At 73.5% G+C, this 57,088-nt stretch carries 55 protein-coding genes, 1 tRNA gene and 1 pseudogene (1 of these 57 cut by a window edge); 17 read left to right on the top strand and 40 right to left on the bottom strand.

Annotated features, from left to right (window positions below; translation table 11 throughout):
* The 8 genes from ACEQ2X_RS07735 to ACEQ2X_RS07700 all read right to left on the bottom strand — a co-directional run.
* Positions 1–98: the start of an ABC transporter ATP-binding protein gene (locus ACEQ2X_RS07735; protein ID WP_370325224.1), read on the bottom strand. Its footprint begins 841 nt before the window's first position; only the first 98 of its 939 coding nucleotides appear in the window; the start codon lies at positions 96–98; its stop codon lies off the left edge, out of view.
* Positions 88–1,125, bottom strand: coding sequence for a branched-chain amino acid ABC transporter permease (locus tag ACEQ2X_RS07730; RefSeq protein WP_370325223.1), 1,038 nt, complete (start codon positions 1,123–1,125; stop codon positions 88–90). The genes ACEQ2X_RS07735 and ACEQ2X_RS07730 overlap by 11 nt, the downstream gene beginning before the upstream one ends.
* A gap of 13 nt (positions 1,126–1,138) precedes the next feature.
* Positions 1,139–2,485 (bottom strand): branched-chain amino acid ABC transporter permease, encoded by a 1,347-nt coding sequence (locus ACEQ2X_RS07725; protein WP_370325222.1) that lies wholly within the window; start codon positions 2,483–2,485, stop codon positions 1,139–1,141.
* 37 nt (positions 2,486–2,522) lie between these two features.
* Positions 2,523–3,260 carry an amino acid ABC transporter ATP-binding protein gene (locus tag ACEQ2X_RS07720; protein WP_370325221.1) on the bottom strand — a complete coding sequence of 246 codons (738 nt, stop codon included), beginning with the start codon at positions 3,258–3,260 and terminating at the stop codon, positions 2,523–2,525.
* Positions 3,257–4,420, bottom strand: coding sequence for an amino acid ABC transporter permease (locus ACEQ2X_RS07715; protein ID WP_370325220.1), 1,164 nt, complete (start codon positions 4,418–4,420; stop codon positions 3,257–3,259). The genes ACEQ2X_RS07720 and ACEQ2X_RS07715 overlap by 4 nt, the downstream gene beginning before the upstream one ends.
* 166 nt (positions 4,421–4,586) lie before the next feature.
* Positions 4,587–5,513 carry a basic amino acid ABC transporter substrate-binding protein gene (locus ACEQ2X_RS07710; RefSeq protein WP_370325219.1) on the bottom strand — a complete coding sequence of 309 codons (927 nt, stop codon included), beginning with the start codon at positions 5,511–5,513 and terminating at the stop codon, positions 4,587–4,589.
* Between the two features lie 77 nt (positions 5,514–5,590).
* Positions 5,591–6,184 carry an ANTAR domain-containing response regulator gene (locus ACEQ2X_RS07705; protein WP_370325218.1) on the bottom strand — a complete coding sequence of 198 codons (594 nt, stop codon included), beginning with the start codon at positions 6,182–6,184 and terminating at the stop codon, positions 5,591–5,593.
* A gap of 87 nt (positions 6,185–6,271) precedes the next feature.
* On the bottom strand, positions 6,272–6,565 hold the full coding sequence (locus ACEQ2X_RS07700; protein ID WP_370325217.1) for a hypothetical protein: 294 nt from the start codon (positions 6,563–6,565) through the stop codon (positions 6,272–6,274).
* A 144-nt stretch (positions 6,566–6,709) separates the two neighbouring features.
* On the opposite strand from ACEQ2X_RS07700, the gene ACEQ2X_RS07695 reads away from it, so the two are divergent.
* On the top strand, positions 6,710–7,822 hold the full coding sequence (locus tag ACEQ2X_RS07695) for a GGDEF domain-containing protein (RefSeq protein ID WP_370325216.1): 1,113 nt from the start codon (positions 6,710–6,712) through the stop codon (positions 7,820–7,822).
* A 26-nt stretch (positions 7,823–7,848) separates the two neighbouring features.
* Here ACEQ2X_RS07695 and ACEQ2X_RS07690 read toward each other — a convergent pair.
* Positions 7,849–7,922: transfer RNA gene (locus ACEQ2X_RS07690), tRNA-Leu, on the bottom strand.
* 87 nt (positions 7,923–8,009) lie between these two features.
* Here ACEQ2X_RS07690 and ACEQ2X_RS07685 point away from each other — a divergent pair.
* Entirely contained in the window at positions 8,010–8,927 is a 918-nt protein-coding gene (locus tag ACEQ2X_RS07685) for a TIGR01777 family oxidoreductase (protein WP_370325215.1), read from the top strand.
* 82 nt (positions 8,928–9,009) lie between these two features.
* Positions 9,010–10,986 carry a potassium transporter TrkA gene (locus ACEQ2X_RS07680; RefSeq protein ID WP_370325214.1) on the top strand — a complete coding sequence of 659 codons (1,977 nt, stop codon included), beginning with the start codon at positions 9,010–9,012 and terminating at the stop codon, positions 10,984–10,986.
* A 171-nt stretch (positions 10,987–11,157) separates the two neighbouring features.
* On the opposite strand, the gene trpA is transcribed toward ACEQ2X_RS07680, so the two are convergent.
* From trpA to hisD, 15 genes are all read right to left on the bottom strand, one after another.
* Positions 11,158–11,961, bottom strand: coding sequence for a tryptophan synthase subunit alpha (gene trpA / locus ACEQ2X_RS07675; RefSeq protein ID WP_370325213.1), 804 nt, complete (start codon positions 11,959–11,961; stop codon positions 11,158–11,160).
* Positions 11,958–13,175 (bottom strand): tryptophan synthase subunit beta, encoded by a 1,218-nt coding sequence (gene trpB, locus ACEQ2X_RS07670; protein ID WP_370325212.1) that lies wholly within the window; start codon positions 13,173–13,175, stop codon positions 11,958–11,960. The genes trpA and trpB overlap by 4 nt, the downstream gene beginning before the upstream one ends.
* A gap of 75 nt (positions 13,176–13,250) precedes the next feature.
* Positions 13,251–14,060, bottom strand: a complete 810-nt coding sequence (locus ACEQ2X_RS07665) for an indole-3-glycerol phosphate synthase TrpC (protein ID WP_370325211.1) — start codon at positions 14,058–14,060, stop codon at positions 13,251–13,253.
* A 31-nt stretch (positions 14,061–14,091) separates the two neighbouring features.
* The gene (locus tag ACEQ2X_RS07660) at positions 14,092–15,066 is read right to left on the bottom strand and encodes a hypothetical protein (RefSeq protein ID WP_370325210.1); all 975 of its coding nucleotides are present in this window, start codon (positions 15,064–15,066) and stop codon (positions 14,092–14,094) included.
* On the bottom strand, positions 15,063–15,662 hold the full coding sequence (locus ACEQ2X_RS07655; RefSeq protein ID WP_372530550.1) for a hypothetical protein: 600 nt from the start codon (positions 15,660–15,662) through the stop codon (positions 15,063–15,065). The genes ACEQ2X_RS07660 and ACEQ2X_RS07655 overlap by 4 nt, the downstream gene beginning before the upstream one ends.
* Positions 15,663–15,673: 11 nt before the next feature.
* Positions 15,674–17,170, bottom strand: coding sequence for an anthranilate synthase component I (trpE, locus tag ACEQ2X_RS07650; protein ID WP_370325208.1), 1,497 nt, complete (start codon positions 17,168–17,170; stop codon positions 15,674–15,676).
* On the bottom strand, positions 17,167–17,517 hold the full coding sequence (gene hisI / locus ACEQ2X_RS07645) for a phosphoribosyl-AMP cyclohydrolase (protein ID WP_370325207.1): 351 nt from the start codon (positions 17,515–17,517) through the stop codon (positions 17,167–17,169). The genes trpE and hisI overlap by 4 nt, the downstream gene beginning before the upstream one ends.
* 95 nt (positions 17,518–17,612) lie before the next feature.
* Positions 17,613–18,815 (bottom strand): TlpA family protein disulfide reductase, encoded by a 1,203-nt coding sequence (locus ACEQ2X_RS07640; protein ID WP_370325205.1) that lies wholly within the window; start codon positions 18,813–18,815, stop codon positions 17,613–17,615.
* Positions 18,816–18,829: 14 nt separating this feature from the next.
* The gene (locus ACEQ2X_RS07635) at positions 18,830–19,876 is read right to left on the bottom strand and encodes an LLM class flavin-dependent oxidoreductase (protein WP_370325204.1); all 1,047 of its coding nucleotides are present in this window, start codon (positions 19,874–19,876) and stop codon (positions 18,830–18,832) included.
* A gap of 249 nt (positions 19,877–20,125) precedes the next feature.
* The gene (hisF, locus tag ACEQ2X_RS07630) at positions 20,126–20,908 is read right to left on the bottom strand and encodes an imidazole glycerol phosphate synthase subunit HisF (protein ID WP_370325203.1); all 783 of its coding nucleotides are present in this window, start codon (positions 20,906–20,908) and stop codon (positions 20,126–20,128) included.
* A complete protein-coding gene (hisA, locus tag ACEQ2X_RS07625; RefSeq protein WP_370325202.1) occupies positions 20,901–21,626 on the bottom strand; it encodes a 1-(5-phosphoribosyl)-5-[(5-phosphoribosylamino)methylideneamino]imidazole-4-carboxamide isomerase in 726 nt (241 codons plus the stop codon). The genes hisF and hisA overlap by 8 nt, the downstream gene beginning before the upstream one ends.
* Positions 21,627–21,656: 30 nt before the next feature.
* Entirely contained in the window at positions 21,657–22,319 is a 663-nt protein-coding gene (hisH, locus tag ACEQ2X_RS07620; RefSeq protein WP_370325201.1) for an imidazole glycerol phosphate synthase subunit HisH, read from the bottom strand.
* A gap of 74 nt (positions 22,320–22,393) precedes the next feature.
* A complete protein-coding gene (gene hisB, locus ACEQ2X_RS07615; RefSeq protein ID WP_370325200.1) occupies positions 22,394–22,984 on the bottom strand; it encodes an imidazoleglycerol-phosphate dehydratase HisB in 591 nt (196 codons plus the stop codon).
* On the bottom strand, positions 22,984–24,081 hold the full coding sequence (gene hisC, locus ACEQ2X_RS07610; RefSeq protein ID WP_370325199.1) for a histidinol-phosphate transaminase: 1,098 nt from the start codon (positions 24,079–24,081) through the stop codon (positions 22,984–22,986). The genes hisB and hisC overlap by 1 nt, the downstream gene beginning before the upstream one ends.
* Complete coding sequence (gene hisD, locus ACEQ2X_RS07605; protein ID WP_370325198.1) at positions 24,065–25,390, bottom strand: histidinol dehydrogenase; 1,326 nt, start codon at positions 25,388–25,390, stop codon at positions 24,065–24,067. The genes hisC and hisD overlap by 17 nt, the downstream gene beginning before the upstream one ends.
* 91 nt (positions 25,391–25,481) lie before the next feature.
* Here hisD and ACEQ2X_RS07600 point away from each other — a divergent pair, with 91 nt between their 5' ends.
* The gene (locus ACEQ2X_RS07600; RefSeq protein ID WP_370325197.1) at positions 25,482–26,165 is read left to right on the top strand and encodes an LON peptidase substrate-binding domain-containing protein; all 684 of its coding nucleotides are present in this window, start codon (positions 25,482–25,484) and stop codon (positions 26,163–26,165) included.
* 1 nt (position 26,166) lies between these two features.
* On the top strand, positions 26,167–26,763 hold the full coding sequence (locus tag ACEQ2X_RS07595) for a DNA-3-methyladenine glycosylase I (RefSeq protein ID WP_370325196.1): 597 nt from the start codon (positions 26,167–26,169) through the stop codon (positions 26,761–26,763).
* 10 nt (positions 26,764–26,773) lie between these two features.
* Here ACEQ2X_RS07595 and ACEQ2X_RS07590 read toward each other — a convergent pair whose 3' ends face one another.
* A complete protein-coding gene (locus tag ACEQ2X_RS07590; RefSeq protein WP_370325195.1) occupies positions 26,774–27,535 on the bottom strand; it encodes an ATP-binding protein in 762 nt (253 codons plus the stop codon).
* A gap of 429 nt (positions 27,536–27,964) precedes the next feature.
* Here ACEQ2X_RS07590 and ACEQ2X_RS07585 point away from each other — a divergent pair, with 429 nt between their 5' ends.
* Both ACEQ2X_RS07585 and ACEQ2X_RS07580 read left to right on the top strand, forming a co-directional pair.
* Entirely contained in the window at positions 27,965–28,258 is a 294-nt protein-coding gene (locus tag ACEQ2X_RS07585) for a hypothetical protein (RefSeq protein WP_370325194.1), read from the top strand.
* A gap of 140 nt (positions 28,259–28,398) precedes the next feature.
* A complete protein-coding gene (locus ACEQ2X_RS07580; protein WP_370325193.1) occupies positions 28,399–31,008 on the top strand; it encodes a cell wall-binding repeat-containing protein in 2,610 nt (869 codons plus the stop codon).
* Positions 31,009–31,011: 3 nt separating this feature from the next.
* Here the strand turns inward: ACEQ2X_RS07580 and ACEQ2X_RS07575 are convergent, their stop codons facing one another.
* Positions 31,012–32,391, bottom strand: a complete 1,380-nt coding sequence (locus tag ACEQ2X_RS07575) for a hypothetical protein (RefSeq protein ID WP_370325192.1) — start codon at positions 32,389–32,391, stop codon at positions 31,012–31,014.
* Positions 32,392–32,507: 116 nt separating this feature from the next.
* Positions 32,508–35,993, bottom strand: coding sequence for a DNA polymerase III subunit alpha (gene dnaE / locus ACEQ2X_RS07570; RefSeq protein WP_370325191.1), 3,486 nt, complete (start codon positions 35,991–35,993; stop codon positions 32,508–32,510).
* Positions 35,994–36,244: 251 nt separating this feature from the next.
* Here dnaE and ACEQ2X_RS07565 point away from each other — a divergent pair, with 251 nt between their 5' ends.
* Positions 36,245–36,583: a putative quinol monooxygenase gene (locus ACEQ2X_RS07565; protein WP_370325190.1), complete on the top strand. Its 339-nt coding sequence runs from the start codon at positions 36,245–36,247 to the stop codon at positions 36,581–36,583.
* A 6-nt stretch (positions 36,584–36,589) separates the two neighbouring features.
* Here ACEQ2X_RS07565 and ACEQ2X_RS07560 read toward each other — a convergent pair whose 3' ends face one another.
* The 5 genes from ACEQ2X_RS07560 to ACEQ2X_RS07540 form a co-directional block, all read right to left on the bottom strand.
* The gene (locus ACEQ2X_RS07560) at positions 36,590–37,045 is read right to left on the bottom strand and encodes a VOC family protein (protein ID WP_370325189.1); all 456 of its coding nucleotides are present in this window, start codon (positions 37,043–37,045) and stop codon (positions 36,590–36,592) included.
* A gap of 190 nt (positions 37,046–37,235) precedes the next feature.
* Entirely contained in the window at positions 37,236–39,191 is a 1,956-nt protein-coding gene (locus ACEQ2X_RS07555) for a heavy metal translocating P-type ATPase (protein ID WP_370325188.1), read from the bottom strand.
* Positions 39,192–39,250: 59 nt separating this feature from the next.
* Entirely contained in the window at positions 39,251–39,496 is a 246-nt protein-coding gene (locus ACEQ2X_RS07550; protein WP_370325187.1) for a heavy-metal-associated domain-containing protein, read from the bottom strand.
* 127 nt (positions 39,497–39,623) lie between these two features.
* Positions 39,624–40,421, bottom strand: a complete 798-nt coding sequence (locus ACEQ2X_RS07545; RefSeq protein WP_370325186.1) for a Crp/Fnr family transcriptional regulator — start codon at positions 40,419–40,421, stop codon at positions 39,624–39,626.
* Between the two features lies 1 nt (position 40,422).
* Positions 40,423–41,634 carry a trans-acting enoyl reductase family protein gene (locus ACEQ2X_RS07540; protein ID WP_370325185.1) on the bottom strand — a complete coding sequence of 404 codons (1,212 nt, stop codon included), beginning with the start codon at positions 41,632–41,634 and terminating at the stop codon, positions 40,423–40,425.
* 59 nt (positions 41,635–41,693) lie between these two features.
* Between ACEQ2X_RS07540 and ACEQ2X_RS07535 the strand changes: the two genes are divergently transcribed.
* Positions 41,694–42,302 carry a YigZ family protein gene (locus tag ACEQ2X_RS07535; protein WP_370325184.1) on the top strand — a complete coding sequence of 203 codons (609 nt, stop codon included), beginning with the start codon at positions 41,694–41,696 and terminating at the stop codon, positions 42,300–42,302.
* A 10-nt stretch (positions 42,303–42,312) separates the two neighbouring features.
* Here the strand turns inward: ACEQ2X_RS07535 and ACEQ2X_RS07530 are convergent, their stop codons facing one another.
* The gene (locus ACEQ2X_RS07530) at positions 42,313–42,537 is read right to left on the bottom strand and encodes a hypothetical protein (RefSeq protein ID WP_370325182.1); all 225 of its coding nucleotides are present in this window, start codon (positions 42,535–42,537) and stop codon (positions 42,313–42,315) included.
* 121 nt (positions 42,538–42,658) lie between these two features.
* Between ACEQ2X_RS07530 and ACEQ2X_RS07525 the strand changes: the two genes are divergently transcribed.
* Complete coding sequence (locus ACEQ2X_RS07525) at positions 42,659–43,927, top strand: DUF459 domain-containing protein (protein WP_370325181.1); 1,269 nt, start codon at positions 42,659–42,661, stop codon at positions 43,925–43,927.
* Here the strand turns inward: ACEQ2X_RS07525 and ACEQ2X_RS07520 are convergent.
* A complete protein-coding gene (locus ACEQ2X_RS07520; protein ID WP_370325180.1) occupies positions 43,919–46,222 on the bottom strand; it encodes a putative bifunctional diguanylate cyclase/phosphodiesterase in 2,304 nt (767 codons plus the stop codon). The genes ACEQ2X_RS07525 and ACEQ2X_RS07520 overlap by 9 nt on opposite strands.
* 32 nt (positions 46,223–46,254) lie before the next feature.
* The gene (locus ACEQ2X_RS07515) at positions 46,255–48,102 is read right to left on the bottom strand and encodes a VanW family protein (protein WP_370325179.1); all 1,848 of its coding nucleotides are present in this window, start codon (positions 48,100–48,102) and stop codon (positions 46,255–46,257) included.
* 270 nt (positions 48,103–48,372) lie between these two features.
* On the opposite strand from ACEQ2X_RS07515, the pseudogene ACEQ2X_RS07510 reads away from it, so the two are divergent.
* The 6 genes and pseudogenes from ACEQ2X_RS07510 to ACEQ2X_RS07485 all read left to right on the top strand — a co-directional run.
* Positions 48,373–48,825: pseudogene (locus tag ACEQ2X_RS07510) on the top strand (arsenate reductase ArsC); the annotation flags it as partial.
* Positions 48,822–49,520, top strand: a complete 699-nt coding sequence (locus ACEQ2X_RS07505; protein ID WP_370325178.1) for a helix-turn-helix domain-containing protein — start codon at positions 48,822–48,824, stop codon at positions 49,518–49,520. The pseudogene ACEQ2X_RS07510 and the gene ACEQ2X_RS07505, both read left to right, overlap by 4 nt.
* Positions 49,521–49,534: 14 nt before the next feature.
* A complete protein-coding gene (locus ACEQ2X_RS07500) occupies positions 49,535–50,287 on the top strand; it encodes an aquaporin (RefSeq protein WP_370325176.1) in 753 nt (250 codons plus the stop codon).
* Between the two features lie 34 nt (positions 50,288–50,321).
* Positions 50,322–51,092, top strand: a complete 771-nt coding sequence (locus ACEQ2X_RS07495; protein WP_370325175.1) for a metalloregulator ArsR/SmtB family transcription factor — start codon at positions 50,322–50,324, stop codon at positions 51,090–51,092.
* On the top strand, positions 51,082–51,513 hold the full coding sequence (locus ACEQ2X_RS07490) for a VOC family protein (protein ID WP_370325174.1): 432 nt from the start codon (positions 51,082–51,084) through the stop codon (positions 51,511–51,513). The genes ACEQ2X_RS07495 and ACEQ2X_RS07490 overlap by 11 nt, the downstream gene beginning before the upstream one ends.
* 47 nt (positions 51,514–51,560) lie before the next feature.
* Positions 51,561–52,769, top strand: a complete 1,209-nt coding sequence (locus tag ACEQ2X_RS07485) for an APC family permease (protein WP_370325173.1) — start codon at positions 51,561–51,563, stop codon at positions 52,767–52,769.
* A 52-nt stretch (positions 52,770–52,821) separates the two neighbouring features.
* On the opposite strand, the gene ACEQ2X_RS07480 is transcribed toward ACEQ2X_RS07485, so the two are convergent.
* From ACEQ2X_RS07480 to ACEQ2X_RS07460, 5 genes are all read right to left on the bottom strand, one after another.
* Positions 52,822–53,937, bottom strand: coding sequence for an NAD(P)/FAD-dependent oxidoreductase (locus ACEQ2X_RS07480; protein ID WP_370325172.1), 1,116 nt, complete (start codon positions 53,935–53,937; stop codon positions 52,822–52,824).
* Positions 53,934–54,140, bottom strand: coding sequence for a helix-turn-helix domain-containing protein (locus ACEQ2X_RS07475; RefSeq protein ID WP_370325171.1), 207 nt, complete (start codon positions 54,138–54,140; stop codon positions 53,934–53,936). The genes ACEQ2X_RS07480 and ACEQ2X_RS07475 overlap by 4 nt, the downstream gene beginning before the upstream one ends.
* Positions 54,140–54,619: a DUF2975 domain-containing protein gene (locus ACEQ2X_RS07470; RefSeq protein ID WP_370325170.1), complete on the bottom strand. Its 480-nt coding sequence runs from the start codon at positions 54,617–54,619 to the stop codon at positions 54,140–54,142. Before ACEQ2X_RS07470 ends, ACEQ2X_RS07475 begins: the two co-directional genes overlap by 1 nt.
* Before the next feature lie 45 nt (positions 54,620–54,664).
* A complete protein-coding gene (locus ACEQ2X_RS07465; protein ID WP_370325169.1) occupies positions 54,665–55,288 on the bottom strand; it encodes a class I SAM-dependent methyltransferase in 624 nt (207 codons plus the stop codon).
* 758 nt (positions 55,289–56,046) lie between these two features.
* A complete protein-coding gene (locus ACEQ2X_RS07460; protein WP_370325168.1) occupies positions 56,047–56,262 on the bottom strand; it encodes a helix-turn-helix domain-containing protein in 216 nt (71 codons plus the stop codon).
* Between the two features lie 372 nt (positions 56,263–56,634).
* Between ACEQ2X_RS07460 and ACEQ2X_RS07455 the strand changes: the two genes are divergently transcribed.
* A partial coding sequence (locus ACEQ2X_RS07455) for a relaxase domain-containing protein (RefSeq protein WP_372530549.1) occupies positions 56,635–57,088 on the top strand: 454 nt, incomplete at its 3' end.

Below are 57,088 nucleotides of genomic sequence, written 5' to 3'. Positions count from 1 at the left end.
ACGTCCGCGAGCGCCGCCCGTGCCGCTGCGGCACGCGACGGTGCGGACGGGTCCGCGACCCGCGACGACGACGTGGGCTCGGTCTCCTCAACGGGCATCGAGCAGCATCTCCTCTCGGTTGCCGAGCAGGCCCTGCGGCCTGAACGCCATGAGCAGCGCGAGCATCAGGCCGACCATGATGAAGCGGATGGGGCCGACCTCGGGCAGGCCGATCACCGCCTCGCTGATCACGCCGCCGGTGATCAGCTCGCGCATGAGCGTCTCGAGGCCGGCGGTCAGGAACAGGAACAGGAACGTGCCGACCACGGGCCCGAGGATCGTGCCGGTCCCTCCCAGGATGATGATGACGTAGGCGAAGAACGTCCGGATGGGGATGTAGGTGTCGGGGTTGACCGCCTGGGTGCCCATGGCGAGGAAGATCCCGCCCAGGGCGCCGAACACGCCGCCGAGGACCAGCGCCTGCATCTTGTAGCTGAACACGTTCTTGCCGAGGGCGCGGGCGGCGTCCTCGTCCTCGCGGATGGACTTGAGCACCCGTCCCCACGGCGAGCGCATGAGCAGCCACGTCCACGCGCACAGCAGCGCCACGAGCCCCCAGCCCAGCACCATCACCCAGAGCTGGCGCTCGGAGAAGTTCAGCTGGCCGAAGTAGCGGCCGTCCGGGATCGGGTTGATCGCGTAGATGTCGCCGGCGAACTGCTGGATGCCGAACACCGAGTTGGTCAGCGCCTGCGCGGAATCCGAGCGGAACACGAACCGCAGGATCTCCCCGGCCGCGATCGTCGTGATCGCGAGGTAGTCCGCCCGCAGGCGGAGGGTCGGGACCCCGAGCAGCAGGGCCAGCACCACGGCCAGGCCGATGCCGACGAGGACGCCGAGGGCGAGGGGCTGCCCGCACGGGCCGATCTGCTCCGCGGCGGTCTGGGTCGCCGCCACGTCGGCGCACGGCCGTGCGGTGATCGCGACGCCGTAGGCGCCGAGCAGCATGAACCCGACCTGCCCGAAGTTCAGCAGGCCGGTGTAGCCGAAGTGGATGTTCAGGCCGATCGCGGCCAGCGCGTAGACGACCGCCTCGAGGCCGATCGCGGCGCGGAGGCCGTCGTACAGGACGTTGGTGAGCTCCATCGCAGTTCTCCCGCTACCCGAAGCGCTCTCGACGGCCGAGCAGGCCCTGTGGCCGGATCAGCAGGACGATGATGAGGATCAGCAGCGCCCACACGAACTTGAGCTGGACGCTGAAGAACGCCGTGGACACCTGGCTCACGATCCCGACGATCAGCGATCCGACCATGGCGCCGTAAGCGGTCCCGATCCCGCCGAGGATGATCCCGGCGAACATCAGCAGCAGCAGGTTGAAGCCCATGTTCTGGTTGACCTGCTCGGTCGACCCCAGCAGGACGCCCCCGAAGGCCGCCAGCCCCCCGCCGAGGAGCCACACGAAGCGGATGACCCGCTCGACGTCGATGCCGGACGACTCCGCCAGGTCGCGGTTGTCCGCGACGGCGCGGAGCGCCTTGCCGATCCGGGTGCGGTTCAGCATCAGCCCGACGCCGACGAGGACCACCAGGGAGATGACGATGATCGCCAGGTCCCGCGGGGGGATGGCGACGCCCGCGAAGCGGATGGCGGACTGGATGTTGTAGTCGGCGAACGGTCGGGTCCCGCCGCCGTAGACGATCAGGATGACGTTCCGGATCACGAACATCAGGCCGATCGAGATCACCAGCATCGAGATCAGGCCGACGCCGCGGCGACGCAGGGGCCGCCACACGGCGGTCTCGAGCGTCGCGCCGCCCAGCGCGCCGACCAGCACCGCGGGGACGACGGCGAGGAGGAGGTGCCAGCGGGGCCCGCCCGCCGAGGCGTTGAAGAAGAACGCCACGACCGCGCCGAGGGTGACCAGCTCGCCGTGGGCGAAGTTGATGAGGCCGGTGGTGCCGAAGATCAGGGACAGGCCGATCGCCGTGATGGCGATGATGGACCCGAGCTTGATGCCGTCGAGGGTCAGCTGGGGGACGCTGCCGAGCTGGTCGGTGAACGAGCGCCCGCGGTCCCCCGCGCCGGCGACCGGCTGTCCCGTGCCGTCCCCCTCCACCAGCGGGAACAGCGCGTTCGCCTGACGGCCCGCCTGGACGGTCTGGGTGCGCTCGGTGACGTCGTCGCGGGGCAGCAGCCCCTCCGGCAGCGTGGCCGGGTCGAGGGCGATGGTGTACTCCCCCGGGCCGGGCAGGTCGATCAGCACCTCGCCGTTGTCGTCGGTCTCGGCCGACCCGACCTCGGCCCCCTCCGCGTCGGTGACCGTGATCGTCACCCCGGCGTGGCGCTCCTGATCCTGACCGGTGCCGCTGAAGACCCGACCCAGGGCCCGCTCGCCCTGCTCGTCCTGGGCCCCCGCGGCGGAGGGCACCAGCAGCGCGGCGGCGAGCACGGCGGTCATCACCACCAGCCAGGCCCAGCGTCCTCTCCTCGACGCGGTGGATCGCACGGTCACTCCTCGATCGGGGGTTGTCACAGGACGGGACTCACAACACCTGGCTCAGGAAGACCTTCAGGCGCTCGCTCTGCGGGTCCTCCATGATCTGCGCGGGCGGGCCGTCCTCGACGACGACGCCCCCGTCCATGAAGATCACGCGGTCGGCGACCTCGCGGGCGAAGCCCATCTCGTGGGTGACGACCATCATCGTCATCCCGCGGGAGGCGAGGTCGCCCATCACGTCGAGCACGCCCTTGACCAGCTCGGGGTCGAGGGCGGAGGTGACCTCGTCGAAGAGCATCACCTCGGGTGCCATCGCGAGCGCTCGGGCGATCGCGACCCGCTGCTGCTGGCCGCCGGACAGCTGCGCCGGCCGGACGTCGGCCTTGTGCGCCAGCTCGACCTCGCGCAACCGGGCGAGGCCGATGTCGTTCGCCTCCGCCTTCGCCATGCGCTTGACCTTGCGGAGGGCGACGGTGACGTTCTGCAGGACCGTCATGTGCGGGAAGAGGTTGAACTGCTGGAAGACCATCCCGACGCGTTGGCGCATCCGGTCGACGTTCACCCCCTCCTCGGTGATGTCGATGCCGTCGAGCAGGACCGCCCCGCCCGTCGGTTCCTCGAGCAGGTTGACGCAGCGCAGCATGGTCGACTTCCCCGACCCGGAGGGTCCGACGACCACGACGACCTCACCGGTCTGGATGGCGAGGTCGATGCCGGTGAGGACCTCGAGGTTCCCGAAGGACTTCCGGAGGTCCCGCAGCTCGACCCGCGGCGTGGCCGTCACGCGCCGCCCCCGATCGCCCCGCCGTGGCCGTGCGTGGCACCGACGTCGACCACGTCGTCGTCGGCGGCGACCGACCGCTCCTCCGCCGACCGGCCCTCGCGGAGGCGCCGGTCGAGGTAGTTGGTCAGCCGCGTCAGCGGGATGGTGAGGACCAGGTAGAAGATGCCGGCCAGCACGACCGGGGAGTAGTTGCCGTACTGCTGCGCCAGGTTCTGGCCGACCCTGAAGAGGTCCCGTCCCTGGAAGAACGACCCCGAGCTGGCGGGCAGCCCGATGATGAAGATCAGCGAGGTGTCCTTCAGCAGGGCGATGTACTCGTTCGTCAGCGGCGGGACGACCCGGCGGATGCCCTGGGGGATCACGATCAGCCGCATCGCCAGCTGGTGGGGCATGCCGAGGCTCCGGGCTGCCTCCATCTGCCCGCCCTCGATCGACTGGATGCCGGCGCGGACGATCTCGCCGATGTAGGCCGTGGCGACGAGGCCGAGGGCGAACGCGGCGTACCAGATCTGGTTGCGGCCGAACGGCCGCAGGCCGGCGAGCGGCAGGGCGAAGCCGACCAGGACGATCGTGATGATGGCCGGGAGGCCGCGGAAGATGTCGATGTAGACGCTCGCCAGCGCCCGGATCAGGAACCGCCGCGAGATCGACATGAGGGCCAGCACCACGCCGAGGACCTGGCCGAGGACGACGGCGACCACCCAGACGATCAGCGTGATCCGCAGCCCCTCGGCCAGGAGGGTGGGGAACGCCTCGGTGAAGAACTCCGGGTTGAACAGCAGCGTGCCCAGGCTGGCCAGCTGGTCGTTGCCGACCACCCAGGTGACGAGCCCGCCCAGGGCGAACACCAGGGCACCGGCGATCCCGGCCAGGCGCCCGGTCTGCGCCCGGCGCATCACGCCGTCGCCGGGAGGGCTGTAGTCGATCCGGGCGGCGTAGGACCTTGCCAGTGCGTTGGCGGCGTACCCGACGACCGGCACGGCGAGACCGGCGATCCCGACGTCGACGACCCACAGCACGACCGGCGCCGCCACGAGGGCGAGCAGGCCGAGGACCAGCGCCGCCGTGGGCGCCGTGTCGCCGGCTTCTGGGGTCGTCCGACCGGTCGTCGGCGGGGTCGCCGCCGGCACCGCGTCGCGAGCGTCGGTGGTGTCCGTCATGGCCTCGCTGTGATCGATGGCCGGTCATGTTCGCACATGTTCTGCCGCGCGGAGGCGAAGTGGCTGCCGGGTGGCCGCAGGATCACGGAGCGCAGAGTCGCAGAACCCAGGGGCCGCGGAACGCGAGCACCCCCCACCGGAGCGGCGGGGGGTGCGTGCGGCTGGGTCAGCTGGCGAACTGCTCGGGGACGTCGCCCTCGAACCACTCGCCGTAGATCTCGGCGTAGGTGCCGTCCGCGATGATCTCCTCGAGCGCGCCGTTGATCGCGGTCACGAGGGCGGTGTTGCCCTCCTGCACGCCGATGCCGTAGAGCTCGCCGGTGTCGACCTCCTCGGCCAGCACCGCGTTGCCCTGCTCGACCTGCTCGCCGACGACGGGCAGGTCGATGAAGACGGCGTCCACCTGGCCGGCGGCCATCGCGGTGAACGCGTCGATGGAGGTGGGGAACTCCTGGATCTGGGCGTCGGTGAAGGTCTCCGACGCGTAGTCCGCGCCGGTGGTTGCCGCCTGGACGGCCAGGACCGTCTCGCTGCCGAGGTCGGCGACACCGGTGATGTCCGAGCCCTCAGGGGTCGCGAGGGCCTGGTTCGCGGCGAAGTACGGCTCGGAGAAGTCGATCGTCTCGTCGCGCTCGTCGGTGATCGTGATGGCGGAGATGATGGCGTCGAACGCCCCGCTCGCGAGCTGGGTGAAGATCGTGTCGAACGGCGTGTTCTGGTACTCCACCTCGACACCGATCCGGCTTGCGATCTCGTCCATCAGGTCGATGTCGAAGCCGACCGGCTCGCCGTCGACGATCGACTCGAACGGCTCGAACGCGATGTCCGACCCGACGACCATCTGCCCCTCGGCGGCCAGACCCAGGTCACCGGAGTCCGCGGCCTCCTCCGCCGACGCCTCGGCCTCCCCGAGCGCGTCCTCGGCCCCGTCGGCGACCTCGTCGACGGCGTCACCGGCCTCGGAGGCGACGTCCTCGATCGCCTCGGTGTCGTCGGTGGCAGCATCACCCCCGTCGTCCGATCCGCAGGCGGCAGCCCCCAGGGCGAGGACGGCCATCAGCGCGACGAGCCAGGTGAAACGTGTGATCTTCACGACGGGAACCCCTTGTCGGTTGGGTGGGCGTTGGATACTACCGTGGTCGTAGGCAGGCGGGACGGGACGTGCGGCGCTCAGGGCGCCTCGTGGTCGGCGATGACCTGCTCGGCGATGATCTTCATGGTCAGCCGCTGCTCCATCGCCGCCTTCTGCAGCCAGCGGAACGCCGCGGGCTCGGTCATGCCCTCGTGCTCCATCAAGAGCCCCTTCGCCCGCTCGACGACCTTGCGGGCCTCGAGCCGGTCGGTCAGGGTCCCGACCTCTGCCTCGAGCCCCTGCAGGTCCTTGAAGCGGCCCGCGGCGATCTCGATGGCGGGCAGCAGGTCGTGCTTCTGGAAGGGCTTGACCAGGTACGCCATCGCCCCGGCGCGGCGCGCCTTCTCGATCAGGTCGCGCTGGCTGAAGGCGGTCAGGATGAGGACCGCCGACAGCCGCTCGTTCGTGATCTGCTCCGCGGCCTGGATGCCGTCCATCACCGGCATCTTGAGGTCGAGGATGCACAGGTCGGGGCGCAGCTCGCGCGCCATGCGGACCGCGGTCGCCCCGTCGCTGACCTCCGCCACCACCTCGAAGCCCTCCTCGACCAGCATCTCCTTGAGGTCGAGGCGGATCAGCGCCTCGTCCTCGGCGATCAGGACGCGGATGGGGGCGGCTGCGGCGTCGGTCATGCGGGGCTTCCTTCCACGTCGGGGCGCTGGGACGGGGGTCAATCTAGCGGTGCGGACGACGGCCTTGAAGTCCGCCGGCCGCCGGCGTCACTCGAGGAGCTGCTCGAGCAGGCGGTCCTGCTCGGCGACGCGCTGCTCGATCGCGCGTCGCACCTCGTCGCGCTCGCGCTGCGCGCGCTGCAGGTCCCGTCTGGCGGTGCGGTGCTCGCGGACGTGCACCGGCGTGTCGCCGACCACCGCCTCGGTCTCCGCATCCGCCTCGACCTGGACGAGGAAGGTGACCTGCTCCTCGAGGACGCTGAGGCGGCCGCGGAGGTCCCCGATCTCCGCGTGCAGCGCGGCCAGACGACGGCGGGTGCGGTCCGCAGACCGGAAGATCATCGCGCCACCTCCCTCGCCGTCGTCCGTCGAGGGGTCACGCTACACGCCGCTCAGGTGGCGTGACCGACCGCCGATGGTGATCATGAGCTGTTCGCGCCGTGACGACGAGGACCAGGACGTGGAGATGGCTCCGAGGATGATGAGGTGATCGACCGCCGCGACGAGCTGCGCCGGCGGATCTACCTGCTGTGCCTCGCGATCGGGCTCCCCGTCCTCGCCGCCTCGTGGATCGTGGAGCAGGGCGACGACCCGGTCATCGCGATCCTCTACCCACCCCACATCGCCGTCCAGCTCGTCGTCGCCATCGGGCTGCTCCGCCGGCGGATGGGGGTGCGGACCGCGGAGCGGGTCGTCCTGGTCGGGGTCGTCGTGACGTACCTGGTCGTGGTGGCCGGCGGGATGATCAGGGCGGCCGACCTCGCCGGGGTCCGCGAGGAGATGTCCGCCGAGTCCCTCCTCGCGATCACGCTGATGATGATGCTCGCGTACGTCGCGTTCGAGACCGACCGGGCGCTGCGGCTGGCCCTCGCGATCGTCGCCGCCTACGTGGGCATCCTGGCCGCCAGGCTGGCACCGGACGCGATCGCGGGTCGGCTGCCGGCCGACGCGGTCGACTTCCTCCCCCCGATCATCGCCCTGGTGGCCGCCGTCGGGTTGCTGCACGTGCTCGCGCAGACCAAGGAGCAGGCCGCGGAGGCGCGCAGCCACGCCGAGACCATGACCGCGCTGGCGCACACCGACGTGCTCACCCAGCTGCCGAACCGGCGCCACCTGCACGCCGAGCTCGAGTCCCAGCTCGCCGAGGCACAGGACGAGGACGCGCCGCTCGCCGTGATCCTGCTCGACATCGACCACTTCAAGCGGATCAACGACTCCCACGGCCACGAGGCCGGGGACGCGGTGCTGCGGGAGGTGGCGCAGGTCCTCGGCACGACCGTGCGGCACACCGACCTGCTGGGCCGGTGGGGCGGGGAGGAGTTCCTCGTGGTCGCGCCGACGACGGCGATGGGCGACGCGGTCGCGCTGGCCGAGCGGTGCCGGATGGCGCTCGCCTCGACGATGTTCCCCGCCGTCGGCCGTGTCACGGCCAGCATGGGCGTGGCGACCCACGAGCCCGGCGACTCCGCGTGGGGGCTGCTGCGCCGTGCGGACGCCGCGCTCTACCTGGCCAAGGGTGGCGGCAGGGACCAAGTCCGGGGCCACGAGGACCGCGACCCCGACGTGGACGTCGACCTGGAGCCCGACCTGACGCCGTGACGGGCGGTCGGCGCCGGGGTGCTGGGTACCCCCGGTGGGATTCGAACCCACACTGGCACGAGTTTGAGTCGTGTGTCTCTGCCGGTTGGACTACAGGGGCGTGTCGGGTCGTCGATCGTACCGCCGGTGGCGGTGTCCGCGCAGGGACGCGGCGTGATGGGGACGCGCGGAGGGTATCCCTCCGGTCATGGGCGCCACGCAGGACATGACCATCGCCGTGACCGGGTCGACCGGGCTGATCGGCCAGCGGGCGGTGGCGGACCTCCACGCGGCCGGGCACCGGGTGGTGCGCGTGGTCCGCGGCGACGCATCGGGGTCCGACATCGCCTGGGATCCCGAGGGGCACCTCGATCCGGCGTCGCTCCGCGGCGTGGACGCGGTCGTGCACCTCGCGGGTGAGCCGATCGCCGGTGGCCGCTGGACCGACGCCCAGCGCGAGCGGATCATGCGCAGCCGTCGATCGGGGACCCGGACGGTCGCCGCGGCGATCGCCGAGGCGGTCGCCGCCGCCGACGGGCCGCAGGTGCTGGTGTGCGCCAGCGGCATCAACCTGTTCGACGACCACGGCGACGAGGTGGTGACCGAGGACACCCCGCCGGGCACCGACTTCCTCGCCGAGGTGGTGCGGGCCTGGGAGGCCGCGGCCGACCCCGCGCGCCAGGCGGGCGTCCGGGTGGCGCACCTGCGGTTCGGCCAGGTCCTGGACCCCGCCGGCGGGTCGCTCGCCCGGATGGTGCCGCTGTTCAAGCTCGGGCTGGGCGGCCGGTTCGGGTCGGGCAGGCAGTGGTGGCCGTGGATCGCCATCGACGACGTCTCCGCCGCGATCCGCTGGGCGATCGAGACCCCCACCGCGGAGGGCGGGTACAACACGACCAGCCCGAACCCGGTCACGAACGCGGAGTTCACCCGTGCGCTGGCGGGGGTCCTCGGCCGGCCGGCGATCATCCCCCTCCCGGCGGTCGGGCCCAGGCTGCTGCTCGGCGAGCTCGCCGACGTCCTGTTGATGACGTCCCTGCGGGCGGTGCCCGCGCGGCTGCAGGCCGAGGGGTTCACCTTCGCCCACCCGGACATCGAGGGCGCGCTCCGACACGTGCTCGACCGCTGAGCCCGCTGGCCGTCGGGCGCGGCCGATCGGGTACGCTGGCTCGTCCGCTCCAGCCCTGGGAGCCCTCGAAGGACCGCCACGCTTGGCCACCCACGCCGCCCGCGCCCGTCGGCGCCTCCGCTCCCCCTCGTCCTTCACCCGGGCTCCGGGTCCCACGCGCCGTCGACCCGGCCTGGGCGACCGCGTCCGCTACGCCTTCGACTCGAGCCTGTCCCGAGGGCCGATCGCCCTGATCGGGTGGCTCGCACTGCTGTCGCTGGTGGTGGTCGTCACCGGTGCGGCGGTGATCGTCCTGCTCGACCTCGCCCCCACCGACGGCGGGCCGCTGTCCGCACCGGAGGCGGCCTGGCAGTCGATGATGCGCGCCCTCGACGCCGGCGGCGTCGGCGCCGACGTCGGCTGGCCGTTCCGGGCGATCATGCTGCTGGTCACGATCGGCGGCCTGTTCATCGTCTCGACCCTGATCGGGGTCCTGACCGCGGGCATCGAGGGGCAGCTCGAGCAGCTCCGCAAGGGCCGGTCGGCGGTGCTCGAGTCCGGCCACACCGTGGTGCTCGGCTGGTCCCCGAAGATCATGACCGTCCTGACCGAGCTGGCGGTCGCCAACGCCAACACGCCCCGACCGCGGGTGGTGGTGCTGGCCGACCGCGACAAGGTCGAGATGGAGGACGAGATCCGCAACCAGGTCGGCGACCGCCTCGGCTCGACGAAGGTGATCTGCCGCTCCGGCAGCCCGCTGTCGGTCGTCGACCTGCAGATCGCCAACATCGAGGAGGCGCGGTCGGTCATCCTGCTGGCCCCCGAGGACGACACGACCGACCGGTTCGTCCTGCGCGCGCTGCTCGCGCTGACCGACCCCTCGGTCCGCACGCCAGGCCGCAACCACGTCGTGGCCACGCTGGTCGAGCCGGCCAGCGCCGAGGTCGCCGACATCATCGCCGGCGACGACGTCCGGGTGCTCGGCGTCGGGGACCTGATCGCCCGGATCACCGCGCAGACCTGCCGCCAGTCCGGGTTGAGCGTCGTCTACGCGGAGCTGCTCGACTTCGACGGCGCGGAGATCTACTTCCACCCCGAGCCGCGCCTCGACGGCCGCACCTACGCCGACGCGCAGCTGGCGTACGAGACGTCGACGGTCATGGGGCTGCGCCGCGCGGACGGGACGATCCTGTTGAACCCGCCAGCGGCGACGGTGCTCGCCGCGGACGACCACGTGATCGCGATCAGCGAGGACGACGACACCGTCAGGCTGGCCGTCGACCCCGTCGCCCCACCGGTCCCCGCCGACGTCCGGGACGCCCCGGAGGCGCCGCCCGCCCCCGAGCACACCCTGGTCCTCGGGTGGAACGCGCGCGGCGGCGTGGTGCTGCGGCAGCTCGACGCGTACGTGTCGCCCGGGTCCACCGTCGACGTGGTCGCCGCCCACCCCGGGCTCGGCGAGGACCTCGCGGAGGTCACCGGCGCCCTGGCCCACACCGCGGTCGTGGCCACCGAGGCGGCGATCACGCGGCGCGCGGTCCTCGAGTCCCTCGCCCTGGAGCGCTACGACCACATCATCCTGCTGGCCGAGGAGGCCGCGGAGTCCCGCGACGAGGCCGACACCGACACGCTGGTCACGCTGTTGCACCTGCGGGACCTCGCCGCGCGCCGGGGCCTGGCCGTGGGGGTGGTCACCGAGGTGCTGGACAGCCGCAACCGCGAGCTCCTCACCACGACGTCGGCGGACGACTTCATCGTGTCCGACCAGCTGATCAGCCTGCTGCTCGCCCAGGTGTCGGAGAACGCCGAGCTTGCCACGGTCTTCACCGCCCTGTTCGACCCCGAGGGGTCCGAGATCTACCTGCGGCCGGCGGACGCCTACGTCGTGCCGGGCCGGGCGACGCCGTTCTCGACCGTCGTGGCGTCCGCGTCCGGACGTGGCGAGACCGCGATCGGCTACCGCCTGGCCGCACTCGCGGGGGACGCGACCGCCCAGCACGGCGTGGTGGTCAACCCGCCGAAGTCCGCGCCGGTCACCCTCGGCCCCGAGGACCGGGTCATCGTCCTGGCCGAGGGCTAGGTCCGGGTCCGGGGTCGGTCCTGCCACGGCTCTCAGATCTGAGCCCTGGGTGCGCCGGCGCAGCTGATCCCCAGATCTGGGATCGCGGTCCGGCGCCGCGCCGCTCAGATCCGAGGGCTGGGTACCCATGCGGAGCTGATCCTCAGATCTGGGATCGCGGTCCGGCGCCCGCTAGGCCCGGGCGGCCTCGCGCACGCCCGCGGCGAGCTGCTCGACGAGCCGCTTGACGCCCTTGGGGCCGTCCTCACCGGCGGCGCGGACCGCGGCGGAGCCGACGATGACGCCGTCGGCGAAACCCGCCACCTCGCGGGCGTGGTCCGCGGTGGACACGCCGATCCCGACGCACACGGGACGGTCGGTCGCCGCGCGGATCCGCTCGACCCGGGGCGCGGCCGCGGCCGACAGCGACTGGCGCACCCCGGTGACCCCGAGGGTGGAGGTGGCGTACACGAACCCCGTGGACGCCTCCGCCACCGCGGCGATGCGCGGGTCGGTCGACGTCGGGGACGCGAGGAACACCGTGTCGAGCCCGGCCTCGGCGGCGATGGCCCGCCACGGACCGCCCTCCGCCGCCGGCAGGTCCGGCAGGATCACGCCGGCCAGCCCCGAGGCGGCTGCGGCGGCGGCGAAGTCCCCCAGCCGGTCGGCGTGGCCGTAGTGCCAAGCGATGTTGTAGTAGGTCATCACCAGCGCCGGCACGTCGATCCCGCCGGTCAGCCGCTCGCACATCGCGAAGTCGTCCTCCGGCGTGTACCCCGCGTCGAGGGCGACCTGGTTGGCCGCCTGGATCGCCGGCCCGTCCATCAGCGGGTCGGAGTACGGGAACCCGATCTCGAGGACGTCGGCACCTCCCTCGACGGCGGCCTCCAGGCACTCCTGGGAGGTCTCCATGTCCGGGTAGCCGGCCGGGAGGTAGATGATCAGCGCCGCGCGTCCGGTGTCGTTGACGGCGCGGATGTGCTCGGCGACGGTCACCGCTCCCCCTCCCCCGCGGCGGTCATCTCGAGGATCCGCGCGACCTCGTCGACGTCCTTGTCCCCACGGCCGGACAGGTTGATGACCACCACGCCGTCGGAACCGAGGTCGCGGGCCAGGCGGAGGGCCGGGATCACCGCGTGGGAGGGTTCGAGCGCCGGGATGATCCCCTCCAGCTCGCACACGAGGCGGAACCCGTCCAACGCCTCGTCGTCGGTGGCGGACAGGTACTCCGCACGGCCCGTGTCGGCGAGCCAGGCGTGCTCGGCACCGATGCCCGGGTAGTCCAGGCCGGCCGAGATCGAGTGGGTCGGCACCACCTGGCCGTAGTCGTCCTGCAGCACGATCGTGCGCGCGCCGTGGAGGATCCCCTCGCTGCCACCGCCGATGGTGGCGGCGTGGCGGCCGCTCGAGATCCCGGACCCTGCGGCCTCGACGCCGACCAGCCGGACGTCGACGTCGCCGATGAACTCGTAGAACGCGCCCATCGCGTTCGAGCCGCCGCCGACGCAGGCCACGACGGCGTCCGGCAACCGCCCCTCCACGTCGTGGAGCTGGCCCTTGATCTCCTGGCCGATCACCTTGACGAAGTCCCGCACCATCGTCGGGAACGGGTGGGGGCCCATGACCGAGCCGATGAGGTAGTGGGTGTCCTCGACGTTGGTCACCCAGTCGCGCATCGCCTCGTTGATCGCGTCCTTCAGGGTGCGGGTGCCCGACGTCACCGGGATGACCTCGGCCCCCATGAGCTGCATGCGGACCACGTTGAGGCGCTGGCGGCGCGTGTCCTCCTCGCCCATGTACACCACGCAGTCCATGCCGAGCAGCGCGGCGATCGTCGCGGTGGCCACCCCGTGCTGCCCGGCGCCGGTCTCGGCGATCAGCCGCGGCTTGCCCATCCGCTTCGCCAGCAGGCCCTGCCCGAGGACGTTGCACAGCTTGTGGCTGCCGGTGTGGGCCAGGTCCTCGCGCTTGAGGTAGATCGTCGCGCCGCCGGCGTGCTCGGTCAGCCGGTCCGCGCGGTACAGGGGCGTCGGCCGGCCGCCGTAGGTCCGGCGGAGCTCCTCCATCTCGTCGAGGAACGCCTGGTCGGCCATGGCCTCGACGTAGGCCGCCTCGAGCTCGTCGAGGGCGCCCATCAGGGCCTCGGGGCCGTACTGGCCGCCGAACCGCCCGAACTGCGTCAGGCCGGCGGCGTCATCGAGGGTCGTCATGGCTCGGTGGGTCCTTGCTCGGGTGCGGCGCCCACCGTACGCGGTGGCCAGGCGGGGTGTGTCGGGCTGAGGTGGTCAGTGGCCGGTCAGGGCCCGGACGGCGGCCTCGGGGTCCGCGGCGGTCGCGACGTGCTCGCCGACCAGGACCGCGTCGGCGCCGACGGCCGCGTACTCGCCGACGTCGGCAGGGCCGGCGACGCCGCTCTCGGCGACCAGCAGCGCCCCGTCGGGCAGGTCGACGGCAGCCCGGACGCGGGCGACGTGGGCGCGGTCGACGGTGAGGGTCGTGAGGTCGCGGGCGTTGACGCCGAGCACCAGGCGCCGGCCGGTCTCGGCCCGGTCGTGGGCGGTGGCGGCGCGGGCGACCTCGTCGGCGGTGTGGGCCTCGACGAGGCAGTCCAGGTCCGCCTCGGCCGCGACGCCCATCAGCTCGACGAGCGCGTCGTCGTCGAGCGCCGCGACGATCAGCAGCACCGCCGCCGCGCCGGCCGCCCTCGCCTGCCAGACCTGGTAGGGGTCGACGGTGAAGTCCTTGCGCAGGACCGGCAGCGCGACGGTCGCGGTGACGGCGCGCAGGTCGTCGAGGGATCCCTCGAAGTGGACCGGTTCGGTGAGGACGCTGATGGCCGCGGCACCGCCGGCGGCGTACGCGCTCGCGAGGCGCGCCGGATCGGGGATCTCCGCCATGTGCCCGCGGGAGGGGCTGGCCCGCTTCACCTCGCAGATCAGCTGGACGCCGGGTGCGGCGAGACCGGTGGCGAACCCGGGCGGTGGCGGGACCTCGCGGGCGCGGGCGATCAGCTCGTCGAGGGGCTCGCGGGCGGCGTCGGCGGCCACACGGTCGTGCGCCTCGTCGCAGACCCGGTGGAGGAAGCTCGCGCTCACAGCCCGGCCTGTCCGACGACCACTCGCACGCTCATCGGGCCACCACCGCGTCGGGGTCGACGACGTCGTGGGCCCCTACGACATCGAGGAGGACGCCCTCGCGGAGCCCCCAGTCGCACAGCGTGATCGCCGCCAGGCCGAAGGCCTCCATGGCCGCCAGGACGGCCACGCCGGCGCCGGGCAGCAGGTCGGCGCGCTTCGGGGACACGCCGGGCAGGTCCATCCGCTCGTGGACGTCGACGCTGCACAGCCGCGAGTAGGCGACCTCGAGCTGCTCGCGGCTGACCATCAGGCCCCGCACCTTCGCGGGCGCCGAGCCCCCGGCGAGGATCAGCCCCAGCCGGCCGAGGTCGCGGATCGTCCCGGCGGTGCCGATCGCCGTCAGGGGTGCCGACGGGTCGCTCCGGTGCGTCAGGATGCGTTCCGCGGCGGGGACCAGCAGGTCCATGGCGTGGCTGTGGAGGGCGGCCTGCTCCACCAGCCGGGGCGGGTCGGAGACCCGGTCGACGAGGACCGCACCGCCGAGCGGGAGGGACGCGCCCGCGTCCATGCCGGCCGTGCCGCCGAGGGCGATCTCGAGCGACCCGCCGCCGAGGTCGAGGCCGAGCACCTGCGCCTCCGGGGCGAGGTTCAGTGCGGACGCCATCCCCTTCAGGCTCAGCATCCCCTCGTCCAGGCCGTCCAGCAGCTGGATCGGGGTGCCGTGCGCGGCGGCCATCTCGGCGATGAAGTCGGCACCGTCCTCGGCGGCGCGGAGCGCCTCGGTCCCGACCGCGACGATGCGGTCCGCACCCTCGCCGTCGGCGATGCGGACCAGCTCGTCGAACGCGTCGACGGCGCGCTGGTACGCCTCCGCGCCGAGCTTCCCCGTCCGGGCGACCGGCTCACCGAGCCGGATGGTCAGCTTGCGGGTCCGCACCCGCTTGATCCGACCCCGCGGTCGGGTGTCGGCCACCAGCAGGTGGAAGGAGTTCGAACCCAGGTCGAGGGCAGCCAGCCGGGTCACGCCCCCTCGCCCCCCGCACGGTCCTCGTCGGCCACGGCCAGGTCCCACTCGTCGTCGTCGGTCACCTCTGCGCGCACCCCCTCGACGGTATAGGCCGAGGGGGCCTCGTCGCGACCGGCCTCGTCGCGACCCACCGCCGACCGGGCCGCATGGGTCGGCGCGCGCCACGCGACCGCCGTCGCGACCACCACGACGGCCGCGGCCAGGCCGAAGGCACCGATGGCCGCCGAGCGGACGACCGGCGCGTCAGCCCCCTCCCCCGCCGGGTGCGGTGTGGTCCCGGACTGGGCGACCGCGACGGCTGCCAGGACGCCCACGGCCAGCGCTGCCGCCGACGCGATGCCGAGCGCGGCCCGCCGCCCGGCGGGACCCGCCGTCCGCTCGGCCAGCCCGGCCGCGGCCAGCGGCAACGAGGTGGCCAGCGCGACCACGGCGGCGGGGACGCTCGCAGGCGCCGCGGTCGCGCCGGCGGTCTCGGCCACCGTCGGCGGGAGCTCGGCGCCCTCGACCTCCACCGCAGGCGCCTCGGCGCTGAGCCACGTCGCCGTCGCCGTGCCCAGCATGGCCAGCCCGGCGATGACGACCGCGATGGCCAAGGTGCCCGGCCTCATCCGTCGTCCCGCGCCCACGCCTCCGCCGCGCGGACGGCCGACAGCAGGGCCATGGCCTTGTTGCGGGTCTCCTCGTGCTCGGTGCGCGGGACGCTGTCGGCGACGACGCCGGCGCCCGCCTGCACGTACGCCTTGCCGCCGTGGAACACGAGGGTCCTGATGGCGATGCACAGGTCGGCGTTGCCGGCCGTGTCGAGGTAGCCGATGCCCCCGCCGTAGATGCCGCGCCGGGTCGGCTCGAGGTCGTCGATGATCTCCATCGCCCGGACCTTCGGCGCGCCGGACAGCGTGCCCGCGGGGAACGTCGCCCGGATGACGTCGACCGGGCCCATGCCCTCGCGGACGCGGCCGCTGACGCGGCTGATGATGTGCATGATGTGGCTGTAGCGCACGACCGACATCAGGTCGTCGACGGTGACCGACCCGATCTCGGAGATCCGCCCCAGGTCGTTGCGGGCCAGGTCGACGAGCATCACGTGCTCGGCGCGCTCCTTCTCGTCGGCCAGCAGGTCGCGTTCGAGGGCCAGATCCTCCGCCTCGGTGGCGCCACGCGGTCGCGATCCGGCGATGGGCCAGATCTCCGCGGTGCCGTCGCGCACGGTCACCAGCGCCTCCGGCGACGACCCGACGATCTGGATGTCGCCGTAGTCGAAGCAGTACATGTACGGCGAGGGGTTGATGACGCGCAGGACCCGGTGGACCGCGAGGGGGTCCACGTCGGTGGTGACGCTGAAGCGCTGCGAGGGGACGACCTGGAACGCGTCGCCGGCGCGGATGTGGGACTTGGCGGCCTCGACGGCGGCCTCGTAGTCCGCCGGCGCCATGTTCGCCTCGGCGTCCTCGACCCGGGTGGGGCGGGGCGGCGGGATGACCGGGGCGGCGACGGGGGCGGCGAGGGAGGCGACGAGGGCCTGGCTCGCGTCGACCGCCTGCTGGTAGGCCGACTCGGGGCGGTCGCCGGGGAGCGTGTTCGTCACGACGACGAGGCGCTGGCGCAGGTGGTCGAAGGCCACCAGCTGACCCGGCAGGACCAGGCGGGCGTCGTCCAGCCCCAGGTCGTCGACGGTGTCGTCGGGCAGGTCCTCGATGAACCGGACGACGTCCCAGCCGAGGTAGCCGACGAGGCCGGCGTACAGCGGCGGGAGGCCGTCGAGCTCAGGTGCGGTCAGCCAGCCGAGGAGCGCCTCCGCGGTGGCCAGCGGGTCACCGGTGGCCGCGGCGTCGGAGACGGCTGGGGGTACGTCGCCGGTCACGGTGACCGCGCCGGCCCGGGCGCGCAGCTCGATCAGCGGCGACAGGCCGATGAAGGAGTACCGACCCCACCGCTCACCGTGCTCGACGGACTCGAGCAGGAAGGACCCGGGTGCGCGCAGACGGCCGAAGACGCTGACGGGGGTGGAGAGGTCGGCCAGCACCTCCCGGACGACGGGCACCAGCACGTGGTCGGCCGCCAGCTCGCGGTAGGTGGCCAGATCGGGCGTGTGGGTGCTCACGAGCGGGGCTGGACGTCGACCAGCGGGGTGAAGCACGTCCGCGCGCCGGTGTGGCAGGCGACCCCGTCGGGACCCTGGTCGACCTCGATCAGCAGGACGTCGCCGTCGCAGTCGAGGTGGATCGACCTGACGTCCTGGGTGTTGCCGGACGTCGCGCCCTTGTGCCAGCGCTCGCCGCGGGAGCGGGACCAGAAGACCGTCTGGCCGAGCGCGATCGTCTCGGCCAGGGTCTCGGGGGTCATCCACGCCATCATCAGCACCTCCCCGCTGTCGTGCTGCTGCACGATCGCGGGGATGAGCCCCTCGTCGGTGAGGGTCAGGCGGGCGGCCAGGGTCTCGGCGTCCATCGGCGGCGATCGTAGGCGGTGGCCGCCGGGGTGTCCGATGGGGTGTCCGACGAGGTGTCCGACGACGGGTGTGGGCGGTGGCCCACCGGTGCGGGTCAGCCCGCGCGGGCGATCGCGCTCGCGAGGGAACCGGCGTCGACCCCGCCGACGATCCGGTCGACGACCTGGCCGGAGGCGTCCAGCACCACCGTCGTGGGCAACCCCACCTGGCCGAGCGCCGCGGCGGCTCCGCCGTCCACCACCGTGGGGAAGGGCAGGTCGTAGCGGTCGACGAAGGCCTGTGCCGTCTCGGGCCGGTCGTCGACCAGCACGCCCAGCACGGTCGCCCGGTCCCCGAGGGCCCTGGCCGCCCTGGCGAGCGCGGGGGCCTCGGCGTGGCACGGCGGGCACCACGACGCCCACAGGTTGACCACGACGGGCCGGTCGCTCCCGGCGAGGTGGCCCTCGAGCTCGTCGGCTCCCCACACCGGGGGGTCCGCCGGGCCCCCGTCGGCGACCAGCGCCCCCTCGAGCGACGGGTCCACCGCGCCGGACGGGACGGTCGCCGGTGCGGCCCCGGTCAGGGTGCCGACGACGAGGGTGAGCGCCACCACGCCGGCGACCGCGCCGCCGCGGGTCAGGGCCGTGCGGGACGGGCGTCGGGTCGCCGCGACCGCGGCGATCAGCGCCACCAGACCCATCAGCACGTCGAGGTCGCGGTCGACGGTGGCCAGCGACGGCCGGAGCGCGTCCCCGACGAGGTCCACGGCCGCGAGCGAGGCGACCAGCCACGCGCCCAGCCCCGCCGGGTCGCGACGGTGCCGGCGGCGGGCGACGGCCAGCAGCGCGGCGAGGACCACGGCCTCGAGCAGGCCAACCGGGACCGCGGTCGACGGATGACCCGGCCAGGGCAGACCGAGCGGGACCGGGGCGGAGATCCCCACCACCTCGTCCCGGACGACGGCGGACGCGGCCCACGCCACCACGCCCGCCCACGTCGCGACGACCGCCGTCGTGGCGACCGCCGGGTCCTCGGCGCGCCGCAGCCGCCGCGCACCCACGGCCAAGGCGACCAGCAGCGCGACGGGGAACGACATGCCGGCCGTGACCGTCAGCCAGGCGGTCGGGGGCGGGATCGTGCCGGTCAGCAGCGCGTCCCGCACCAGCACCGCCGCGCGCGCGGCCACGAGCGCGGGCAGCCCGACCGCGGCCACCAGGTCGGCGACCGGGCCCACGGCCCCACCGCGGCGGTGCGCGACCACCGCGCCGACGGCGACCGCCACCACGACGGACGCGACGAGCTCCCAGGGGATGACCACGGCGTGGCGGGCGCTCAGGCGGCCGCGCGCCCCTCGGCCAGCCCGGCGGCCTCTGCCAGCAGTGCGTAGCTGCGCCGGTGGGCCTCGGGGTCCCACACGTGGCCGGCGATCATCAGCTCGTCCGCGGCGGTGCGCTCGCGGACGGCCCGCAGCCCGGCGATGACCTGATCGGGGTCCCCGACGACCCACGAGGCCATCACGGCGTCGGCGGCGGCCCGCTCGTGGTCGGCCCACTCGTGGGCCTCGGCCTCCTCGACGCTGGGGAGGGGTCGGAGGTCGCCGTTGCGCAGCCGGACCATGGACAGCGCACCGGAGAGCGCCATCCGGCGGGCCTCGGCCTCGGTGTCGGCGCAGATCGTCGACACCGCGACCATCGCGTAGGGCGTGGAGAGGTCGGCGGACGGCTGGAACCGCTCGCGGTACAGCGCCAGCGCCTCGTCCACGTGGGTCGGGGCGAAGTGGTACGCGAACGCGAAGCGCTGCCCCAGCAGAGCCGCGACCTGGGCGGAGAACGTGGAGGAGCCGAGCAGCCAGACCGGCGGCCGCAGGCCGGCGCCGGGGACGGACTGCATCCCCTCGAGGTGGTGCCCGCGCGGGAAGTCCCCGTCGAAGAACGCCATCAGCTCCTGCACCTCGGCGACGAAGTTCTCGCCCTGCGGCGCCTGGTGGTCACGGCGCAGCGCCCACGCGGTGCGCGGGTCCGTGCCGGGCGCCCGCCCGAGGCCCAGGTCGATCCGGCCCGGGTGGAAGGCCTCGAGCGTGGCGAACCGCTCGGCGACGACCAGGGGCGCGTGGTTGGGCAGCATGATCCCGCCGGCGCCCACGCGGATCGTCGACGTGGCCTGCGCGAGGTGGGCCATCACGACGTCGGTGGCCGAGGAGGCGACGGCGGGCATGCCGTGGTGCTCGGCCACCCAGATGCGGCCGTAGCCCAACCCCTCCACGTGTCGGGCGAGGGTGACGGAGCGCTGCAGGGCCTCCCGCTCGCTCGAGCCGCTGGCCACGGTGGCCAGGTCGAGCACGCTGAGGGGGACGCCGAGGACGGTGGAGGGTGCGGTCATGGCTTCGTCGAACGCGGACGGACCGGCGGGTGTTCCGAGTGGCGACGTCGCGCCCCCTCCCCCGGATGGATTCGACACCGTCGGTGGATGGAATCCACACCGTCGGCCGCCGGAAGGGGTCCACTCACCCCACGGTGGTGCTCAGCGGTCAACTCTGACCACATGCGGGAGAGGGTTTGGGTCACGGAGATGTCGATTCCATCCCCCGTGACCCCCTGGAGATGTCGATTCCATCCGGTCCATCGGGGTTCAGCGGCGGACCGGGAGGCCAGCGGCGGCCATCCCCGCCTTGACCTCGCCGACGCTCAGCTCGCCGAAGTGGAAGATCGAGGCGGCGAGCACGGCCGAGGCGCGGCCGAGGGTGACCCCCTCGACCATGTGCTCGATCGTGCCCGCGCCCCCCGACGCGATCACCGGGACGGGCACGGCGGCGTCGACGGCGGCGAGCATCTCGACGTCGAAGCCCCGCTTCGAGCCGTCGCGGTCCATCGAGGTGAGGAGGATCTCACCCGCCCCACGGCGTGCGCACTCGGCGGCCCAGTCGACCGCGTCGATGCCGGTCGGTCGCCGCCCGCCGTGGGTGAACACCTCCCACCCCGCCGCCGGGTCGTCCGCGTCCCGGCGACGGGCGTCGATGGCGCTGACCACGCACTGGCTGCCGAACGCGTCGGCGATCTCGCTCAGCACCTCGGGGCGGGCGATCGCGGCGGAGTTGACCGACGTCTTGTCGGCCCCGGCCCGCAGGAGCCGGCGGGCGTCGGCGACGCTGCGGACCCCTCCCCCGACGGTGAGGGGGATGAAGACCTGCTCGGCGGTGACCCGCACGACGTCGTAGATCGTGTCGCGGTCGTCCGACGACGCGGTGATGTCGAGGAAGACCAGCTCGTCCGCGCCCTCGGCGTCGTAGAGCCGCGCCAGCTCGACGGGGTCGCCGGCGTCGCGGAGGTCGACGAACTGCACGCCCTTCACGACCCGTCCCGCGTCGACGTCCAGGCAGGGGATGACGCGGACGGCGAGCCCGTCGTCAGCCACCCGTGGCCGCCAGGGCCTCGGACAACGTGAACGCCCCCGCGTAGAGGGCCTTGCCGACGATCGCGGCGTCGACCCGCTCGTGGCAGCCGGCCAACGTCCGGAGGTCGTCGAGGGACGACACCCCGCCGCTGGCCGTCACCGCCGCGGTGGTGGCGTCGGCCACCTCGCGGAGCCGCTCGACGTTCGGGCCGCTCAGCATCCCGTCGCGGGCGATGTCGGTGAACACGAACCGGGCGACGCCCATGTCGGTGAACAGCGCGAGCGCGTCGAACAGGTCGCCGGACTCGCTGGTCCAGCCGCGGGCCTTGAGGGTCCGCCCCTCGGCGTCCAGGCCGACGGCGACCTTGTCCCCGTGGGCGTCCAGCGCGGCCTGGACGAAGTCGGGCGCCTCGAGCGCCATCGTGCCGATCACCACCCGGGAGGCGCCGAACCCGATGGCGGCGTCGAGGTCCTCGATCGTGCGGATCCCGCCGCTCGCCTGCACCTGCACGCCGGTGGCGTCGACGATGTCGGCGACGATGTGGCGGTTGCGGGGCTCACCGGTGAACGCCGCGTCGAGGTCGACGACGTGGAGCCACTCCGCGCCGGCGTCGGCGAAGCGCTGCGCCGCGGCGACGGGGTCGGCGTCGTACACGGTCTCTGCGTCGGCGCGGCCCTGGGTCAGCCGGACGGCGCGGCCGTCCTTGATGTCGACGGCCGGGAAGAGCGTCAGGGTCATGGCGCGGAACGGTAGCGGCGCCGCCCGACGTCAGCCCAACCCGGCCGCGACCTCGTCGCGGAGGTTCTCGAGCAGGCGGCGGCCGACGTCGCCGGACTTCTCGGGGTGGAACTGGGTGGCGACGACGCTGCCCTCGCGGGCGATCGCGGGGATGGCCAGGCCGTAGCGCGACTCGGCGATGACGTGGGCGTGCGCGCGGGGGTCGGCGTAGTAGGAGTGCACGTAGTAGACCCGCTCGCCCGCGACGCCGTCGAGCAGTGGGTCGTCGGTCGTGGGCACCACCACGTTCCAGCCCATGTGCGGCACCCGCTGGGCCGTGCCGTCCGGGGCGCTGGCGGGGATCCGGCGGACCCAACCGGGCAGGAACCCGAACCCCGGCACCTGCGCGTCCTCGTCGGAGCCCTCGTACATGATCTGCATGCCCACGCAGACGCCGAGGACGGCGCGGCCCTCGGCCACCCGGTCGCGGATGAGGGGCGCGAACCCGGCGGCGTCGAACTGGCGGACGCACTGGCCGAAGTGCCCGACGCCGGGGACGACCACGAGGTCGGCGTCGGCGGCGACGCGCGCGTCGTCGGTCACGAACGCGTCGAAGCCCGCCCGCTGCAGGGACTTCTCGGCGCTGCGGAGGTTGCCCGCCTCGTAGTCGAGCACGGCCGCGGACGGCGCCCGCCCCTCCCCAGGCCCCTCCACGACCCCGGGATCGCGCCGATCCTCGGCGTCAGCCGAGGGAGGCCCCGATCGCGCCGACGGTCGCCGCCCGCCGCTCACTGCAGGGAGCCCTTCGTCGAGGGGACCGCCGTGCCGGGGGCGGTGACCGCGACGGCGCGGCGCAGCGCGACGGCGAAGGACTTGAACACCGACTCGAAGACGTGGTGGGTGTTGCCGCCCTCGAGCAGCGTGACGTGCAGGGTCATGCGGCTGTTGGCGATCACCGACTCGAAGAAGTGCTTGACCAGCGACGTCTCGAACGTGCCGATCACGTCGAGGGCGACCGGGACGTCCCAGACCAGGTACGGCCGGCCGGCGAGGTCGACGGCGGTGCGGGTGAGGCACTCGTCGATGGGGACCGTGGCGTCACCGAACCGCTCGACGCCGGCGCGGTCGCCCCACGCCTCCGCGAGGGCCTGGCCGAGGGCGATGCCGACGTCCTCGACGGTGTGGTGGTCGTCGATCTCGGTGTCCCCGTCGGCGTGGACGGTCAGGTCGAGCCGTCCGTGTCGGCCCAGCTGGTCCAGCATGTGGTCGAAGAAGGGGACGCCGGTGGCGATGTCGGTCGTGCCGGTCCCGTCGAGGTCGACCTCGACGGTGATCGTCGTCTCCTTCGTCGTGTGGTCGATGCGGGCGGCGCGGGTCATCACAGGCACTCCTGCAGGGCGGTGAGGAAGCGGTCGTTCTCCTCGGGCGTGCCCACGCTGACGCGGAGGCAGCCCTCCAGCCGGGGCTTGGTCGAGAAGTCGCGGACCAGGATGCCCGCCTCCAGCAACCGCGCGAAGACCCCCCGCGCGTCGGGCACGCGGAACAGCAGGAAGTTGCCGGCCGACTCCCACACCGTGACCGGCGCCAGGGACGACAGGGCCTCGTGCAGCCGCTGGCGCTCGTCGACGAGCACGGCGATGTGGGCGGTCACCTCGTCGGCCAGGTCGAGGGCGACCAGCCCGGCGGTCTGGGTGATCGTGTCCAGGTGGTAGGGCAGCCGGACCTTCAGCAGGTCGGCCACCACCCAGTCGTGGGCGAGCAGGTAGCCCAGCCGCAACCCGGCCATGCGCCAGGCCTTCGAGAAGGTCCGCACCACGACGAGCCGGTCGAGGGAGTCGAGCAGCGCACGTCCCTGCCCGGGGTCGTCGGACAGCTCGACGTAGGCCTCGTCGAGCACCACCAGCCCCTCCGAGGCGTCGTGCAGCGCCCGCACCGCGTCAGGGGCGACGGGGATCCCCGTCGGGTTGTTCGGCGAGGCCACGCAGATCAGCTCGGGCCGGTTCGCCGCCACGGCCGCGGCCGCCACGTCCGGGGTCAGGCGCAGGTCGTCGTCGAGGTCCGCGGTGACCACGCCGGTGCCCGTCACCGTCGCGAGCAGCGGGTGGGCGGAGTAGCCGGGCTGGAACAGCAGCACCGAGCGCCCCGCGCCGCCGTAGGTGGCGAACAGCTGGCTGAGGACCTCGTTGGACCCGTTCGCCGCCCACACCCGGTCGACGGCCAACCCCTCCCGGTCGGCCAGCGCCGTCCGCAGCGCGACGGCGTCCCGGTCGGGGTAGCGGTGCAGCGGCAGCCCCTCGGCGATCTTCGCGGCCAGGGCGGCGTGGAAGGCCGGCGGCGGCGACCAGGGCGTCTCGTTGGTGTTGAGCAGGACCGGCACGTCGAGCTGCGGGGCGCCGTAGGGCTCGACGTCGCGCAGGTCGTCGCGGACCGCCGGGCGGGTCGCGGTGGACCCCGCCGGCTCAGAGGCGGCCGTCACGACGGGCCTCCAGGCGGGCCTCGAGGGACCGGACGTGGGCCGGCAGCGTCTCGGCCTGCCCGAGGGCGCGGACGACCGGGGCCATGCGGTCGAGGGCGTCTGCGCCGAACTCGACCCAGTTGATCGGGACCATGAAGTCCGCGGTGGACAGCCCACCGGTGAACCGGGCGGTCCCGCCGGTGGGCAGCGTGTGGTTCGGGCCGGCGCAGTAGTCGCCCAGCGCGGTGGGGGTCTGGACGCCGATGAAGACCGTGCCGGCGGTCACGACCCGCTCGGCGAGGCGGCGCGGCTCCCGGGTCTGGATCTCGAGGTGCTCGGGGGCGAAGGCGTCGGACACCTCGACGGCCTGGTCCAGGTCGTCGACCAGGATGATCGCGCCCTGCCCGCGCAGGGCGGCGGTGATGCGCTCGCGGTTCGGGGCGACCGCCACCTCGGCGGCGACGATCGGCGCGACCGCGTCGGCCAGCTCCAGCGACGGCGTCACCAGGATCGAGGTGACCAGGGGATCGTGCTCGGCCTGGGCGATCAAGCTCGTGGCGACGAGCGTCGGGTCGGCGGAGTCGTCGGCGATCAGCAGCACCTCGGTGACGCCCGCCATCGCGTCGATGCCGATCGTCCCGGCGGCCGCCGCCTGCAGCTTGGCCTCGGCGACGAAGGCGTTGCCCGGCCCGACGACCTTGTCGACCTTCGGCACCTGGGCGGTCCCGAACGCCATCGCGGCGATGGCCTGCGCGCCGCCGATGCGCATGACCCGGTCGACGCCGACGAGGTGCGCGGCGCCGAGGATGGTCGGGTTCGGCCGGCCGTCGCGGCCCGGCGGGGTGCACAGCACGATCTCACCCACCCCGGCCACCCGCGCCGGGACGGTCGTCATCAGCACGGTGGAGGGGTACGCGCCGAGCCCCCCGGGGACGTACAGCCCGACGCGACGGATCGGTGCGTGGCGGACGCCCATCTCCGCCCCGTGGTGGGTGCCCGACCAGTCCTGGGGCCTCGACCGGGTGTGGAACCACTCGACCTGCTCACGTGCCGTCTCGAGGGCCTCGCGCAGATCGGGGTCCATCCCGTCGAGCGCGGCCTTCAGGTCGGCCTCGTCGACGGCCCACTCCGTCCCCTCCCACCCGTCGAAGCGGGCGGTGTGCTCCGCGACGGCCTCGTCCCCCCGGGCGCGGACGTCGGCGAGGACGCCGGCGACCACGTCGCGGACGTCCGCCACCGCGTCCGGGGACGGGCGGGGCAGCCGGTCCGAGGGGTCGGTCCGGTCGCCCCGGAGGTCGATGCGACGCAGGTCGAGCGGTGCGGTGTCCACAGCGGTCGAGGGTAGCCGCCAGCCCTGCCGCGGCGGTCGATGGGGTGCCCGCCCGAGCGAACCACTTCGACGGCCACTAGCCTTGCGCTCCGTGGACCTCCCGCTCTTCCCGCTCCACCTGGTGCTCTACCCGGGTCGTCCGCTCCCCCTGCACCTCTTCGAGCAGCGGTACCGCCAGATGCTGCGGGACTGCCTGGACGGCGACGGCCGCTTCGGCGTGGTCGCCATCCGGGCCGGTCGGGAGGTCGGCATGGACTGGCGGGTGGCGGGCGATCCCTCGGGCGACGACGGGCACCTGCACGCGATGATCCACGAGGTGGGGACCATCACCGAGATCAAGACCGTCGCAGAGCGGCCGGACGGCCGCTTCGACATCATCACGCGCGGCGCCGAGCGCTTCCGCGTGCTCGAACCGCTGCACGACAAGCCGTACCTCCACGCGGTCGTCGAGCCGATCGACGACCCCCGCACCCCCGAGGACGACGCGGTCGCGGCCGAGCTCCGCGAGCTGCTCGTGCCCTACCTGAAGGGTCTCGGCGTGCCGGACGAGTTCTGCGACCGGCTGCCCGCGGACGCCTGCGAGCTGAGCTACCTCGCCTGCAGCGCCCTGCAGGTCGAGGTCGCCGCCCAGCAGCAGCTCCTCGAGCTGCCGACCCCCGCGGCCCGCATGGCCGAGGCGGCGCGGATCATCCGGCGGGAGTCGGGGATCATCAAGCACCTCGGCCTGGTCGGCTCCTTCCGCCCGCTCGGCCCCGGCGGGGCCCAGCTCAACTGACGTGGCGGTCGCGGACGGACTGGTCGTCGGCGATGACGGCCTCGCCCGCTGCTGGTGGCCCGGCGGGGATCCGGGCTACATCGCCTACCACGACACCGAGTGGGGCCGGCCGGTCCACGACGACGTGCGGCTGTACGAGAAGCTCTGCCTGGAGGGCTTCCAGTCCGGCCTCAGCTGGCTGACGATCCTCCGCAAGCGGGAGGCCTTCCGGTCCGCCTTCGCGGGGTTCGACCCGACGGTCGTGGCGGGCTTCGGCGACGCGGACGTCGACCGCCTGCTGGGCGACGCCGGGATCATCCGCCACCGCGGCAAGATCACCGCGGCGATCGCCAACGCCGGCGTGGTCCTCGACCTCGCGGAGGCGCACGGATCGTTCGCCTCGTTCGTGTGGGGCTTCGCCCCGGACGGTCCTCGATCTCGCCCCGCGACCCCGGCGGACGTGCCGGCGACCACGCCGGAGTCCACAGCCCTGGCCCGCGCCCTCAAGCGCGCCGGCGCCCGGTTCGTCGGCCCGACGACGGCGTACGCCTTCATGCAGGCGATGGGCCGGGTCGACGACCACCTGGTCGGCTGCCACGTGCCACCGGTCCGCGCCTGAGCGGCGCGGGTCAGGGGGTGGCCGGGAGGTGCACCCGGACGACGGTGCCCTCACCCGGGGTGGACTCGAGCTCGACGCGTCCGCCGAGGCGCTGCACCGCGGTGGTGACCAGGCCGAGGCCGATGCCGTTGCCGGGGTAGTCCTCGCGGGACTGCAGCCGCGTGAACAGGTCGAAGGCGCGGTCCTGGTCCTCCGGGGCGATCCCGATGCCCCGGTCGCGCACCTCGATCGTCCACGGGCCCTCGCCCGCGGTGGGGGTGCTGGCCGTCACCGACACCGACGCGGGCTCCCCGGCCGCGGTGTACAGCAGCGCGTTGTCGAGCAGGTGGCGCAGGACCGCGCGGAGGAGGACCTCGTCGGTGGTGACGACCGGCAGGTCACCGAGCTCGATGTGCGCGTCGACGCCGCGGCCGCCGTCGACGAGCTGCGCGACCACCTGCCGGGTGAGGTCCTCGAGGTCGACGGGGCCCGGCTCGACCTCGTGGCGGGCCGCACGGCTGTAGTCGAGCAGGGCGTCGATCATCGCCCCGAGCCGCGCGGCGCCGTCGAGGACGTAGCCGAGGTACATACGACCGGAGTCGTCCAGGCTGTCGGCGTGCCGCTGCTCGAGCAGGCGGGCGAAGCCCGTGACCGCCCGCAGCGGCTCCTTCAGGTCGTGGGAGGCCACGTACGCGAACCGCTCGAGCTGGCGGGTGGCGTCGGCCAGGTCCGCCTGCAGGCCCTCGACCTGTCGGGCCAGCGCCTCGATCTCCGGCTCCTCGTCGCTGCCCACTCGCGCTCCTCCCGCCCGATCCCCGCCGTCCTGGAGACCCCCACGGTGCCACACCGCGAGGGTCGTCCGCCCGGCCAGGGTCGACCTGGGGAGACGTGCTTGACATCGCCATCGGGGTCGTGCAGTGTCACCGGCCTGGCCTCAACCGGGCCATCACTCGATCAGGGAAGGAGGTACGAACTGATGCCTACGACGAACACCACCGCGATCCCGGCCGTCCGAGCTGCGGATCATCTCTGCGTCGTGATGTGCGGCTCGGCTGCGTACCTCCGCTCCGCGGCGTAGCCGCCACCTCCCTCCCCCTGACGACCGTCGGCGTCCGCTGAGGCGCTGACCGCTCCCCGCTCGATGGTGCGGGCCGTCCCCGGCCTGCTGCCGTCGGCTCCAGGTCCCCCCTGACCGAGTGACCCCGGTGGGGTCACGTGTGCGATGAAAGGCACTGCTGTGCACCCGATGATGATCGGTGAGCAGGCTCGCCTGCGAGGCATCGACCTCGCGCGTGAGGCTGCCGCCACCCGCTCCCACCCCCTGATACCGAGGCCTGCGGTCACCCGCGCGGGCTTCTGGTTCTCGATCCCGCCGCGCGAGCGGCTGCAGGCCCGCATCGCCGGTGCCCGCCTGCCCCAGCGGATCGGCCTCGCGTTCATCGCGCTGGGCCTCCGACTGGTCGACCCCGACACCCAGCTGGAACGGGCCACCCGGTCCGCGCCCGAGGGTGCATGACCCCAACCCGCGGTGTGTCGGGACGCCCGTCAACCCGACAGGTGTCCCGACACACCGGCCATCGCGCCCGCACGGACTAGTCCCGTCGTGCGCGGCGCATGGCCTCGGGCCGGCCCCCAGGGCAGCCGATCGATGGGACGATGTCCCGTCGCCACGCAGTCCCCGCCGTCCTCGCCGCGCTCCTCGTCCTGTCGACCGGTCTGTCGGCCGCACCCGCGGGGGCGGCGGTCGTCGACCCGCCGATCCCGAGCCTGACGACCGTCCCCGAGGCGCCGGACCACGCCAGCGAGCGCTTCGGCGACCCGTGGGACTTCGGGCAGGCCACCGACGTGCACACCTGGACCGGGGCGGTCATGCACGCCTCCCGCTTCGAGGTGGCCGGCGGGCAGCTGATCTGGGGCGCCGCCCAGCCGAGCCACTACTGGCAGATCTGGCCGGGCTACCCGGGCGGGTTGCGCCTGGGCCGTGAGGGCGCGGTGCACCCCGTCGACCCGACGCGCCACTCCCGGGTGAGCCTGCACCTGTACACCCCGATCCACATCGGCGGGGCGGTGTCGTTCCTCACCTGCGTCGACCTCGACGACCCGACGCCCGGCTGCAAGACCCAGTCGACGTTCATCGCCGACGAGGGCTGGCAGGTGCTGACCGTCCCGGTGCCGACCGACCGTCCCGTCTACGGCATGCACATCGACCTGCCGACCCAGACGCCTGCGGAGTTCCGCCTCGACTGGGTGCGCCTGCACGGCACGACCACCCCGATCGCGGTCACCCTCCCCCGCGGGCTGCCCGCGGACGCCGAGCTGGTCGTCGCCGACGCCGCCGGCCCCGCCGACGTGGACCGACCGGGGCGCTGGTCGCTCGGCCGCACCACCGAGCTGCCGGCCGTCGGCGCGGGCGTCCAGGTCGACCCGTCGGCCTGGCCACCGGGCACCTACCGACTGGGCCTCGCGGGCGCGGGCCTGCTGAGCGGCATGTCCGCCCCGATCACGGTGAGCCCCGCCCCGCAGGTGCAGATCCTCGACCCCGACATCACCGGCGGGGAGGACTTCGCCACCGCGGTGCGCGGCAACCCGTGGGACTTCTCCGACGCGGCGGACATCGAGGAGGTCGGGAACGCGAGCTGGGAGCTGCGGGACGGTGCGCTGCACGCCGTCAACGCGCCCGGCGGCCCGACCGGCCAGCTGGACCCGTACGTCATCCTGTCCCACCCCCCGCTCACGACCGACCGCTACCACCGGTTCACGATCACCACCCGCTACGAGGGCGCCTTCGACCTGCGCGACGCACCCGGCGGCGGGGCGCACGGCCGGATCGGCTGGATGCAGGCCGACGAACCGGTCCGCTGGCAGCAGACCGCCGAGCTGGTGCACTACCCCGGTCACGACACGATGACGGTCGTGATGGGCACCCAGGACCGGCGCGCGGTGATGGAGCACGACCTCGCCCAGCCCGGCTTCGGCACGTCCCTGCCGATCACCCGGCTGCGCTACGACCCGAACGAGGACCGGGGCGCACGGCGCTGGAGCATCGACCACATCGCGCTGCGCGCGGACGACGAGACCCGCGACGGACGGTTCACCGTCAGGCTGCGCGACGCCGCCGCCGTGCCCGGCACGACCGTGTCGCTGTTCGCCGACGTCGACGCCGCCGGCTTCGACGGCGTCCCGCTGGCCCTCGACGTGCCGGTCGGGCCCGACGGCGCCGTGGACGTGCCGATCGACACGCGCGGGCTGACGATCCGCACCGCCTGGATCCACGTCGAGGCGACGACGCCCGCCGGTGCCCGCCAGCGCGTGTACGCCACCGGGCCGTTGCAGGTCATCCCGGCGGGTCCGCCGCCGGCCGCCGACGTGGACCGGGTGTTCGGTGCCGAGCGGACCGAGACCGCCGCCGAGCTCGCCGAGCTGACCCACCCCGACGGCGCCGGCACCGTCGTCGTGGCCGCGGCCCACGCCTTCCCCGACGCCCTGTCCGCCGCACCGCTGGCCGCGGCGCTCGACGCGCCCGTCCTGCTGACCGCCACCGCGCAGCTGTCCCCCGCGACGGCGGCGGCGATCGACCGCCTCTCCCCCTCCGAGGTCGTGGTGCTCGGTGGCACCGCCGCGGTGTCCGACGCGGTCGTCGACGTCCTGCGCGGCGGTGGCCGCCAGGTCGAGCGCATCGGCGGGGTCAGCCGGTACGCGACCGCCGCAGCGGTCGCCGAGGCGCTGGACGCGGTGGTCCCCGGCCCGGCACGGCCGCCGGTCGTCGTGGACGCCGGCTCCTACGCCGACGCCCTCGCCGTCGCCCCCTGGGCCGCCGACGAGGGCCGTCCGCTGCTGCTGAGCGACGCCGGCGGGTTCACCGAGGAGGTCGCCGACCTGGTGGCCGACACGATCGCCGGCCTGCTCCAGCTCGGCGGGGACCCGGACCCGGTGACGATCGCGGGCCGCCTGGCCTCGGCGCCCGTCGCCGGCGTGGTGGGTGCCGCGGATCTGCTGTCGGCGCCGTCCCCGGCGGAGCTGGCGCTGGCGGCGACCGCCCGGCGGGAGATCCGCGATCGGGTGCTCATCGCCTCGGCCGACGACTTCCCCGACGCCCTCGCGGCCGGGGCGGCCGCCGCGTCGCTCGACGCCGCGCTGGTGCTCACGGGCCGGTCGGCTCCGCACCCGGCGACGCGCACGTGGCTGGCCGCCGCGGACCTCGATCCGCTGTTCGTGGGTGGCCCGGCCGCGATCTCCGACGCCGCGGCCGTGGCCACCATCCCGTAGGGGTCAGTACCCGCAGGTCAGCAGCGCGTCGGCGACCGAGTCGAAGCCGTAGACCTCGCTGCTCCAGGGGAAGACCTCGAACTGCGCGTCGATGATGTCGTAGCCGACGTCGACGCTCATCGTGACGGTGTAGCCGCCGTCGGCGTACGGCCCGTCCACGTAGGAGTCCATCGTCGGGCTGTAGCCGCAGGCGTACATGGCGCCCTCGGCGACGGCCAGCGCGTCCATCCACTCGTCGTCTGCGGGCTGGTCGGGTGTGGTGCCCCAGTAGGCGTCGACGTCGGCGGTCGGGTAGACGGTCTCGCACGGGATCCCGTTGCCGTCGGAGTCCATCCGGCTCGGCGTCCCCTCGAGGTACCAGTACTCGACGGCGTCGGCGTACCCGAAGCCGTACGCCGCGACGTCGCGGCACAGCAGGCCCGGGTCGAGGTCTGAGACCGTCCGGGGCGCCGCAGCCGGCGCGGGGGCAGGCGCAGGTGCAGGTGCAGGTGCGGGCGCCGGCGGGGCCTCAGGAGCGGTCTGGAAGGTGTTGATGACGCCAACCGCGGCCGCCACGTCAGCGGTCGTGGCCATCTGGACCTGGAGGGTGAACATCCGGCCGACCCCCTCGGCGGCGACGATGTGCAGCATCGCCGACCCGCTTGACCCGCAGTCGGCGTACAGGTTCGCCGCGCCCAGGTACCACCCGTCGTCGTAGTCGTAGGCCCTGGACTCGGCGCAGGCGCCATCGGCGTCGATGTCCTGGCCGAGGCGCTCGAGCACGCCCTCGACCGACCCGCTGGCCGGCGCGCCGGTCCACAGCTCGACGGTGAGGCCCGGCCCGGTCCAGCGGTCCAGGAAGTCCTCCAGGTCGGGGGCGGCCCAGATCGACGGGGTGGACACGCCGTCAACGGTGTTGAGGGCCATGTCGCGGTCCGCCCACGCGGTGGGGACCGCCACGGTGATCGCGCCGGAGGCGTCGACCACCCACTCCTCTCCGGCGTACGCGGCGGCGTCCGGCAGCGTCAGCCAGCTGAAGTCGATGCCGGCGGCGGTGACGTCCACGGCGGTGCCGTCGGCGGGGACGGCCGTGACGGCCGGCTTGTCGTCATCCGCCTCCTCGGCCTCAGCGGCCGGGGTCGAGGCCGGGGTCGGGGTCGGGGTGACCGCCTCTGTCGGCGGCGGTGTGGTCGTGGTGGCGACCTCCTCCTGCCCGTCGTCGCCGAGGAGCACCACCGCGGCGACGATCCCGCCGATCACGAGCACGACCGCGACGGCGATGATCGTCCACACGAGGGCGCTCGGGCCGCCGGGCTGCCGGGGACCGGGTCCGGCCGGCGGTGGAGGCTGGTACGACGGGTAGGGCGCCGGTGTCGGGGGTGAGGGCTGGTAGGTGCTCGACATGGTCACACCTCCTGGATGGGTCACGTGATCCCACCGACAGCGTGCGCCCGCACGCCCTGGTGACCAGTGCCGAAGGACCCTCCGGGTCCCCGGAGAGGTGTCCTGCTCGCGCCGGGCTAGCCGACGGCCTCGACGCCCAGGAGCATCTTCAGCTCGGCGAACAGGCCCTGGGTCCGCTTGATCGACAGGGCGTCGGGGACGGCCAGCTCGGTCGCCCGCCCGTGGCCGTTGGCGACGCGCAACCGGACGGGCACCGTGCCCTGGTGCTCGGTGAGGACCTCCCGCAGCCGGACGATCAGCTCCGGCGCGCACTGCCGGGGGTGGAGGTTGACGAGCAGCGGCGCGCCGGTCGCCTCGCTGAGGTCCGGGCGGCTGACGCGGTCGGCGATCACCTGGACGGAGTCGCGCCCGTCGTCGATCCGGCCCTGGACTACCAGGATCTCGTCCTCGACGAGCAGGTCGGCGTACCGCCCGTAGCAGGACGGGAAGAACATCACCTCGATGCCGCCCTGCAGGTCCTCGATCGTCCCGACGACGTAGGACTCGCCCTTCTTGGTGAACTTCTTCGTCACGCCCGTCAGCAGGCCGGCGATCGTCACGTCGGCCCCGCCCTTCATGACCTGCACCTGGGGCATCGGCGCGCTGGCGAGGTCCGCGAGGGCGCGCTCGAGGCCCATCAGCGGGTGGTCGGAGACGTACAGGCCGAGCATCTCCCGCTCTGCGGTCAGCTTCTCCTTGCGGTCGTACTCGAGGTCGGGGATGTCGATGCGGGTGTCCGCCGCGCCGTCGTCGTCGCCGCCGCCCAACCCGCCGAAGAGGTCGTACTGCCCCTCCTCCTCCTTCCGCTTGATCGCGATCGCGTTGTCGACGATCGGCTCGACCGCGACCTGCAGGCCGCGGCGGGTGTGGCCGAGGGACTCGAACGCGCCGGCCTTCACGAGCGACTCGATGGTGCGCTTGTTCAGCACGCTCATCGGGACCTTGTCGACGAAGTCGTGGAAGTCCGTGAACGCCCCCCTCGACCGTCGCGCGGCGATGATCTCGGCCACCACGCCCTCGCCGACGTTGCGGACCGCCGACAGGCCGAAGCGGATCTGACGGGGCCGGTCGCCCTCCGGGGTGACGACCGGCGCGAAGTCGCTGAGCGAGTCGTTGATGTCGGGGACGAGCACCTCGATGCCCATGACCCGGCAGCTGTGGAGGGCGGCGGGCAGCTTGTCCTTGTTGTTCTTGACGCTGGTCAGCAGCGCGGCCATGTACTCGACCGGGTAGTGCGCCTTCAGCCACGCGGTCTGGTAGGTCACCATCCCGTAGGCGGCGGAGTGGGACTTGTTGAACGCGTAGCTGGCGAAGCCCTCGATCTGGGCCCACAGGTCGACGCCGAGCTTCTTGTCGTAGCCCTGGTCGACCGTCCCGTCGATGAACTGCTCCTTGAGCGCGTCCATCTTGTCCTTGAGCTTCTTGCCGATCGCCTTCCGGATCATGTCGGCCTGGCCGAGGGAGAACCCGGCGATCTTCTGGGCGATCTTCTGGACCTGCTCCTGGTAGATCAGCAGGCCGTAGGACTCCTCGAGGATCTCGGTGACGTCCTCGTGGATGTACGTGACCGGCGCCAGGCCGTTCTTGCGGTTGGCGTACTCGACGTGCAGGTTCGCCGACATCGGCCCGGGCCGGTACAGCGCGCCCAGGGCGGTGATGTCCTCGAAGCGGTCGGGCTTCATCAGCTTGCAGAGCGACTTGTAGCCGGCGGACTCGAGCTGGAAGACCCCGTCGGTCTCGCCCCGGCTGATCAGCGCGTACGCCTCGGCGTCGTCGAGGGGCAGGTGGTCGATGTCGACGGTCTCACCGGTCGTCATCTCGATGTGGTCGAGCGCGTCGGAGATGATCGTCAGGTTCCGCAGGCCCAGGAAGTCCATCTTGAGCAGACCGAGATCCTCGACCTGCCGCCCGTCGTACTGGGTGACGACCTCGCCGTCCCCCTCCACCTGCAAGGTGGGCACGATGTCGGTGATCGGCTCGTCGGCGATGACCACGCCGGCGGCGTGGATCGAGTGCTGGCGGCGCAGCCCCTCCAGCCCGGCGGCGAGCTCGATCACCTTGCGGGCGTCGGGGTTGGTGTCGCGGGCCTCCTTCAGCTCCCCGGACTGCTCGAGGGCCTGGTCGAGAGGCGCCTCCTTGCCCTGCACCGCCGGCGGGAACATCTTGCAGAGCTTGTCGCCGAAGGAGTACGGCAGGCCGAGCACCCGGGTGGCGTCCTTGATCGCCTGCTTCGCCTTGATCGTCTGGAACGTCACGATCTGGGCGACGTGGTCCTGGCCGTACGTCTCCGCGGTGTAGCGGATCATCTCCCCGCGGCGGCGCTCGTCGAAGTCCATGTCGATGTCGGGCATCGAGATGCGCTCGGGGTTGAGGAACCGCTCGAACAGCAGGCCGTGGGCGATGGGGTCGAGGTCGGTGATGCCGGTGCAGTAGCTGACCGCGCAGCCGGCGGCCGACCCGCGACCCGGGCCGACGCGGATCCCGACCTCGCGGGCGTGCTCGATCAGGTCCGCGACGATCAGGAAGTAGGCGCTGAAGCCCATCTGCTCGATGACGCCGAGCTCGTACTCGATGCGGTCCCGGACCTCGTCGCGCAGCCCGTCGTAGCCGGTCGCGCGGTCCTCCTCGCCGTACCGGCGGACCGCCCCGACGCGCACCTTCTCACGGAGGTAGGACTTCTCGTCGTGCCCCTCGGGCGTGGGGAACTTCGGGAGGTGCATGGTGTCGAAGTCGAACTCGACGTTGCACCGCTCGGCGATGAGGAGGGTGTTCTTCCAGGTCTCGGGGTGGTCGGGGAACAGGGCCTGCATCTGCTCGGCCGGCTTCACCCAGAACTGGTCGTTGTGGAACTTGAACCGGTCCACGTCGGTCTTGAGCGCGCCGGTCTGCACGCACAGCAGCGCGTCGTGGGCGTCGTAGTCCGCCTGGTCGGTGTAGTGGGAGTCGTTGGTGACGACGAGGGGGACGTCGAGGTCCCGGCCGAGGCCGATCAGCCGGCCGTTGGTCCGGTGCTGCTCGGGGATGTCGTGGTCCTGCAGCTCGATGAAGTACCGGTCGCCGAAGACCTCCCGGTACCAGCCCACCGTGTCGCGGGCATCGACGTCGTTGCCGGCGAGGAGCTTCTGGTTGACCTCGCCGCCCAGGCACCCGGACAGCACGATCAGCCCCTCGGCGTGCTCCGCCAGCAGGTCGCGGTCGACACGCGGCTTGTACCAGTACCCCTCGGTGTAGGCCCGGGAGGTCAGCTTCATCAGGTTGCGGTAGCCGACCTGGTTCTCCGCCAGGACCGTCAGGTGGTAGTACCGCTTCCCCTCCACGGTCATGTCGGTGGTGTTCCGGCGGCTGCCGGGCGCGAGGTAGAGCTCGCAGCCGATGATCGGGTTGATCCCCCGCTTGGCCGCCTCGCGGTGGAAGTCGATGGCCCCGAACATGACCCCGTGGTCGGTCATCGCGACGGCGGGCATGCCCATCCGCTCGACCGCGTCCATCATCTCGCCGACGCGGCTCGCGCCGTCCAGCATCGAGTACTCGGTGTGGACGTGGAGGTGCGCGAAGTCGCCCATGTGGACTACCCCTTCAGCTTGCCGTGGGCGGGCGTCGGGAGGTGCGGTTCCGCGCGGTCACAGACCGGGAACTACACCGATGGAGTTCGTGGGGAAGAGGGTGTGCACGGTAGCGCCCGCCTCCGTCCGGGACAAGACCCAGCGGGGTCCGGCGGACGGGGCTGCTCGGTCGGGTCGGGCACCTGCAGAACCCTATCGGAGACGGCCGCTCGCGCCGTGGGGATCCCGTCTGGTGGGCCGCGCGTCGGGGAGTGGGCCGCGCGTCGGGGAGTGGGCCGCACGTCGGGGAGTGGGCCGCACGTCGGGGAGTGGTCTGTCACCTTCGTCTCGATCTGCGCAACGGAGCTGACAGACCTCCCCGACCGGCGCGCCCATCGGTCGTCCACGCCGCCCGGCAGGCGCCGGGCTGCGCCGACCTCGTCATCGCCGGCGACCCGGTCGAGCCCGACCGCATCTGGGTGTACGAGCGGTGGACGTCACCCGAGGCCCTCGACGCGTTCCGGGGCAGCGGCCCGTCGGCCGGACAGCGCGAGGTGATCCGCTCCGCTGCGGTGGCGGAGTACGCGATCGTGGGCGCACGCGGGCGGTGATCGCGGTCAGGTGACGCAGAACTCGGTGCCCTCGGGGTCCTGCAGCGTCACGCCGTAGTGCCCGACGACTCCGTCGTCCACGGGCACGCGGTGCAGGACCGTCGCGCCGAGCTCGACGAGCTCGGCGGCCCGGGCGGCGACCACCCGGACCCGCTCATCGATCGGCGTGCCCCTGCCACCGCTGACGAACAGGTCGAGGTGGAGCCGGTTCTTGACGACCTTGAGCTCGGGCACCTGCTGGAACCAGATCCGCGGTCCGCGACCGGTCGGGTCGACGAGCCGGTCCGCCCCGTCACCGATCGGGTCGAGCTCGGACTCCGGCACGCCCACCGACCGGTACCAGTCGTTCCAGGTCCCGTACCCAGCCGGCGGCGGGGCGACCTCGTAGCCGAGGGCGGCCGCCCAGAACACCACCATGCGGGAGGGGTCGGCGCAGTCGATGGTCAGCTGCCACTCGGTCATGCGCGCACAGTACCGGAGGGGGGTGACACCCCTTCGTCGAGCTACCAGGCCGGCGCGAGTCACCCGCGGGCGACGAACGGCCACCGATCAGCCCCGCCCCTCCCCCGCCAGGCGCCCACGGGCGAGAAGCGGGTCCGACGACGAACCCCGGCCGTCCACCGACCGGGGTCCCTGCACGTCAGACGACCGATCAGCGACCGGCGGGGGCGGAGACCACCTCCTCGGCCCCGACACCCTGGACCGGGGGTACCCCAGATGCCGCCTGCCCGGTCCCGGGAGCCCGCGCCGACGCGCGACGCCGGAGCAACCGCATCGCGTTGGCGATGACGACGAGGACCGAGGCTTCGTGCACCAGCATCCCGACCGCCATCGTCACGCCGCCGAGCAGCACGCCGAGCAGCAGCACCGCCACGGTGACCAGGGCGATCGCGATGTTCTGGCGCATCGTGCCCACCGTCCGGCGGGCCAACGACACCGCCTCCGGCAACTTGGCCAGGTCGTCGCCCATCAGGGCGATGTCGGCGGTCTCGATCGCGACCGCGGACCCGGCGGCCCCCATCGCGACGCCGATGTCGGCGGTCGCCAGCGCCGGTGCGTCGTTGACGCCGTCACCGACCATCGCGACGGTGTGCCCGGCGGCCTGGAGCTCGGCGACCGCGGCCAGCTTGTCCTCGGGCAGCAGGCCGGCGTGGACCTCGTCGACCCCGGTCGCCCGGCCGACGGCCTCGGCCACCAGCGGGGCGTCGCCGGTCAGCATCACCACGCGCTCCACCCCCGCGCGGTGCAGGTCGGCGACCATCGCCGGAGCGTCGGCGCGGATCGCGTCGGCCACCGCGAGCACCCCGAGCACCCGGCCGTCGACCGCGACCACCATCGGCGTGCGGCCAGCGGCGGCAAGCTCTTCGGCCACCGGGTCCGCACCGACGGTGTCGGCGACACCGAACTCCTCGAGCAGCGCGGCGTTGCCGACCAGCACCGGGGTGCCGTCGACGACCGCGGTGATGCCCTTGCCCGGCACCGACTCCACCTCGTCCGGCAGCGTCGGCGCCGATCCACTCGCGACGGTCGCCGCGGTGATGATCGGGCGGGCGAGGGGGTGCTCGGACCCCGCTTCGGCCCGGGCGGCCCAGGTGAGGACCTCGTCGCGGTCGACGTCGGGGGCCAGCACGGCCACGTCGGTCAGCTCCGGCCGGCCGGTGGTCAGCGTGCCGGTCTTGTCGACCGCGACCGCGCTGATCCGCGCCGAGGCCTCGAGGTACTCCCCGCCCTTGATCAGGATGCCGTCCTTCGCCGCGCGGCCGATCCCGGCGACGATCGAGACGGGGATGGAGATGACCAGCGCGCCGGGGCACCCGATCACCAGGAGGGTCAGGCCGAGCACCACGTCGCCGGTCAGGACCCCGACCACCAGGGCCAGCCCGACGATGCCCGGGGTGTACCAGGCGCTGAACCGCTCCATGAACTGCTGGGTGCGGGCCTTCGCGTCCTGGGCCTCCTCGACGCGGTGGATGATCCGGGCGAGGGTCGTGTCGGCGCCGACGCCGGTGGTCTCCACCTGCAGGACACCGCCCGAGGCGATGGTGCCGGCGAACACCACGTCGCCGACGACCTTCTCCGCGGGGATCGACTCGCCGGTGATCGTCGCCTCGTCGACCGCGCCGCTGCCGGCCACGACGCGCCCGTCGACGGGCACCTTGGCGCCGTTCTTCACCACCACGACCTCGCCGACCTCGACCTCGCCGGCCGGGACCTCGATCTGCTCGCCGTCGCGGAGGACGACGGCGACGTCGGGGGCGACCGCGACCAACTCGGCCAGCGCCGACCGGGTCCTCGTCAGCGTCGCCGCCTCGAGGGCGTGACCGATGGCGAAGAGGAAGGTCACCGCGGCGGCCTCCCAGTGCTCGCCGATGGCGATCGCGCCGATCGCGGCGATGCTCACGAGCAGGTCGATGCCGACCACCCCGGCGCGCAGCGCGCGGAGGGCCGACACCACGATCGGGGTCCCGGCGACCACCGCCGCGGCGATCATCGCGGCGGTGCCCACCACCCCCGGGGCTGCCCGGCGATCGAGGACGAGGGCGAGGATGATGAGGGCACCGGAGACGGCAGGGACCGTCCATCGACCGGTGCGCAACGCGGATGACATTTCGATGGCTCCTTCGGGACGAGGGTGGGATGCGGGGACGAGGGACCGAGAGGCCCTCGTCAGAACGCCGACGGCCGTGCCGTGTACCCGGCCTTCGCGACGGCGGCGACGAGGTCGTCGACGCTCGCGACCGCGGGGTCGTGGTCGACGGTGATCCGCGCGGAGGCGAAGTTGACGGTGACGTCGACGACCCCGTCCAGGCGACCGACCTGCTTCTCGATCTTCCCCACGCAGGAGGGGCAGGAGAAGCCCTCGGCGCGCAGGGTGGTGCGGGTGGTCGACGGGGCGGAGGTGGAGGCGGACATCTGGGTCATCCCTTCTGGTTCAGGCCACCCGGGTCGGTGGCAACTCGAACCGTACGGACGACTCCCGCAACGAACCTGACGTGGGTCAGACAACCGCACACGACTTCGCGCGGCCTCCCGCGGACCGTCAGCCCCTCCCCTGCCCCTCCATCGCCAGCGTGGTCTCGACCCCGGCGACCGCCGCCAGCGCGGCAGGGTCGCGCACGGCCACCCATCGCCGGCCGGTGTCGATGATCCCGTCGCGGGTCCACGCCGCCAGCGAGCGGCTGACGGTCTCGGGCGCGCACCCGGCGAGGCTGGCGAGATCCTCCCGAGCCAGGGGGACGTCGATCAGGACGCGATCCTCCTCGCGCACGCCGAGCCGCTCGGCGAGGACCAGCAGCGTGGTCGCGATGCGCACCGGGGCGTTGCTCGCAGCCGCCCGCTCGATGCGCGACTGGGCATCGCGGAGCCGCCCGCCGACCGCGGTCAGCGCTTGGCGGGCCACCGAGGGGTGCTCGGCCAGGAGGGCGTCGAAGTTCGTCGGGGTGAACGACAGCAGGCACCCGGCGGTCAACGCCCACGCGTGCTCGGCGTAGGTCTCGCCGCCCAGGACGGGGAGGGTGCCGAGGAAGTCGCCGGGACCGAGGACGTCGAGCAGCACCTCGGACCCGTCGGGTGCGGCGCCGGTCAGCTTCACCCCACCCGTCGCGACCACGTACAGCAGGTCGGCGGGCCGGCCGGCCAGGTAGATCGCCTGGCCGGCGTCCATCCCCCGCATGGTGGTCCGCTCGTCGACCCGGTGCAGCGCGTCGTGGTCCAGTCCGGCGAAGAAGGGCACGCGGGCGAGGGCGTTCACGCGCGCGCCCGAGCTGCAGGCGCGGGGGTCGGACTCGGGGATGCTGAGCGGGGTGCGACGGGGGCTCCCGCGGGGTGCATGGCCCACGTCAGATGACCTCGAACGTCACGCCGGCGTACCGCTGGAGCCGGTCCCGGAGGGGCTGGCCGAGCGCGCTGGCGGGCGTCCACATGCCCCCCTCGACCTCGCTCTCGCCCGCGGCGAGGGACAGGGCGGACTCCCCCAGCATCTTCGCCGTCGACCCGTACCCCGGGTCGCGATCACCCAGGACCCGCACCATGACGTCCTTCGAGCGGTCCGTCGGGTGCTCGGCCAGCAGCCTGATGTCGAAGAACCCGCGGCGGCGCGCCTCGGCGGACGGCCCCTCCCCCGACGAGGGCAGGAACCGCGTCGCGAGCCGCCGGATGGGGCCGACGGCGAGGCCGGCCATCCCGATGCCCATCGCGCCCGTGAGCGCACCCGCCTTGACCGCGCCCAGCGGTCCACCGCCGAGCAGCACCGCCTCGTCGTAGCGGAACTCCCGCCCCCACGGGTACCCGAGCAACGCGTTGGACCGGCGGACGACCCGCAGGTTGATCATCGCCATGACGAACGGTCCGGTCCAGGCGTCGAAGTCCCGGTCGTAGGTGGGCATCACCGCGTCGGACGTGCCCGGGCCGGTCCGCTCGCCGGCGGGCTGGAGCGCCCACGGATCGAACAGGACCCTGCGGGTCTCGCGGTCGCGCGTCGCCGCCTCGACCTGGTTCAGCATGCTCGCGACGGTGCCGCCCGACGCGGCACCGCGGGCGGCCTTCAGCCGCATGTGCACCGCCGGGGAGTGGACGGCGTGGTGGGCCATCATCTGCTGCTGGGCGAACCAGGTGCCGAGGTCGGAGGGGATCGAGTCGAACCCGCAGCTGAAGACGATCCGGGCACCGCTCCGCCGGGCGGCGTCCTGGTGGGTGTCGATCATCTCGCGCATCCACGGGACCTCACCGGTGAGGTCGCAGTAGTCGGTGCCCGCCTCCGCGCAGGCAGCCACGAGCGAGGTGCCGTGCAGCGCGTAGGGCCCGACGGTCGTGCACACCACGCGCGTGCGGGCCGCCATCGCCTCGACCGACGCCCGGTCGTCGGAGTCGGCGATCACGAGGGGGACGTCGGTGCCGAGGTCGTCGGCCACACCCCGCAGCTTGTCCTCGGACCGGCCGGCCAGGGCCCAGCGCAGCCCCTCGGGTGCGCGGTCGAGGATGTGCTCGCAGACGAGGCGCCCGGTGAACCCGGTCGCGCCGTAGACGATCAGGTCGAACTCCCTGTCTGCCATCGTTGTGCTCCTCTGCGAAGGGCGGCCAGCCTAGGTGCGCCGTCGCTACCGTTGCCCGCGTGCCCGTCATCAGAACCGTCGCCGGTCCCGCGACCGTCGAGATCGACAAGATCAAGGGGTCGCGGTTCGTCGCCGACGTGGCCCCCGCCGCATCGGAGGCCGCGGCGGCCGCGGTCGTCGAGGCCATCCGTCTGCGCGAGCCGGCGGCGAGCCACCACTGCTGGGCCTACGTCCTGTCGTCGGGACGGGCGCGGTCGTCCGACGACGGTGAGCCGGGCGGCACCGCAGGGGCGCCGATCCAGCGCCACGTCGAGGGGTCGGGGTTGGTCGACCTGGTCGTCGTGGTCACCCGGTGGTTCGGCGGCACCAAGCTCGGGACGGGCGGGCTGATCCGCGCCTACGGGGCGGCGGCCGCAGCGGTGCTCGACGCCGTCGGCGTCGTCGAGCGCCCCGTGGTCAGCGGCTTCGCGCTGCGCCACGACTACGACCTGACCGGCGTGGTGGAGGGGGTGCTGGCGGCCTTCGACGCGGAGACCGAGGAGGCGCGCTACACCGCGGCGGTCGACCTGCGCGTCGCGGTGGACGCCGACCGGGCGGACGACTTCGCCGCCGCGGTCGTCGAGGCCACGGCGGGGCGGGTGTCGCCGCAGCCGACGCGCGCCGGGTGAGCGCGGTCCGTCAGAGCGACAGCCGGACCTCGGACCTGCGCGTCTCCGGCAGGACGATCACCCGGTCACGCACCCGGCCACGCACCCGGTCGCGGGCCAGCGGCCTGAGCGCATCGATGGCCCGCCGCTCGCCGTAGAGGCGCCGGAGCTGGTCCGCGGCGCCGGTGGTGCCCACGACCCGCACGAGGCCGGCGGCGACCACCGCGATGTCATCATCGGTGTGCCTCTCCAACATGCGGACATGATCACCCTGCGTGGATCTTCCCCAAACCACCATCACTCCGGGCCACCTGGTGGTGACGGCGGGGCGGTGGGCCTGCTCTCGTCGTCCGGGCGACGGCGATACCGTGTCGGGCGTGGCAGTGGACACCCGGCGGAACCGCCGCCAGGACGGCGCGTCCGCGCGCGGGGCGGCGCGGTTGCCCCGGCGACCGGCCACGCAGCTCGGGCCGTACCACCGCGCGACCATGCCGGCCGGCAAGGCGCTCGCGGTGGTGGTGATCGCCCTCCTGCTCGGCGGCCTCCTCAACGTCCGGTCGCTGACCGAGGCGGCCGAACGGCAGCCCAACGGCGTGGAGCGCGACGTCGCGATGGTGCTGGTCTGGCCGTTCCGCCAGGTCAGCGACCTCCTCGGCCTGGATCGTCCGCGCCAGCTGCTGACCGAGCGGCTCGGCCGTGAGGACGTGGCCGCTGACGCCGACGACGGCCCGGTCGCCGACGCCGCCGACGCCGATCCGAGCGGCGCCCCGGTGGACCCCGACGACCCGCTCGCAGGCGACGCCCTCGCCGTCGCGGCCGCCCTGGCCGGTCGGGAGGCCGCCGACCCCAGCCTCGCGGACGCGGTGGCGATCCCCGCCGGCCTCGATCCCGACGCGCCGGCCCTCGAGACCGCCGCGCAGCTGTCCGAGCGACTGCAGGCGACCTTCACGGCGGAGGACCCGCTCCGCATCGCGGTGATCGGCGACTCGCTGACCGAGCAGCTCGGACCGGCGATCATCGAGCGCACCACGCGTCCGGGAGTGCCGGCCACCACCACGCACGACTTCACGTACTCCTCGGGGCTCAGCCGCCCCGACTTCCACGACTGGCCGGCCGAGGCAGCCCAGCTGTCCGAGGAGCTCGACCCGGACCTGTGGGTCGTCATGCTCGGCGCCAACGACGCCCAGGACGTCCGCGATGCCGACGGGCGCTTCCGCCAGATCGGCAGCGACGAGTGGGAGGCGATCTACACCGAGCGGATCGGCGCGCTGATGGACGTCCTGACCCGCGACGGACGCGGGGTCATCTGGGTCGGCCAGCCGATCATGCGCGACCCCGGGTTCGACGAGTCGATGGCCTACGTGTCGGAGCTGTACCGCGCGCAGGCGGCGCAGCGCCCGCTGGTGAGCTACGTCGACGCCCGGCGCGTGTTCGAGGCGGCCGAGGGCGGCTACGCCGACTACCTCCCCGACCCCGACGGCGGGCTGGTGCAGATGCGCCTGCCCGACGGGATCCACCTGACCCGTGCGGGCGCAGACCGGCTGGCGGAGCTCGTGTTCCCGCTCCTCCCGGTGGTCACCGACCCCGATGCCGCCGCCGTGCCGGCGGACGGCCCGACCGCAGGGGCGTCGTCGGCGTCAGGGTGAGGGTTCGAGCAGCTCGTCGGCGGGCCGGGCGACCACCCCGGCGTGGCGGCGGATGCCCGCCGGCGAGGTCGGGCGGCCGAAGGCGAAGCCCTGGGCGTGGCGGCAGCCCATCTCCCCCAGGCGACGCCGCTGCTCTGCGGTCTCGACGCCTTCGGCGACGACGTGCAGCCCGAGGCCGGCCGCCATCCGGATGCAGGCCTCGACGATCGCGTCGGCGGCGGGGTCGTCCATCATGTCGGTGACGAAGGCGCGGTCGACCTTCAGCACGTCGATGGGGATCTGCCGCAGCTGGACGAGGGAGAAGTAGCCGGTGCCGAAGTCGTCGACGGCGATGCGGACCCCCGCGGTGCGGAGGGTCAGGAGCACCTCGACGAGGGTCTCGGCATCCGCAGCGTCCCGTTCGGTCAGCTCGAGGGTCAGCTGATCCGGTGGCATGTCGACGCGCCGCATGATCGCCAGCAGGTCGCGGACGTAGCCGGCGCGTACCAGCTCGCGGGCGGACACGTTCACGTTGACGGGCAGGACGAGGCCGCCGTCTGCCCACTCGCGCCACTGGCGGCACGCCGTCTCGAGCACGAACTCCCCCAGCGGGTGGATCAGGCCGCTGCCCTCCGCCACCCCCACGAACGCCACCGGATCCTGGGGGCCGAGGCGCGGATCGTCCCAGCGGACGAGGACCTCGACGGACTGCACGATCCCGGTGTCGAGGTCCACGACCGGCTGGTACGCCGTCGAGAGCGCCCCCTCCTCGATCGCCCGGCGCAGTCCCTGCTCGACCTGGAGGCGGTGGATCGCCGCGGTGCGCAGGTCGTCGTTGAACAGCACGACGCGCTCCGCCGCGCGCTTGGCGCGGTACATGGCCGCATCCGCGTCGGCGATCATCGAGCTCGACGTGGTGACCGCGTCGCTCGACAGCGCCACGCCCACGCTCGCGTGCACCCGGACCTCGATGCCGGCGAGGGTCTCGATGGCCGAGGTCGCGGACACGTACCGGCGCCCGACGTCGACCGCCCGCTCCGCACCGTCGACCCTCGGCACCAGCACGACGAACTCGTCGCCGCCGAAGCGCGCGACGACCTCGTCCCCCTGGCGTGCGGCGAGGAGCCGCTCGGCCACGGCGACGAGCACCCGGTCGCCGGCCTCGTGCCCGAAGCTGTCGTTGACCAGCTTGAAGTCGTCGAGGTCCATGAACAACACCGCGCAGCGGCCACCGTCGACCGCACGATCCGCGAGCGCCGACTCGAGGGCGGCCTCCAGGTGCGGCCGGTTGGGCAACCCCGTCACCCGGTCCGTCGTGGCCTGCTGGGCCAAGGTCCGCTGGGCCTCCTCGTGGCGGCCGATCGCCGCGTCGCGCTGGCTGAGCACGTCGAGGATGCGGACACCGCCGAGGGCCAGCGCGAGCACGGTGAACAGCCCGTAGTGGTAGCGATCCCCCGGTCCCCACGGCCCGATGACGAGACCGAGCGGGATGCTCGACAGGCAGGCGCCGAGGACCAGCATCCGGCGGGTCGTGAGCGAGGGTCCCTGCGGATCGAGCGGGCGGGTGAGGGCCACCGCCGAGGGGTGGAGGGCCGCGCCCACCGCCAGCGCGCCGCCGACGAGTGTGGACGCGCCGATCGCCCCGGCGAGGCCCGCGCCACCGGCGTCGGCCGGTGCGCCCCGCAGCGCGACGACCATGAGCACCCCCTGGACGACGAACCCGGTCGTCGCCGCCACGATCAGCCACAGGCTGGCGCAGGAGCGTCCCTGGACCACGAGGATCCCCGTGAGCCACAGCATCATCGCCGCAGCGGCCAGCAGCAGCAGGGTGTTGACGGCGGCTGCGGGGTTCAACCCGCGCTCCACGGCGGGTTGGACGACCCACTCCCAGGCGAGCGTGGCCGGGACGGACGCCGCCAGGGCACCGTCGACGAGCAGCTCCACCTGCCGTCCGTAGGCCCGCAGCCTGACGAGGGCGTACATGCCGGCGATGAAGCAGGCGTGGATGCCCAGCTCGAGCAGGTTGGCCGGTGAGGCGGCCTGGTCGAGGTAGGTCGGCAGGTCGCTCGACAGCCACACGCTGTTGGCGAGGGCGCTCACGAGGCCGCCGACGGCGAACATCCGCCACGGCCCGGCCTCTCCCGTGGGCACCGACTGGGCCCTGCGCCAGGCCACCGCCGCGCCGAGGACCGACAGCCCCATGGCTGCGAGGGCGATCAGCCACCGCGCCCTCGGCGCGCCGAGGAGGACCACCGCGGTGCACACCGCGACCGTCGCCGCCCCCACACCACTGGATGACCGGTTGTGGACCCGCACGTCGCTCCTCGTCGGCTGGACTCCCTGAGCCTCTATCGGCTGGAGGTCGGCACGGTGTAGGTCGTCGTGTAGGACTCCTCGATCGGCGAGCCACCCGGCGCGGTCCGGATCCGGTCGACCGTGATCGAGAACGACCCGCCGCAGGCGCAGGGCCCGGTTATCGTCTGGACGTCCCAGTAGGGCGTCGACCAGAACGTGACCGTCACCGAGGTGGCGTCGGTGTCGGTGTCGACGAGGATCGCGTGCGGCGTGTCGTTGCGGATCTCGAGGTTGACGTTCGGGTAGTTGATCGTCGCCTCGCGCCCGGCGGGGTACCGGTCGAAGTAGAAGCTGTGCGGCTTCCAGTCCACCAGCTCGACACCGGCGAACCACGCCGCGTTGAAGAACGTCGTGGCGAACTGGCTGACCCCGCCGCCCACGTCGCTCACCAGCTCGCCGTCGAGGATGGCCCCGCCGAGGGTGAAGCCGTTGTCCACCGTGCGCCGGCCGACCGCGTGGTTGAGCTCGTAGGACTCGCCTGGCCGGATGATCGTCCCGTCGACGATCTCGGCGATCCGGGCGATGTTCTGGTTGCGGGACTGCCCGGCGGTGAAGAAGGTCGTGAAGGTCGACACCGGCGCGGTGATGCCGAGCTCCGCCGGCTCGACGTCGGGCGCCTCGGTGCCGGCCACCGACACCTCCCCCCCGCCGGCCAGGGCGGCATCGACGATCCCCGCGATCGTCGCCTGCCGGTCCGGTTCGAAGCCGGAGCGGGTGCCCTCCACGACCACCTCGCCGCTGATCTCCGACACGTCGGTCAGGTCGTCACCCCGCTCGGGCGTGGGCGAGCGGTCCACGACCGTCGCCTCCACGTCCGGGGGGATCGCCGCGGTGTCGAGCAGCGCCACGATCCGCGGTGGCGGGGTCCGGGGGTCCGGGACCAGGGTGAGGCGCTCGCCGGGGGCGGCGCCGTCCACCGGCTCGACGTCGACGAGGGCCCGGAGCTCGCGAGGGGTCAGCGTGATCGCCGTCCGGGTGAGCTCGTCGGCTGCGGCGGTCCCGCCGTCCTCCTCGCTCGGCGGCGTCGGCGTCGTGGCGACCAGCGTCACCTCGGCGGCCTCGAACCGCTCGAGGGATGCGGTGACCGCGTCGATGTCCGCCTGGGCGACGGCCGGCGGCTCGACCTGCCCGTCGACGTCGACGTCGACGACGTCGGGCCAGTCCTGCGGGGAGGTGGTGGCGATGGTCCGGACGGCGTCCTCGACGGCGGTGTCGACCGCGGCGGTCGACACCGTGACACCGTCGGCACCGTCGGCGACCTCGACCCCGGCGGCGGTCACCACGACGTCAGCCGGCTGGGGCGGCCGCGAGATGGCCTCCGCGACGTCGTCGAGCACGTCGGGGGCGGGCGGTCTGGTGGTGAAGGGCACCGCGACCGGCCCGTCGGTGATCCGCTCGGCCCAGACCTGCAGCGAGGGCAGCCCCCGGCCGATCTCGGCAGCCGATCGCGCCTCGTCGACGTCGAGGCCGAGGTCTGCACCGGTGAACGTGGCCTCGGTGCCGACCGTCGTGGTGAACCGGAGCCGCACGTCGGCGAGCGCCTGCTGGGCCTCACCCAGCGCGACCGGGGCGTCGCCGGCACCGGCCACGCGCGTCCCGGCCAGCGTCGTGCCGCCCGGCAGCAGGAGCGCACCGGCCACGCCCACCGCCAGGAGCAGCGCGACCGCTCCCCCCAGCCCCGCCCAGAGCCGCCACGGGCGCCGTCGCGCCTCCACGGTGAGGGTGGGGTGCCAGTCGGTCCGCGCGGAGCTCCCGTGGGGCTGCGGCGGTCGACCGGTCGGGTCGTCTGATCGCTGGTCCTGGTCGCGGGCGTGATCCGCATCGGTGGTCACGTCGCGCACGCCGGACACCGTATCGCACGTGGTCCCCGGGACCACGCACTCCCGGCACGTCGATGCCCGAGGTGCCGGCACCGCCGGCGGGGAGGGGAGGTGCTGCCCGGGCCTCACGGACCTGCCGAGCACGGGGGGAACCCAGCAGCGGGGCCAGGGCAGCGCTGCTGAGTGTAGGGCCTGGACGTCGGGTGCCAACCCACTTTGCGAAATCTTGGGACGTCGATGCGGGCGTTCATGAAGGACTACTTGACTCAATTTACTGTGAGTGGATATGGTCGCGCCCGTCCCCTCGCGAAGGTCGAGGACCCCATGACCCCCCAGATCCCCTACGTCCTGTTCCTCTGCGTCCACAACGCCGGTCGGTCCCAGATGGCCGCCGGCTGGCTGACGCACCTCGCCGGCGACGGCGCGGAGGTCTTCTCCGGCGGCTCGGAGCCCGCGGATGCGGTGAACCCCGCTGCGGTCGAGGCCATGGCCGAGGTCGGCATCGACCTCCGCGAGGCCCACCCGAAGCCCTGGACCGACGAGGTCGTCCGAGCCGCCGACGTGGTCATCACGATGGGGTGCGGCGACAGCTGCCCGATCTTCCCCGGCACGCGGTACGAGGACTGGCCCGTGCCGGACCCGGCGGGCAAGGGGGTCGAGGCGGTCCGGCCGATCCGCGACCAGCTGCGCACGCGCGTCGAGGCCCTGATGGCCGAGCTCGGCATCCCGACGGTCGGCGTGTGAGCGGCGGGGACCTGCTGCCGGACGTCGACGACCCCGACCGGGTGGCTCGCGCACGGGTCCACGCCGCGCTGGGCGACCCGGTGCGGTTGGCCATCGTCGAGGCGCTGGTGGACTCCGACCTCGCCCCCGACGAGGTGGCGGCCGCGCTCGGCGTGGGCACCAACGCGCTGGCGCACCACCTGAACGTGCTCGAGCGGGCCGGCGTCGTCGACCGCACCCGATCCCACGGCGATGGGCGCCGGCGGTACCTCATCCTCCGCGGAGACCGCCTCGCGCACCTCGTCGACGCTCGCCGGTGGCGTGCGGGGTCGGTGCTGTTCGTCTGCACGGCGAACGCGGCCCGGTCCCAGATGGCCGCGGCCCTGTGGGCCCTCCGGTCGACCGTCCCGGCGAGCTCTGCGGGCCGCGACCCCGCGACCGCGGTGGCCGACCTCGCGGTCGCCACCGCAGCGCGCCACGGCCTCGAGATCCAGCCGGCCGCGCCGCGCGGCTACGGCGCCGTGGACGAGTCGCCGGGGCTGGTGATCAGCGTCTGCGACCGCGCGCGGGAGGCCGACGTGCCCTTCGACGCCCCGCGGTTGCACTGGTCGGTACCCGACCCCGTGGCCGCCGGCGACGCCGAGGCGTTCGAGGCCGCCTTCGACGTGCTCGACCGGCGGATCAGCCAGCTCGCCCCCCGGGTCGTCGCACCGTGACCGGGGGTGGCGCCGTGCCCAGCCGTGCGGACGACCAGGTCGCCGCTCGCCCACCGGTCGTGCCGGACCCCGCGGCCGTCGAGCGGCACACCCCCCTCCCCCGGGCGGCGCTGGCGGAGTTCGTCGGCACCGCGATGCTGCTCGCCGCCATCGTCGGGTCGGGGATCATGGCCGAGACCCGCTCACCCGCCGACGCGGGCCTCCAGCTGCTCGAGGCCGCGGTGGCGACCGGCGCGGTGCTGGCGGCGATCATCGTGGCCCTGGGTCCGGTCTCCGGCGCGCACCTGAACCCGTGCGTGACCCTGGCCGACCGGGTGCTCGGCCGGATGCGCTGGCCGACCGCCGCCGCCTACGTGACCGCCCAGGCCGGCGGCGCGGTCGCGGGCGTCGTGGTGGCCAACGTCATGTTCGACGGACCGGCGGTCTCGATCTCGACCACGTCGCGGTCCGGGGTCGGCCAGTGGGTCGGCGAGGTCGTCGCCACGTACGGGCTTGTGCTCATCATCTTCTCCCTCGTGCGGGCGCGGGCGTCGCTCGCGGCGATCGCGGTGGCGGTCGGCGGGTACATCGCGGGTGCCTACGTGTTCACGTCGTCGACGAGCTTCGCCAACCCGGCGATCACCCTGGCGCGGACCCTGACCGACACCTTCGCCGGGATCGCCCCCGCCGACGTCGCGGCGTTCGTCGCAGCCCAGCTGCTCGGGACGCTCCTCGCTGTCGGCACGGTCACCCTCCTGCACCCGCCCCCACCGAACAATCCTGCTTGATGCATCCATCTGCATTGATGTAGTGTCCGCGTGGATGACGGCGACGACGGTGACCGGCCCCGCGGCCCTGCGGCTGCTCGGCGACGACCGGCGTTGGCGCCTCCTGCAGGAGCTGGCCCGCACCGATGCGCGCGTCGGCGAGCTGGTCCAGCGCATCGGCAGCCCCCAGAACCTGGTCTCCTACCACCTGGCGCAGCTGCGGCGCGCCGGGATCGTGTCCACCCGCCGGAGCACCGCGGACGGGCGCGACACCTACTACCGCCTCGAGGTCCAGCGGTGCGGTGAGCTGCTGGCCACGGCCGGTGCGCAGCTCACGCCCTCGCTGCACCTGACCCGCCGCCGTGGACCGCGCCGCTTCACGGGACCACCCCGACGCGTGCTGTTCCTCTGCACCGGCAACAGCGCTCGCTCGCAGATGGCCGAGGCCCTGGCCGTCCACCTCTCCGACGGCGCGGTCCAGGCCCGTAGCGCGGGGAGCCACCCGAAGCCTGTGCACCCCTACGCCGTCCAGGTGATGGCCGAGCGCGGCATCGACATCTCGACGGCGACGAGCCGACACCTCGACGAGGTGGTCGACCACCCCGTCGACCGCGTGATCACCCTCTGCGACAAGGTCCGGGAGGTGTGCCCCGAGCTGCCGGGTGCGACCGCGTCGCACTGGAGCACGCCCAACCCCGCGGACGCCGAGGAGGCGGACCGCTACGACGCGTTCGCCCGGACCGCCGCCGAGCTCGAGGACCGCGTCGGCGTGCTGCTCGACGAGCTCTCCACCCCTGCTGACGAGGAGGACCCCGATGGCCGCTGAGATGTCCGCTGACCCGACCCGCCAGGACCCGATCTCCGGGCCGACCGTGCACGTGCGCTACATGGTCGACGACGTCGAGCGGGCCCTCGACTTCTACACCACCCACTTCGGCTTCACCGCCGGCACCGTCGCCCTGCCGGCCTTCGCCGATGCGGTGCGCGGCCACCTGCGGCTGCTGCTGAGCGGGCCGAGGAGCTCCGCGGGGCGGCCGATGCCGGACGGCGACCTCCCCGGGCCGGGCGGCTGGAACCGGATCCACCTGGTGGTCGATGACCTGGCCCGCGAGGTCGCCCGTCTCCGCGGAGGGGGTGTCGCGTTCCGGAACGACGTGGTGACGGGACCCGGCGGCTCCCAGATCCTGGTCCAGGACCCGGCCGGCAACCTCGTCGAGCTGTTCCAGCCGGCCGCCGCCGGCGGGTGAGCGGCGTGACGCGGTTGGCGCGGCGCCTCCGCACGGGGGATGCGGTGGTGATCGGGCTCGGGGCCATGCTGGGCGCCGGCGTCTTCGCCGCCCCAGGTCCTGCGACCGCGGCGGCCGGGGGGTGGGTGCTCGTCAGCCTCGGCCTCGCCGCGGTCGTGGCGTACTGCAACGCGACCTCCTCCGCGCAGCTCGCCGCGCTCCACCCCGAAGCCGGCGGGACCTACGTCTACGCCCGCGAGCGCCTCGGCGGCTACTGGGGGTTCCTCGCCGGCTGGAGCTTCGTCGTCGGCAAGACCGCCAGCCTCGCGGCGATGGCGCTGACCGTCGGCGCCTACGTGGCGCCGGACCTCGCCCGACCGATCGGCATCGCCGCGGTCGTCGCGCTGACCGCCGTCAACTACCGCGGCGTGGAGAAGACCGCCCGGCTGACCCGCGTGATCGTGGCAGTCGTCCTGGTGGTGCTCGCCCTGGTGGTCGCCGCTGCGCTGGTCGGCGGGGACGCCGTCCCGCCGTCGTCCGCCGGCGCAGCGCCGACCAGCCCGTGGGGCGTCCTGCAGGGCGCGGGCCTGCTCTTCTTCGCCTTCGCCGGCTACGCCCGCATCGCCACGCTCGGGGAGGAGGTCGCCGACCCGGCCCGCACCATCCCGCGGGCGATCCCGCTCGCCCTCGGGATCGTCGTCGCGGTGTACGCGGTGGTGCTGGGCACCGGCCTGCGGGCGGTGGGTGCCGAGGGTCTGGCGGGATCTCGCGCGCCGCTGGCGGACGTCGTGGCCGCCGGCGGGTGGTCGGCGCTCGAACCGGTGGTGCGCGTCGGGGCCGCGGTCGCGGCGGGGGGTGTGCTGCTGTCCCTGCTCGCGGGGGTCAGCCGCACGACGCTGGCGATGGCCCGCCGCCGCGAGCTGCCCGGCTGGTTGGATGCCGTCCACCCCACCCACCGCACCCCGCACCACGCCGAGGTCGCGGCTGCCGCGATCGTGATCGCGATCGTGCTCGTCGCGGACCTGCGCGGCGCGATCGGCTTCAGCTCGCTCGCCGTGCTGACCTACTACGGCCTCGCCAACGCGTCGGCGTTCACGCTGCGGGGTGCCGAGCGCCGCTGGCCACGCTGGCTGGCCGGCCTGGGCGTGGCCCTCTGCGCGGTCCTGGCGCTCACCCTCCCCCCGGTGGCGGTCGTCGGCGGTGCGGCGCTGCTCGCCGCGGGATCCCTGGTGTGGGCCGTCGCACGCCGGACGGTCGGCGCGAGCGGTCGGGGGTGAGGCCAGTCGGGGGTGAGGCCAGTCGGGGGGGGTCAGTCGGGGGGAGGCCCCGTCATGGCGTCGGGAAGGACCGGTCCCCGAACAGGATGCGTCGGGCTGCGGCTCGCCCGGCGGGGGTGCGCAGGGGCACGAACGACGCGCTGGCGAGCGCGGGCGTGCGGACCAGCGACAGGCCCCGCCGCAGGAGCAGGCGACCGCGGAACCGAGCGCGCAGGGCAGCCCCGTCGTAGCGGGCCAGCCGGTCGCGTCGGCCGGTCCTGAGCGCGTCGTCCAGCACCTCTGCGGCCAGCTCGGACAGCCGCAGGCAGGGGTCCAGCCCACCGGCGGTGAGGGGCGAGACCGCCCCTGCGGCGTCGCCGACCAGCAGCCCGTCCGGGCTGGCGATCCCCCGCAGCAGGCCGCCGACGGGGATCGGCCCGCCCCGTCGCTCGACCTGACCGGTGCGGCGCGCCGCCGGCAGGCCCGGTGCGGAGGCCGCGAAGCGGTCTAGGGTGCGCACCATCCCGCAGCTGAAGCGGTCGGGGTATCCGGCCACCCCCACGTGGGCGTGCGCGCCGTCGTCGACGACCCAGGCCAGGTAGCCCGGTGCGAGGGAGGGGTCGAGGACGCAGTGGAAGGTCGGCGGGCCGACGGGGCCGGTGGTGGCGTACACCTCCTCGGCCCCGACGATGAGGTGGCGGTTCCGGTCGAGGCCGAGGTGCCGCGCGACGTGCGAGCGAGCCCCGTCGGCGCCGACGACGAACCGCGCCCGGACGGCGGCCGGGCCGGTCGGCGTGTCCAGCGCGTGGGTGTCGAGGTGTCGGCCGGCGTACCGGGTGCCGAGGGCGAGGTGCACCCCGGCCCGCGCGGCCCGGTCGGCGGTCGCCTCGTACAGGGGGCCCATGTCGCCGACGCGGTACTCGTCGCGGTCGCTCTCGAGGACCACCGGGCGTCGCCGGTCGGGCGGGTACAGGACGACCCGGCGGATCGGCGGTCCGAGGTGTGCGGTGGGCAGGTCGAAGTCGTCGAGGGTCCGGCGGACGAAGATCCCTGTCGTCCGGATCGTCCCGGAGAGCGTCGGTCGCCGCTCGACCAGGTGGACGGCGTGCCCGAGCTCGGCCAGTCGGGTCGCGGTGTGCAGCCCCGCCAGGCCGGCGCCGACGACGAGGACGTCGGTCTGGCCGTTCACTCCTCCACCCACTCGAGGAGGTCGCCGGGCTGGCAGCCCAGGACGCGGCACATCGCGTCGAGGGTCGAGAACCGGACCGCCTTGGCCCGCCCGTTCTTCAGCACCGCCACGTTCGCGGGGGTCAGGCCGACCCGCTCGGCGAACTCCCCCACCCCCATCTTGTGCTTGGCGAGCTCGACGTCGAGGCGCACGACGATCGGCATCAGATGACCCCCTCGAGGTCCGACCGCAGGGTCGTGGCCTGCACCAGCAGGGCGCGCATGACCACGACGAGGAGGCCGAGGACCGCGCCGGCGAGCAGCACGACCCCGAGCGCGGCGACGAGACCCGGCCCGTCCCAGGTGGCCGCCACGTAGCCGAACGTGGCCAGCATCAGCACCCAGCCGACGGCCACCGCGCCGACGATCGCGTCGACCCAGGCGAAGGCTCCCTCGTCGAAGATGCGGTCACGCCGGACCAGTGCGAGCAGCCGCCAGGTGCAGACGATCACCACCTCGACGCAGACCAGCTCCAGCACCGCGACGACGAGGGTCGGCCACCGCAGGTAGGCGAGCTCCGGGGTGCGCTCCGCCACGCGGGCCCACACCGCTGGCACGACGACGACCTGGGCGAGGAGGGACGCAGCGAACGCGAGCGCGAGCAGGATCCTGAGGGTGGCGACCACCCGATGCGCCGTAGCCATCAATCGATTGTCGATAGCTGCCTATCGATTGTCAATAGAAGATGGTCATCCCTCGGATCTGACCACGGCGGTGGCGAGGAACAGCGGGTAGCTGGCGCCGTCCTTCTCGATCTCGTGGCACCGCTCGACGTGCACGTCGCTGAAGCCGGCCACGCGCAGCTCGTCCTGCAGGGCAGCGACCTCGAAGCCGTGGTGGCCGTCGAACCCCGGGTCGGTCGAGTGGGACGAGCCGTCCTCCGCCTCGAGGTCGACGACGCAGAGGTGCCCGCCGTCCTGCAGGAGGGTGGCGAACCCGCGCAGCACCGGGGCCAGGTCGGGGATGTGGTGGAGGGTCATGACGGTGGCGACGAGGTCGAACCGCTCGTCGGGCACCGCACCGGTGGCCAGGTCGAGGTCCCAGATCCTGGCGTCGTCCGGCAACGTCCCCGCGGCGACCTTGGCGAGCATCACCCTCCGCATGCCGGCGGACGGCTCCGCCAGCGTGATCGGTCCGACGTGGCCGGCCAGGGTCTGGGACACCAGCCCGGTCCCCGCCCCGTACTCGAGCAGCCGCGTCGACGGCGTGAGCGGCACGGACGCCCGGATGGCCGCGGCCACCACCCGGGCACGGTCGACCTTGGCGGGATCGTCGTCCCAGGTCTCGGCCCTGTCGTCGAAGTTCGTCGGCATCGCTGGTTCCCATCACACCCGGGGACTGGTCGCAGGACCTCATCATGCGCCGTCCGACGAGGTCGCCGACGGGTCGGTGGCCTGGCGGGCCGGGACTCGGACCGAGCTCTTGATGATCCGAGCGACCTCGAGGAGCCACTCCGCGAGGTCCTGGCCGAGGTCACGTGGCGGTGGTGGGAGATCCAGCCGACGCAGGGGGCGCGGGTGGTCCCGATGCCGTGCACACGTGGGCACGCCGTATGTGGGCGCGATCGGGGCCTACATCGCCTCTGGGCGAAGGAGGCCCCGATCGTGCATCAAACCGGGGGGGACCGCGTCGGGCGCGCAGGGCCGGGTCCCCCGGGAGCCACCTCGCGATCGCACCGCGGGCGCCTCGCGTGCGGCCGCGTACAGCGCCGCCGCCCGCCATCGCACCGCGGGCGCACAGTGGGAGCGCAAGCGGCATTCAGCGACCCGTCAACGCACCGCGGGTGCACGACGGGGACGTCGCCGCTCAGGGATGCCCGCCATCGCACCGCGGGCGCAGGGAGGGGCCGGAGGTCAGCGATGGCCATGCCATCAGTGGGCGCTGAGGGGCTCGAACCCCCGACCTCCTGCTTGTAAGGCAGTTCTGACGGGTGTGCTCCCACAGCAAAAGTGCAGGTCAGAGCAGGTTTGGCCGAACCTCGACGATCCGCCAAACACCCCCGTAGACCACTGCTTATGGCACGTAGGTGGCACGCGTATCGGGACGTTCAGAGGCCCACAGGCTGGCGTGCTCAACGGCCACGCCGTGCGACGGCGTGATGGCGGTTGGCGTCGATCCAGGTCTCGATGTCGTCTGGGTCGAAGCGGAGGAGGTGGCCCCACTTGATGTATGGGATGCGGCGTTCGTGGACGAGGCGGCGCATGTGGCGGACCTCGACGCCAAGGCGGTCAGCAACCTGGGCGATGGTCATGAGCCGGTCGGGACTGGCGGTGTCGGGCGGGGTCATGCACGTGCTCCTGATCGTGCCGGTCCGGGATGTGTGGATCGCGTGTCGCAGGTCGCACGTCGGGTGCCCAGTTGGCACCACCGTAGGGCCCCCGTGCAGATCGGATTGGGCCGCCGGTCTGCGCTCCTGGCGTCTTCACGCTCCACGCTCTGTTCAGACGGGACAACCACCCCGTCTGTGTCAGCGAATCTGAAGAATCCTCGTCGACGCCCGCTGTCCTGCTCGCGCACGGTCCCCGGCCCCACCGCGTCACCCCACCTCCTGACGACCGGACACACCTCTGGCAGATCGAGGAGGCCAGGGAGCGGTGGTGCACCTGTGAGGTGTGGAACACATCTCGGGGTGGTCCGGGTGCCGGTGTCGATGCGGGTGATGACCGCCGGCGCCGGCTACCGGTACCTGCTGAACTCCGTCGCCGTCGGCGACGCCGTCCGCGAGCCCGGACGTGGGCTGGTCGACTACTACACCGTCGAGGGCTGCCCACCAGGACGGTGGCTCGGCTCAGGGCTGCCCGGCCTGGGCAGCGGGCAGCTGCAAGCAGGTGCGGTGGTCACCGAGGAGCAGGTGGCACGCCTGCTCGGCCATGGCCGCGATCCGCTCACAGGCGATCCGTTGGGACGCGCCTACCCCCAGTACCGCACTCGGGCGGAGCGGATCGCCGGCCGCGTCGCCAGGCTCGACACGAACCTGGACGACGATGCCCGCGCGGCCGCCGTCGCACGGATCACGGCGGAGGAGTGGAAGCGGCGGTCCCGTCGTGCGGTGGCGGGGTTTGACTTGACGTTCAGCGTCCCCAAGTCGGTGTCGGTGTTGTGGGCGCTCACGG

The sequence above is a fragment of the Euzebya sp. genome, from assembly GCF_964222135.1.
GTDB lineage: Bacteria > Actinomycetota > Nitriliruptoria > Euzebyales > Euzebyaceae > Euzebya.
This window is presented reverse-complemented; position numbering and strand designations above follow the sequence as displayed.

Coding starts and splice junctions, on each gene's coding strand:
- ACEQ2X_RS07585 (WP_370325194.1), top strand. CDS start 27,965: ATGAAAGGCACTGCTGTGCACCCGATGATGATCGGTGAGCAGGCTCGC.
- ACEQ2X_RS07730 (WP_370325223.1), bottom strand. CDS start 1,125: ATGGAGCTCACCAACGTCCTGTACGACGGCCTCCGCGCCGCGATCGGC.
- ACEQ2X_RS07490 (WP_370325174.1), top strand. CDS start 51,082: ATGGCCGCTGAGATGTCCGCTGACCCGACCCGCCAGGACCCGATCTCC.
- dnaE (WP_370325191.1), bottom strand. CDS start 35,993: ATGGGCGACTTCGCGCACCTCCACGTCCACACCGAGTACTCGATGCTG.
- ACEQ2X_RS07550 (WP_370325187.1), bottom strand. CDS start 39,496: ATGTCCGCCTCCACCTCCGCCCCGTCGACCACCCGCACCACCCTGCGC.
- hisB (WP_370325200.1), bottom strand. CDS start 22,984: ATGACCCGCGCCGCCCGCATCGACCACACGACGAAGGAGACGACGATC.
- trpB (WP_370325212.1), bottom strand. CDS start 13,175: ATGACGACCCTCGATGACGCCGCCGGCCTGACGCAGTTCGGGCGGTTC.
- ACEQ2X_RS07560 (WP_370325189.1), bottom strand. CDS start 37,045: ATGACCGAGTGGCAGCTGACCATCGACTGCGCCGACCCCTCCCGCATG.
- ACEQ2X_RS07635 (WP_370325204.1), bottom strand. CDS start 19,876: ATGACCGCACCCTCCACCGTCCTCGGCGTCCCCCTCAGCGTGCTCGAC.
- ACEQ2X_RS07460 (WP_370325168.1), bottom strand. CDS start 56,262: ATGACCCCGCCCGACACCGCCAGTCCCGACCGGCTCATGACCATCGCC.
- ACEQ2X_RS07540 (WP_370325185.1), bottom strand. CDS start 41,634: ATGGCAGACAGGGAGTTCGACCTGATCGTCTACGGCGCGACCGGGTTC.
- ACEQ2X_RS07530 (WP_370325182.1), bottom strand. CDS start 42,537: ATGTTGGAGAGGCACACCGATGATGACATCGCGGTGGTCGCCGCCGGC.
- ACEQ2X_RS07705 (WP_370325218.1), bottom strand. CDS start 6,184: ATGACCGACGCCGCAGCCGCCCCCATCCGCGTCCTGATCGCCGAGGAC.
- ACEQ2X_RS07700 (WP_370325217.1), bottom strand. CDS start 6,565: ATGATCTTCCGGTCTGCGGACCGCACCCGCCGTCGTCTGGCCGCGCTG.
- ACEQ2X_RS07495 (WP_370325175.1), top strand. CDS start 50,322: ATGACGGCGACGACGGTGACCGGCCCCGCGGCCCTGCGGCTGCTCGGC.
- ACEQ2X_RS07685 (WP_370325215.1), top strand. CDS start 8,010: ATGGGCGCCACGCAGGACATGACCATCGCCGTGACCGGGTCGACCGGG.
- ACEQ2X_RS07580 (WP_370325193.1), top strand. CDS start 28,399: ATGTCCCGTCGCCACGCAGTCCCCGCCGTCCTCGCCGCGCTCCTCGTC.
- ACEQ2X_RS07555 (WP_370325188.1), bottom strand. CDS start 39,191: ATGTCATCCGCGTTGCGCACCGGTCGATGGACGGTCCCTGCCGTCTCC.
- hisA (WP_370325202.1), bottom strand. CDS start 21,626: ATGACCCTGACGCTCTTCCCGGCCGTCGACATCAAGGACGGCCGCGCC.
- ACEQ2X_RS07470 (WP_370325170.1), bottom strand. CDS start 54,619: ATGGCTACGGCGCATCGGGTGGTCGCCACCCTCAGGATCCTGCTCGCG.
- ACEQ2X_RS07475 (WP_370325171.1), bottom strand. CDS start 54,140: ATGCCGATCGTCGTGCGCCTCGACGTCGAGCTCGCCAAGCACAAGATG.
- hisI (WP_370325207.1), bottom strand. CDS start 17,517: ATGGACGCCGAGACCCTGGCCGCCCGCCTGACCCTCACCGACGAGGGG.
- ACEQ2X_RS07575 (WP_370325192.1), bottom strand. CDS start 32,391: ATGTCGAGCACCTACCAGCCCTCACCCCCGACACCGGCGCCCTACCCG.
- ACEQ2X_RS07465 (WP_370325169.1), bottom strand. CDS start 55,288: ATGCCGACGAACTTCGACGACAGGGCCGAGACCTGGGACGACGATCCC.
- ACEQ2X_RS07715 (WP_370325220.1), bottom strand. CDS start 4,420: ATGACGGACACCACCGACGCTCGCGACGCGGTGCCGGCGGCGACCCCG.